The following is a 56,615-nucleotide window of genomic DNA, read 5'->3' on the forward strand; positions in this document are numbered from 1 at the left end:
GCCGGACCTGCCCCAGATGGCCACCGTGATGGGCATGGTCAAGCGTGACCGCAACGACGGCGAGGGTTCGACCACCTTCAGCAATAACCTGCTGCGGCCATCGAGCACCGTGGGCCTGCACGCGCAATTGCTGGCTTACGACATCACCAAATCCGACGGCACCAACGTCGGCACCAACCCGATCCAGACCGTGCCGCCACGGGTGGGCAACACCGGGCCGTACCCGACCCGTACCTATCAGTACTACGCCGGGCACCTGGAGCGTGAAGGCAAGCCGATCACCCAACTGGGCCGCAGTGTCGACAACATCAACGCCACGGCGGTGGAGTTCGGCGGGCTGAATATCACGCCGGCAGACGTGATCAAGCAGCCGCAAAAAGGCCTGGGCGGAGCGATGAGCATCCTGCCGGTCGGCGCCACCTGGACGGAGGACACACGCAAGGTCAATGCGACCGTCACTGCACCGGGGCAAACCCCTTATCGCGACTTTGCCATGGTCTGGCAGAAGGCCTTGAACATGCGCTGGGCCAATGGTCGTCCGGTGGAAGGCATAGCCTCGGAGGCGGGCGTGCCGACCGATCCACAGGACAACTCGAGCATGGCCATCAACTTCAAGACAGAGCCGATGTGGTACCGCTTCGGCCTGGCCCCGGATGCGCCGTTCGGCCACGCCGACGGTCATGGCTACGGCGATGTGCAGAACGCGCACATGGCCTTCAGCAACGCGTTGGTGGGCGGCGATCCGCAGACGCCGGTGCTGTACGTCAAACCGGGTCAACCGTTCCGCACGCACATCCTGATGCCGACCGGCGGCAGTCGCGGCACCACCTTCCAGCTCGACGGACACGTCTGGTCGGTCAACCCGTTCCTGTCGGAGAAGAGCGACACCGGTGGCTACCCGATGGGGACGCCTGGGGTGGGGTCGGTGCGGTTTGGCTACAACCCCATGTCGATGTACATCGGCGCCCACGAAAGCATCCTGCCGGCGGCGCACTTCAGCTTCATGCACCCGAGTGCCGGGGGCAGCAACGCAATCCCGGGTGATTACCTGTTCCGTGATTACGGTGCTTATGGCAACGCTGCCGGGCTGTGGGGATTGCTGCGGGTGACCAACGAACCGGAGCCGGCACCGGCGCCGTAGGCCCGGGAAACAACGCAACACCTGTGGGAGCGAGCCTGCTCGCGATGGCGGAGTGTCAGACACATGAATGTTGGATGTGCCGGCCTCATCGCGAGCAGGCTCGCTCCCACAGGGGGCGATGAGGCAGACACAGATCTGAAGGGGAGTGTTGGCATGAACAGGACCATCAAAATCGCCAGCGGCGCGTTCAACGAACCGGAGCCGGCACCGGCGCCGTAGGCCCGGGAAACTACGCAACACCTGTGGGAGCGAGCCTGCTCGCGATGGCGGAGTGTCAGACACATGAATGTTGGATGTGCTGGCCTCTTCGCGAGCAGGCTCGCTCCCACAGGGGGCGATGAGGCAGACACAGATCTGAAGGGGAGTGTTGGCATGAACAGGACCATTAAATTCGCCAGCGGCGCGTTGATTGTCGGCGTGGCGCTGATCTGCCTCGGGGTATGGCGCACGTCACCTCCGGCCTTGCTCAGCGATGTTGCGTCGCCCGATGCCCGGAGCGGACAGTCGCTGGAGCGTGACGGCGTGTCGGTGGCGCTCGACGTCAAGCCGCTGGGCGCGGACGGCGTACTGCGCGAAGGGCAGTTCGCCGACGTGCAGTTCCGCATTACCGACAAGGCTTCCGGCCAACCCTTGGCGGGCGTTGCACCGGGCGCCTGGCTGGACCCGGAGACCGTCGCCGCCGACCAGGCCCAGGGCCGCGAACAGAGTTGCAAGGCGCGGGTCGGGGTGTTCCTCAAATCGAGTATCGGCGCGCGGCCCTTGCTCGATCTCAACAGCTACTTCCTCATGGTGATGAACCGCGATGCCAGCGTCTCGGTGGTCGATCCGTCGGTGTCGGTGGGCGGCATTACCAGCACCCTGGCGCGGATCGACATCAAGCAACCGCCGATGGACTGGGTCACCCCCAGGGATAACAAGCGGGTGTTCGTGTCGATGCCGACGGCGGGTGAAGTCGCAGTGATCGACAGCGAGCAATTCAAACTGGTGGACTCGGTGGCAGCCGGCAGCCACCCGGTACGTGTCGCGCTGCAACCGGACGAACGCCTGCTGTGGGTCGGCAACAACGCACCGGCAGCGGAGCAGTCCGGGGTCACGGTGATCGACACCCACAGCCTGAAAACCCTCAAGCACCTGGCTACGGGGGGCGGCCATCACGAAATCGCCTTCAGCAAGGACAGCCGTTTCGCCTTCGTCACCAATCGCGACGACGGCACCTTGAGCATCATCGATATCGCCAGCCTGACCATCATCAAACAACTCAAGACCGGCTCGCACCCGTTGTCGGTGGTGTACTCGCCGCTGTCCGGCGCAGCCTATGTGGCGGATGGCCGGGACGGCACCATTACCGTGGTGGATGCGCCGAGCCAGTCGGTGCGACGGGTGATCAAGGTCAAGCAGGGCCTCGGCCCGATGGGGTTCAGCGCCGACGGGCGTTTCGGCATCGTGCTCAATACCCTGGAGAACCAGGCCTCGGTGATCGACGCCGCCACCGACTCGTTGATCCATGAACTGGACGTGTCCGCCGAGCCCTATCAGGTGGTGTTCACCAAGGCCTACGCCTACATCCGCGGGCTGGCGTCGCCCAAGGTCACGATGATCAACCTGGCGTCACTCGGCGAAGGCCGTACGCCCATCAGCCAGGGCTTCGAAGCCGGGCCCCAGGCGCCGCGCCTGGCCGGTGACCTGCCACTGGCGGCGAGCCTGGCGGTATCACGGGATGACAACGCGGTGTTTGTGGTCAACCCGGTGGACAACACCACCTACTTCTACGCCGAAGGCATGAACGCCCCGATGTCCGGTTACCCCAATCGCGGGCAAGTGGCACGGGCGGCGCTGGTGATCGACCGCAGCCTGCGCGAAGTCGAGCCGGGGCTGTACAGCGCACGGATCAAGCTGCCGCCGGCCGGGCGTTTCGACGTGGCGTTCCTGCTCAATCAGCCGAACATCATCCATTGCTTCACCACCGTGGTCGAGGCCGACAAGAACCTCGATCACCTCGCTGGCGTGCCAAACGTGGAGTTCATGCTCGACACCTCCACCGCTGCTTTGGGCAGCCCGTATGTCGTGCGTTTCCGCATCGTCCAGGGCAAGCAGAAAACCGAACGCAGCGGGGTGAAGGACGTTCAGGTGCGCTACTTCCTGGCCCCGACTTCGCGGCCTCGGGAAGTCGCGGCCCTGGAAGTCGGCAACGGCGTGTATGAAGCCCCGGTCAACCTCAATCAACAAGGCGCCTGGTACCTGCACGTGCGTGCGGCGTCACTGGGGGCGAATTTCGGCGACCAGACCTTTGCCAGTGTTCGGGTGACCCCCGGCCAGACTCATTGAAGAGGACATCGACATGAACCGATTTGCACACCGTGGCCTGCTGACCTTCTGCCTGTTGGCTGTTGGCATCGGCCAGGCACTGGCCCACTCGGCGGACGAACATGCCGGTCACGACATGCAGCCCAAAAGCGTCAGCCCGGAGAGCACCCAGGTCAAATTCGCCGACGTGGCGCTGGTGGACCAGAACGGCCAAACCGTGCGCCTGGAAAAAGACCTGGTCAGCAACAAGATCGTGGTCATGAGCTTCATCTACACCAGCTGCACCACGGTCTGCCCGGTGGTGTCTTCGATCATGGGCAAGGTGCAGAAACAGCTCGGCGCGCGGGTCGGTACCGAGGTGCAACTGGTGTCGATCAGCATCGACCCGCAGCGCGATGACGCCAAGCGCCTGAACGACTATGCCCGTAGCTTCCAGAATGGCCCGGGCTGGAGCTGGCTGACCGGCACCACGCAGTCGGTCAACGAAACCCTCAAGGGCCTTGGCACCTTCAGCGGCGACTTCAAGAACCATGCGCCGTTGATTCTGGTCGGCGATGGCAACAGCCGTCACTGGACGCGTTTTTACGGTTTCACCGACCCGACGGTGCTGAGCCGTGAAGTCGAGAAACTCAGCGGTCAGCGCAATGCCCACGCCAAGCACACGGCCGTCGCTATGGAGCATCAACCATGAGAACCCTCGACCGCATGGCCCTGAGTGCCTGCCTTTGCCTGTTCAGTGCGCTGGCCTTCGCCCACGACGGCCATCAAGAACCGGCACCGGCGTCTGCTGCAACCACGGCACAACCGGCGGGCGGCACCCGCGACGCAAAAACCTGGTTCACCGACACGCCGTTGCAGGACCAGAACGGCAACACCCTGCGCTTCTACAGCGACGCGCTGCAGAACCGGGTGGTGCTGCTCAACGTGATTTTCACCAGCTGCACCGACGCCTGCCCGCTGATCACCCAGAAGCTCAAGCAAGTACGCGAAGTGCTGGGCGACCAGGCGGACGGCATCACCTTTATTTCCCTTACCAGTGATCCGCTGCGGGACACCCCGGCGGTACTCAAGGCTTACACCTTGAAGCAGGGCGTCGATGGCCCCCACTGGCTTTTCCTTACCGGCGACAAGGCGCAGATGGACCTTGTCCTGGGGCGCATCGGCCAGATCGTGCCGACCCCCGAGCAGCACTCCACGCAGTTGATCGTCGGCGACGTGGCCAATAAGCGCTGGAGCAAAATCCGGCCCGATGCACCCGCCGCCGCCATTGCCCAGCGCTTGCAGTTGCTGACAATGCCTGTGGCCGGTCGCTGAGTCCGGGCCATGAAAAAAGCTCTCATCCTCGGCCTGCTCATGGTGTCTGGCATCAGCCTGAGCGCCCAGGCGTTGACGCTGACCCCCGGCGAAAGCGCCGGCAAGCGGCTGTACCGCGAGGGGGTGTCGGCCAGTGGCGAGCCGATCATGGCCCGGGTCGGAGCGGCCGGCCTGTTGCTGCCGGCCACCAGCCTGCCGTGTGTCAATTGCCATGGCCGCGATGGCATCGGCCGTCCCGAAGGCGGCGTGCGGCCGCCGGACCTGACCTGGACGCGGCTCTCCAGCACCTATGGCCAGCAGCAAATCAACGGGCGCAGTTACCCGGCCTACACCGAGGGCACGCTGGCCAGGGCGATTCAGGAGGGGCGCGATCCCGGCAACAATCGACTCGACCCGGCGATGCCCAGGTTCTTGTTGTCGATGAAGGATCAGCACAACCTCACGGCCTACCTCAAGCGCCTGGCCGATGACCGTGATCCGGGCCTCGACTCTGACAGTCTGCACCTGGGCACCTTGTTGCCGGGCACGGGCGCGCTGAGCGAGGAGGGCGCCACGGTGGCGGCAGTGCTCAACGGTTGTGTGGCGCGCATCAATGAGGCGGGCGGGATTCATGGTCGGCAGTTGCGCCTGACCATTCTCGATCCCGGCCCCGACCGCGCCAGCGCCATGCGCGCGCTGGACCAGTTGATCGACAAGGAGCAGGTGTTCGCGCTGATCGCACCACTGGCGCCAGCGCTGGAAGCGGACATGGCAGCACGTCTGGAGCAGGCCGGTGTGCCCCTGATCGGGCCGCTGTCGTTGCAAGGCACGACCCAGCCCAGCCGAGAGATCTTCGAGCCGCTGCCGGGGCTGCGCGAACAAATGATCGCCCTGGCCAATTACGCCACCGCCACCTTGCGGGTGTTGCAGGGGCCGACGCTGATCGCCTACCCGGACGAGCCCGGTCAACGGCTGGCCGCAGAGAAACTGGCCCAGTACCTGCAAGACAACGCCTGGGAGAAAGTGCGCCTGCAAGCCTATGGGACGACGCAGGATGACTTGCCGTTGGGTTCGCGTTCGGTGTTTTACATGGGCAGCAGCGGCGGTTTCAGTCTGCTCGCCGAGCGTTTGCAGACGGCGGGCCAGGTGCCTTACCTGTTCGCCGCTTCGAATCAGGTCGCGGGTGATTTGCTGCAAGTGCCCAGCGGCTTTTCCCGTCGGGTATTCCTGGCCTATCCGTTCGTGCCCAGCGACTGGACGCGGGCCGGGCGCCTGGCCCTGACCCAGGTGCGCGAGCGACAGAAACTGGGCGGCGAGCATGCGGTTCTGCAAGTCGGTGCGTTCAGCTCGATGATGCTCTTGAGCGAAGGCATGAAGCAGGCCGGGCGTGACGCCAGCCGCGAAAAACTGATCGAGGCCCTGGAAGGCCTGCATGACTTCGATACCGGGCTGACCCCGCTGATCAGTTTCGGGCCGGGCCGGCGCCTGGGCCTCAGTGGCGCGCACATCGTCACCGTGGACTTGCCTGACCAGCGTTTTTTCCTGGTTGCCCCTTACAAACCCATTGCCGCGATGCCTTGACCGGAGGCCGTAGATGAAACTCAACACTTTGCTGGTTCTGTGGGCGCTGTGGGTGCCAGCGGCATACTGCAGCAACGGTCCGGCCGTGGCGCGGGTCAATGGCGAGGAAATTTCCCAACTGCGCCTGGAGCGTTATTTCGCCGAGTACCTGGAGGATCAGGGGCGCTCGGTGGGCAATATTCGCAATCCCAAGGCTTACAAGCAGCTGCGCAAGGCAGCGCTGGATGCCTTGATTGACAAGGAACTGCTCTGGCAGGAGGCGCTCAAGCGTGGGGTGGTGATCAGCGATTCTACGGTGCAAAGCCAGGTCGAGAAGACCCGCCAGGCCTTCGGTGGTGCCGAGGTGTTCGCCCGGCGCCTGGAAGACGCCGGTTTCGATGAGGCCAGCTATGCCGAATACACCCGCCGTGAACTGGCGGCTCAGCAAGTGTTCGCCGTCCTCACCCAAGTCGGCGAGCCGGATGAAAAACAGGTGCGGGCGTTTTTCGAGGAACACCGCGCCGAGATGAGCCGGCCCGAGGAAGTACAGGTCAGGCATATCCTGATCAAGGTGCCTCAGGGGGCGGATGCTTCCACTGTTGAAGCAGCAAGACTACGCTTGGAAGGCATGCGTACCCGAATCACGCAAGGTGCCGATTTTGCCAGTGTCGCCAGGGAGGGGTCTGAAGACGCCTCGGCCAGCGAAGGCGGCGAACTGGGTTACTTTCCCCGGGGGCGGATGCTGCCGGAGTTCGAAGCGACAGCTTTTGCCCTGGCGCCGGGTGCGGTCAGCGAGCCGGTGCGCACGGCCGTGGGCTGGCATTTGATTTATTTGGAGAACCGAGTGGAGGCAGCCGATGTCACAGAGGAGCAAGGACTTGACATGGTCCGGGCATACCTTGCCCGGCAGAAACAGGTTCAGGCTCGTCTACAGGCACTGGCGCAGCTGCGATCCAGTCATCGGATCGAACGGGTTGACGATGATTGAGCGTTTCCCCAAAAGTGGGGAATCGATTCAATGCAAATCCGTTCGGGTTCCCCGTTTTTGGGGGGAGCGGTAAGTGGACGAAAAGGCATTGTTTTTAAATTCAAGGACATGAAGCGATAAAACGACCGGCGCCCGGCCTGGCATGAAGTGTGCGTTAGACCTGTTGAAGGCGCGCACTCCACCAGGTTCGGTATTCGGCCCTGCGGTTTCAAGGAGTCCACCTTGTTAAACAAAGTACTGGTTGTTGAAGACGAACAGCTGCTTGCGGAAAACCTCCAGGGTTACCTGCAGGCGCAAGCGCTGGAAGTCCGGATAGCGCACACCGGTGAAGCGGCGATTGGCGAAGCCGAACGCTTTTCACCCGATGTGATGGTGTTCGATTACCGCTTGCCCGATATGGAAGGTTTTGAGGTGCTCGATGCCGTCCGCCAGAACAGGAAGTGTCATTTTGTGCTGATCACAGGCCACCCCACCGCAGAAGTTTGCGAGCGGGCCCGGCAACTGGGCGTCAGCCACATCCTGTTCAAACCCTTTCCTTTGGCGGAATTGGCCCGTGCAGTCTGTGATCTTCTGGGGATGGAGCGCGAACCCAAAGCAGGTGTGAAGGATTCCGAAGGATTCGTCGAACGACGCCAGAGCAGGACCGAAAGTTTCCCGCTGCAGTTGTACGACGGTAGCTGGGTGCTTGCCGATCGCCGACGAAGTTCATCGGCCGCCAGGGCGCCAGACGACGAACAATTGCTCACCGGGGAGTAGTGGCGCGACAAGACGTTCCGGCCCCCGCCGAAATAGCTCGCCGCGCCGACAGGGCTCAAAGCCCCGGGCGTTGGAGAGCAAGCCATGGACCGTCTATCCCTTGTTGTCGAGCCGTCGCCGTCGGAGTGTCTACCCAGCCGTTTTTCCAGTGAGCAATTAGCCCAGGCGCGAGCGCTGGCCGCCAGTTCCGGTGAACGGATGCTGGATGCCCTCGGGGAGCTTTGCGAACTGGCCCCCATGCCCTTCATCCAGTGCCTCGGCGCGACCCTGCATTACCCGGTGCTCGATACCGACAGCCTGTTTCAAGCCACCCCGGTATTCGACCGGGTCACCCTGGCCCAATGCCTCAAGCGCGAATTCACCCTGCTGCGTCACGACGATGCGGTCATCGGTGTGTTTGCCGACCCCTTCGACACCGCCCGTCTGGCCTGGATCGATGATTGCCTGCACGGCGCGCCGCTGTACCTGGTGCACGCCGACGACCTGAAAGCCTACCTGGCACGCCACGAAGAGAGCTTCCACGCCGTGGAGTCACTCAACGCCCAGAGCGATGCCGGCAGCGAAATCGATAACCTGCAAAGCCTGTCCCTGACCAGCATCAGCGAAGACTCCAGCGTGGTGGTCAAACTGGTCAACTCGACCCTGTACGACGCACTGAAAATGCATGCCAGCGACATCCACCTGGGCACCACCGGCAGCGGCCTGGTGATCAAGTACCGGATCGATGGCGTGCTGAACAACATCAGCAAGATCCAGGGCAACGAATTCGCCGAACAGGTGATTTCCCGGGTCAAGGTCATGGCCGAACTGGACATCGGCGAAAAGCGCGTGCCCCAGGACGGTCGCTTCAAGATCGGCATCAGCGGCCGGCAGATCGACTTCCGGGTGTCGATCATGCCGAGCATTTTTGGCGAGGACGCGGTGCTGCGGGTGCTCGACAAACAGGACCTGGCGGACAAGGTCTGCGGTGTGCAGTTGCAAGCCCTGGGCTTCGAAGACGAAACCCTGCGCCAACTGCGCCGGCTGGCGGCCGAACCCTACGGCATGGTGCTGGTCACCGGCCCCACCGGCAGCGGCAAGACCACCACGCTGTACGCGATGATCACCGAGATCAACCACGGTGTGGACAAGATCATCACCATTGAAGACCCGGTGGAATATCAGCTGCCGGGCGTGTTGCAAATCCCGGTCAACGAGAAAAAAGGCCTGACCTTCGCCCGGGGCCTGCGCTCGATCCTGCGTCACGACCCGGACAAGATCATGGTCGGGGAAATCCGCGACCCCGACACCGCGCAGATCGCGGTGCAATCGGCACTCACCGGGCACCTGGTGTTCACCACCATTCACGCCAACAACGTGTTCGACGTGATCGGCCGCTTCACCCAGATGGAAATCGACCCCTACAGCCTGGTCAGCGCCCTCAACGCGGTACTGGCCCAGCGTCTGATTCGCCTGGTCTGCAGCAGCTGTAGCACGACGTACACCCCGACTGAAGAAGAACTGCAAACCTCGGGACTCGATCCGCAGCAGGTCGCTCACTACCACTTCGTGCACGGCAAGGGCTGCGGCCATTGCCGTGGCACCGGCTACCGCGGACGCAGCGCGATTGCCGAGCTGCTGCACCTGGACGACGAACTGCGGCAAATGATCGTCGAGCGCCAGCCCATTTCGAAAATCAAGGCCCACGCCTGCAAACGTGGCTTGCGCTTGCTGCGCGAGTCGGCGCTGGAACTGGTGCAACACGGCCGGACCACTCTCGAGGAGATCAATCGTGTCACTTTTATCTCGTGAGCGTTATGTCGCCGTCGTCGGCGCCAGTGGTGTCGGCCTGGGGCGGCGTCAGGGCAGCGAAACCCTGTGGCTGGGCAGCGTCGGCTTCATCGAGGAGGGCTTTCATGCCTGGGCCGTGGCCCTGGAAACCCTCGACCGGCTGCTGGGCGAACATGCCCGCGCCGGTGCGGAGTTGACAGTGGTGGTCTCCGGGCACTTTAGCCGTTTCTGCCTGGTGCCCTGGAGCGATCAGATCAGCAGCCCCGAAGAACTGCGCGGGTTTGCCCAACTGTGCTTCGAAGACCTCTACGGCGTACCGAGCCAACCCTGGAGCCTGGTGCTCTCGGCCGAACCGGCCGGTTACGACCGCGTCGCCAGTGCATTGCCGCAGGACTTGCTTGAGCGCCTGCGCACGCTGGTGAGCGGTCGCGGCCTGAAACTGCATTCAGTGCAGCCGTACCTGATGGCTGCGTTCAATCATTTCGACAAGAGCTTCGACGCCGGGGACTTCCTGTTCGTGGTCGCCGAACCGGTGCGCAGTGTGTTGCTGCTGGCACGCGAAGGGCGCTGGGCGGCGGTGCGTTCGGTGGGCAGCAGTGACAGCGATGCCGCCCTGACGGCCCTGATCGGTCGCGAAAGCCAGTTGCAGGCCTCCACCAGTGAACGGCCGCTGAATGTTTACCTGCATGCGCCGGCCCGCATCGACTCGCACCCCGACGTTCCCGGTATGCACCTGCGCACCCTCGAAGAGGACCGGACAGCCGTACACGATTGCCTGTACGTCATGTCTCGGGCGGTGGCCTGACATGCGCGCCCTGATGCTCGACTTTCAACCGCGTCGCCGTGCGAGCCCGCTGGGCTGGAGCCTGCTGGCCGGCGGTGTGGTGCTGGTGCTGAGCTGCATCGTGATCCAGCAACACCTCAGCGAGGAGACCGAACAACAGCAAGGCCACCTGCAAACCGCCCAGCGCGTGCTCACCGGCGACACCGGCAGCAAGGTCAGCCTGACCCCGGCGCAAATCCGCGAACAGGCACAGAACCTGGCGGAGATGCGCAAGGTGTCCCAGCAATTGCGCCGCCCCTGGGAGCAGTTGTTCGCCACCCTCGAAGCCATGCCCCGGGACAACATTGCCTTGCTGACCCTGACCCCGGACGCCCGCAAGGGCCAGCTACGGATCAGCGCCGAGGCGCGGGACCTGGACGCCATGCTCGACTTCCACCGCCGCCTCGAAGCCAGCGACGAGCTGTCCGATGTGTCGCTGCTCAGCCACGAAATCGTCGCCAACGTGCCGGAGCACCCGGTGCAATTCAACTTGTCGGCTACCTGGGAGATTGGCGATGCAAATCCCTAGATTGATCGTCCACGAGTACCTGCAAAGCCTGGGCGTGCCCGGTCTGGCGGGGCTGGCGATGCTGGTGCTGGCGCTCACCTATGGCCTGGCCGGTTTGCTGCCGGACTGGCAGTCCGTGCAACAGCTCAGCCAGCAGACCCGCGAAGCCCGCGCCTACCTGGCCAAAGTCGAAGACGGCACCGTGGCCGCGCCGGTGGTGCCGCAACGGCAACTGGATGATTTCCGCAGCAAGTTGCCGACCCAGCCCCAGGCCACCGTGGCCATCGACAAGATCTATGCGCTGGCCGCCCAGGAACGCATCACCCTGGCTCGTGGTGAGTATTCCCTGGGCATCGATCCGAAAACCCACCTGGCGCGCTATCAGATCCTGCTGCCAGTGCGGGGCAGCTACCCGCAACTGCGGCGCTTCCTGCACGCCTTGCTCGGCCAGTTGCCGGCGGTGGTGCTGGAGGACGTGGAGTTGCAACGCAAGAAGATCGCCGACACCGACCTGACCGGGCGGATCCGCATGACCCTTTACCTGTCGAGGTCATGATGAACAGCAAACGCGCAATGGGCTGGGTAGCGTTCTTCGGTGTGGCGGCGGCGCTGGCCTGGTTGCCCGACTACTTGAAACCGGCCGGCGATGGCGAGGCCGATGTCGCGGCAGTGGCCACGCCCGCCAAAGGCAAAACCCGTGGCGAGCTGGCGGCCGCGTCAGCCTCGGGCGCGCCGGCGGCGATCAAGGACCTGAGCCCGGCCGGCGACCTGTTCGCCCCCCGCAGCTGGAAGGTTGCGCCGACCCTGGCCAGCGTCACCGAACAAGCCGTCAACGTCGCGCCGGTGGTGCAGGTCCCCACTGCACCGCCGATGCCTTTCCAGTTCATTGGCCGCATGGATGACCGTACCGATCTGCAGGTGTTCTTGCAGAGCGGCGAGAAAATCTACGTCGTGCGCAAAGGGGATGTGATCGACGCAACATGGAAGATCGAGGGGATTTCCGACATGGAACTGAGCCTGGTCTATCTGCCTCTGCATTTGTCCCAGACTCTGTCTGTGGGGAGCGCGCAATGAACACATTCCGATTGCTGATGAGCATGGGTTTCTGTGCGGGGCTGGCCGCGTGCAGTTCGGCGCAACTGGCCAGGGACGAGGGGACCGACCTGATGGCGTCGGGTCAGTACGAAGCCGGCCTGGCGCGGATCCAGGAAGGCCTGCGCGAAAACCCCCGCGATACCGAATTGCACCTGGCGCTGACCAGCGGGCGCGCCCGTGCGGTGACGGCGCTGTTGAGCCAGGCCGACATGAGCCGCACCCAGCGCGACTTCGCCTCGGCCCGTCTGACCTACGGTCGGGTGTTGTCCATCGAGCCGAACAACCGCCGGGCCCAGGACGCCATACGCCAGCTCGATCACCTGCGCAGCCTCGATGAAAAACTCGAGCTGGCCCGTGGGGACTTGCGTCGCGGTGACATCTACGCCGCCGACCGTCAGGTCAAACAGATCCTCGAACTGGACCCGAACAATGAGGGCGCCCTGGAACTGCAAAGCAATGTGCGCCTGGTGCAGAGCCGCAATGTGATTCCCTATCCGCAACTGCGCACGCGCCTGGACAAGCCCGTCACCCTGGAGTTTCGCGACGCCAACCTCAAGACCATCTTCGAAGTGCTGTCCCAGGTCGCCGGTCTGAATTTCATTTTCGACAAAGACCTGCGCCCGGACATGAAAGCCACCATCTTCGTGCGTGACGTGCGCATCGAAGACGCGGTGGAACTGCTGCTGCAACAGAACCAGTTGCACCAGAAAGTGGTGAACGAAAACACCCTGCTGATCTACCCGGATTCGCCGCAGAAGCTCAAGGATTATCAGGAACTGGTGATGCGCACCTTTTACCTGACCAGCATCGATGCCAACACCGCCTTGAACATGGTCAAGACCATGCTCAAGACCCGCGACGTGTTCGTCGATGAACGGCTCAACACCCTGACCATGCGCGACACCGGCGACGCCATCCGCATGGCGGAAAAACTCCTGCAATCCCAAGACCAGTCCAACCCCGAAGTGGTGCTGGAAGTGGAAGTCATGGAAGTCGCCACCCAGCGCATTCTCGACCTCGGCCTGCAATGGCCGAACACCTTCGGCGTGGTCAACAGCGACGGTTCGGCGGTCACGCTGCTCGATCAGCTCAAGGGCATCGATTCCAGCCGGATCAGCATCTCGCCGTCGCCGCAGGCCAAGATCAACGCCCAGGACAACGACATCAATACCCTGGCGAGCCCGGTGATCCGCGTCAGCAACCGTGAGCAGGCGCGCATCCACATCGGTCAGCGCGTACCGATCATCAGCGCCACTTCGGTACCGTCGACCCAGGGGCCGGTGATCACCGAAAGCGTGACGTACCTGGATGTCGGTCTGAAACTGGAAGTGCAGCCTACCGTGCACCTGAACAACGAAGTGGCGATCAAAATCGCCCTGGAAGTCAGTAATGCCACGCCGCTGGAGCCGACCCGCCAGGGCACGATTCCGGTGCAGGTCGATACCCGCAACGCCCAGACCACCCTGCGCCTGCATGATGGTGAAACCCAGATCCTCGCCGGCCTGATGCGCAACGACCATGGCGCCACCGGCAACAAAATCCCGGGGCTTGGCGATATCCCCGGTCTGGGTCGCCTGTTCGGCAGTAACAAGGACACCGTCGGCAAATCCGAGCTGGTGCTGTCGATCACCCCGCGGGTGGTGCGCAACCTGCCGTACCAGAGCCCGTCGGACATGGAATTCACCACCGGCACCGAAACCAGCATGCACATCCAGGCGCCGAATCGTGAGCTGGAATCGTCGGTCCAGCCGCAGCGCCTCGATCGGCCGGTGGCCTCCACCAACGTCGAAATCAGCGTCGGGAAGCCTTGATCATGAACGCCTCGCAACGCGGTTTTACCCTGATCGAAGTCGTGGTGACGCTTGCGCTGGTCGGCCTCCTGGCCGGCCTGGCCGCGCCGCTGACCGAGACCGTGGTGCGCCGGGGCAAGGAGCAGGAACTGCGCACCGCTCTGTACCAGATCCGCGATGCGATCGACGCCTACAAACGGGCTTTCGACGCCGGTTACATCGAAAAGTCCCTCGACAGCAGCGGCTACCCGCCGAACTTGAAAGTGCTGGTGGAGGGTGTGCGGGATGTGCGCAGCGCCAAGGGGGCCAAGTTCTATTTCCTGCGGCGCGTGCCCCACGATCCGTTGGCTCCGGCCAAGCGTGACGACGACGGTGGCTGGGGGTTGCGCGCCTACGACAGCACGGCTCAAAACCCACGGGAGGGCGCGGACGTCTTTGACGTTTACTCCAGGGCCCGGGGCAAGGGTCTTAACGGCATCGCCTACCGGGAGTGGTGAATCTATGCGCCGGGAAAAGGGTTTCACCCTGCTCGAATTGATGGTGGTCATGGCAATCATCGCGACCCTGATGACCATCGCCTTGCCGCGTTATTTCAACAGTCTCGAAGCCTCGAAAGAGACCACCTTGCGCCAGAGCCTGTCGGCCATGCGCGAAGCCCTCGATCACTACTACGGCGACACCGGGCGTTATCCCGACTCCATCGAGCAAATGGTCGAGCAGCGCTACTTGCGCAACCAGCCAATGGACCCGATTGCCGAACGCAAGGATGCCTGGGTCCTGGTGGCACCGCCCGATGGCGTGCAGGGCGGGGTGGCTGATATCAAGAGCGGAGCCACAGGGAGGGCGCGTGATGGCAGCCTTTATTCCGAGTGGTAAGCCTGCTGCGCAGGGCGGTTTCACCTACCTGGGTGTGCTGCTGCTGATCATGGTGATGGGCATGGGCCTGGCCAGTGCCGGCGAGTTGTGGGCCACCGCCTCGCGCCGCGATCGCGAACGCCAGTTGCTGTGGGTCGGCACCCAGTACGCCCAGGCACTGCGCAGCTACTACCGCAGTTCGCCAGGCCTGGCCCAGTACCCGAAAGAACTCGCCGACCTGCTGCAGGACGAGCGGTTTCCCAACGCCAAACATCATCTGCGCCAGCTCTATCCGGACCCGATTGGCGGTGGCGACTGGTTCCTGATGCGCGGCTTCGACGGCCGTATCACCGGCATCGCCAGTTCCTCCACGGACAAACCGCTCAAACAGGCGGACTTTCCCAGCCAGTGGTCGGACTTCAACGGCATGGCCAGCTACAAGGACTGGCAGTTCGTGGCCGAGAAGGCCTTCCTCGATGGCGCGTCCGGCCCGGCCAAGGGCCAGAGCAAAACCCCTCAGGCGTTGCAGCCATGAAGCGTTTCTGCCTGGCCTTGATCCTGGTGCTGAGCACCTGTGTCGCCTCGGCCGGCGAAGAGGACGAAATGCTCGGCTTCATCATCGACGACACGATCTCGCACATCGGCCACGAGTTTTACTACGCGTTCAGTGAACGCCTGCGCGCCACCAGCCCGATGGATTTCAACCTGGTGGTACGCGAACGGCCATCGGCTCGCTGGGGCAGCCTGGTGACCGTGGAATATCAACAGCGTCTGGTTTATCGGCGCTTCCTGCCGCCGAACACCGTGGAGCTCAAGGACGAGGCCTATGACGCCGCCGACTGGGTACGCGGGCAGGTTGTCCAGCGCAAGCTGGAAGCCTTGTTGCAGGACACCACGGACCTTGAGAGGGACGAACTATGAAAACGAAAACGGTCTCGCGGCACCTCGGGCTCTGGCTGCTCGGGCTGGGAAGTTGTGGGCTGGTCCAGGCCACCGAACTGGTCTACACGCCGATCAACCCATCGTTTGGCGGCAACCCGTTAAACGGCACCTGGCTGCTCAACAATGCCCAGGCGCAAAACGACTACGACGACCCGGACTTGAAGGATCGCACCACCGTGGCGGGGACATCGGCCCTGGAGCGGTTCAGCAGTCAATTGCAGTCGAGGTTGCTGGGGCAGTTGCTGGACAACATCTCCGCGGGCAATACGGGAAGCCTGTCCACCGATGCCTTCATCGTCAATGTCGTCGACGACTCAGGGCAGCTGACGATTGAAGTGACGGACCGCGCGACGGGCGAACTGTCGGAAATCAAGGTCAATGGCCTGGCCCCTTGATGGGGATTCGGGACGACGGGGAGTAATGGACATGAAAAAAATAATTGTGCTGGGGATGCTGTTGGCGGCGCTTCAAGGCTGCGGTCTGCGCGAGCCGATCGGCGCCGAGCAGGACACCGAAACCCCGACCCTGACCCCCAGGGCCTCTACCTACTACGATCTGTTGAACATGCCACGGCCCAAGGGCCGCTTGATGGCGGTCGTCTATGGCTTCCGCGATCAGACCGGGCAGTACAAGCCGACGCCCGCCAGTTCCTTCTCCACCAGCGTGACCCAGGGCGCGGCGAGCATGCTGATGGACGCCTTGCAGGCCAGCGGCTGGTTCGTGGTGCTGGAGCGTGAAGGCCTGCAGAACCTGTTGACCGAGCGCAAGATCATCCGGGCCTCGCAAAAGAAACCCAATACCCCGGTGAACATCCAGGGTGAGCTGCCACCGTTGCAAGCGGCGAACATGATGCTCGAGGGCGGCATCATCGCCTATGACACCAACGTGAAGAGCGGCGGGGAAGGGGCGCGCTACCTGGGCATCGACATTTCCCGGGAGTATCGCGTGGATCAGGTCACGGTCAACCTGCGGGCGGTGGACGTGCGCAGCGGGCAGGTGCTGGCCAACGTGATGACCAGCAAGACCATCTACTCCGTGGGCCGCAGTGCCGGGGTGTTCAAGTTCATCGAGTTCAAGAAGTTGCTTGAGGCTGAAGTCGGTTACACCACCAACGAGCCGGCGCAGTTGTGTGTGTTGTCGGCGATCGAGGCGGCGGTGGGGCATTTGTTGGCCCAGGGCATCGAGCGGCGTTTGTGGCAGGTGGCCGGGGATAATTCGCCGGACACTAATGCGACGCTGGATCGCTATCTGACGCAGAACAAGGTGGGTACTGAGGGGGCGGGGGAGTGAGGTTGGGTGGTCGCTCGCAGGTGTACCTCGATCGACTGTGGGAGCTGGCTTGCCGGCGAAGGCGGCCTGACAGCTGACCTGTGTGTTGTTGACCGCGTACATATCCGTTGCTGCGGTAACGGCGGCTTAGGGTTTCGCCCTTACGGCGAGTCACTTTTTTTACAAGCGCCTAAAAAAAGTAACCAAAAAAACGCTCGCCCCGAGCGTCCGGCCCCTCGCTGGGGCTCGGCGTTCCTTCGCTGCGGTATCCATCCGGGGACACTGCCCTCCGGTTGGCTTCGCTTCAACCTACATGCAGCGTGTTCGACTGCGTCGAACGGCGCTGCGCGCCACTCCCCGGATGCACACCTCCACTCAGCCTCCCGAAGGGGCGGGTGGATCAAGATCAAGAGCTGCAGGCGAGCTAACGCTCGGCCTGATGAGTGGTGAGGAGCGGATGGGTTTACGCCGTCGTGCTTTTCTGTGGGAGCTGGCTTGTCGGGGCGCCGCATCGCAGCGATGGCGGCCTTATAGCCGACCAATCACCCGCAGGTGTACCCAATCCAATGTGGGAGCGAGCCTGCTCGCGATGGCGTAGGGTCAGGCACTTCGAGGCTGGATGTGCCACCGTCATCGCGAGCAGGCTCGCTCCCACAGTAGTTCTGCGACGGTCGATATCCTGCCGGCCTACCTGGCCCGGATGGAGAAGCAACCTTCCGCAGTTCCTACAAAAAGTGCCGACATGCTCGGCATTCAGCGGGTGTTTTCCCACAGGATTTTAGGGTTGCCGGTCGGAAGTGGCTTTTTTAATCTGCCGGCCGTCGCTGCCAATTCGGCGACCCTGGACTGGAAACCCGGTGACTAACTAAACGGCGCAAAAGCGCCCTTCATAACGTATGCTTGCGCGCCTTTAATGTGTGCACTCCGTTATGGCGGCTGTGCGCGGGAGACCTTCGGGTCTACCGGGTTGCCGTTTCCCCGGGTTTCCAGCCTGCGTACAGCTGCCACCCTTCGCCTGGAAACGAAGGGAGCAGCTCTAACCAGCAAACGGAGCTCCACCATGCCCAAACCCACCCCCAATCCCCCCGAATCAAATCACGAAAACATTGCCTCCAGCCTCCACCTCAAACCCACCCTCCTGAAATCCAGCACTCCCCACACCCCCAGCAAGATGTTCCTCATCGCCCCCGACATCGACACCGAAAGCCTGTTGGCCCACGCCTGTGAATCACTGGCGTCCGCGAGCGTCATGGCCACGGATTTCGCGACTTTTGTGGACGGGCCGCAGCGCAGCATGTTGTTGGGTATCCAGCAGGTGATCATGCTGGCCGAACTGTCGGTGAACCGCGCATTGGATAACCTCGCTCCGCCAGGTTAATACCGGTCCATTGTGGCGAGCTCGCCACAGGTAGTTTTACGATCCATAAAAAAACCGCGCCCCCGCAAAGGGCCGCGGTCTTTCACCCCACGCACTTACTTCTGCATGACAGTCGCCGAGTTGGCCGTACCGAACTGCTGCACGTTGGCCGTCTGCGCCACGCCGCTCTGATTGACGCTGGCAATGTTGGCGGTGCCGCCCTGGGTGACGTAGGCGACGTTCATGGTGTCAGCCTGCTTGATGGTGATGACGTTGTCTTCGCCATACAGCTGCGTGGTGAACGCCTGGTTGCCGCTGCCTTCCTGGTTGAACTCGGTGCTGTTGCCGCTGCCGTTGCTGCTGCCCTGGGCCAGGTTGGTGGTGCCGCGCTGGTCGGCGATGAGGATGTTGTCGCTGCCGTTCTGGTCGAAGTACAGCTCGTTGTAGGAATCGGCCTGGGTCACGGTGGTTTTGTTGCCGCTGCCGGTCTGGTTGGTGGTCATGATGTGGCCGGCGCCGTTCTGGGTGAAGTTGGCGACGTTGTTGGTGCCGTTCTGATTGACGGTCGCGCGCTGGTTGCTACCGAACTGGCCACCTTTTTCCGGGCCTTTCCAGTTGCTGGCGTAGACCTTGTTGCCGGTACCTACCGACGTGGCGTTGAGCGTATGGTTATCACCGCTCTGGTAGGTGAAATGCACGTTGCTCGAGCCGGTTTGATAGAGCGCCAGGGTCGAGCCCATGGACTCGAACTGGTCGGCATAGATCGCGTTGAGGTCGCCGACTTGCATCACCTGGGCCACGTTGTTTTCGCCGAAGCTCTGGTCGACCACGGTTTCGTTGGTCTGCCCGTATTGGGAGACGGTGGCCTTGGCGCCGATCTGGGTGTCTTGCCAGATTTCGGTGCCGTTGGCGTCGCCGGACTGGTTGATGCTCAGGTTGCCGCCGGTGCCGTTGCGCTGGTCGCCATAGGCATAGTTGGTGCTGCCGGCCTGGTTGATGTCGATCTGGCCGCCCATGTGGCCGATCTGTTCGGCCGTCGCGTAGTTGGTGGTGCCGTACTGGATGATCACGGCGTTGTTGCCCGTGCCCAGTTGAATCTGTTCGATGTTGGCTTCGTTGCCGTCGCCGTACTGGTAGGTCTTGGCGGTCGTGCCTTCCTGGCTGTCCTGGTAGATGAACGAGAAGTTGCCGGTGCCTTCCTGTTGCTGCAGGGCTTCGCCGCCGCCGACACCGATCGACTGGCTGGCATGGCTGGTGTTGAAGCTGCCGCTCTGGTTCTGGGTGATGGTGCTGTTGTCCTCGAACAACTGCTCGGCGTAGCCGGCGTTGTAGTCGCCGCCTTGGGTTTGGCTGATGGTCCCGGTGGCGGTGTCTTGCACGGCGGCGGCATCGTTGCCCTGGCCCGTTTGCAGCTGGGTGGCGGTGCTGAGCGGAGCCGCGGTCTGCTTCACATCGGCGATGTTGGCGGTACCGTACTGGGTTTGCGTGGACAGGCTGTCGTCGGCCACGGCCTGGGCACTGACAATGACCAGGATGGCGGCGGTGAGGGGCGTCAGTTTGAACATGGTGAAACCTCCAAGTGGTGCAGTGCTTTAGCGATATTGTTTGACCGATACGCTCATGCCGTTGCCGGCCTGGGTGACGGCGCTTTGCTGTCCCGAGCCGGCCTGTTCGATGCGGGCGTCGTTGTTGTTGCCGTTCTGGGCGATTTGCGCGCGGTTGTGGCTGCCGCTCTGGATGATCGAAGCGGCGTTGCCTGAACCTTGCTGGGTGATCAATGCCATCAGGTCGCTGCCTTGTTGCAGGATCCAGGCTTCCTGATTGCTGCCCGACTGCACGATCTGGCCGAGCAGCGATTGACCGTTCTGCTGCAACAGCGCGATGTTGGCCTGGCCGTTCTGGTCGATCAGTGCGTGCTGGCCAATGAGCGGTGGCAGCTCGCCGAGATCGGCGGCAGGGGCGAGGTCTTCGTTCTCCATCAAGTCATCGGCGCGCACGCCTGCGCTGCTGCAAAGCAGAAGCAGGCAGAGCAGGGTGGCGGTCGACATTTTCATGGCGTTGTCCTGTGGGAAGAGGCCAGCCCCATCGACTCGGGAGTCGATGGGGCGAGGGCTCAGTTCGAGATCACCGACACGGTGCGCACGGTGCCTTGGGACGAGGTGATGGTGGCTGTCGGGTTCGCCGACGGAATCACCGTGGTGGTGTTGTTCACCGTCAGCCTCCAGCGACCGGTCACCGGCACAGTGGTAGTGCCCAGGGTTTGCAGCCCGGTCGGGGTGCTGACCTGGATGGTGATGGTGTTGCCGGTGGTCACCGATGAGGTGCCTGCGAAGTCCCAGGTGAAGCGGTTATTGGAACGGGCGGACACCGTGGCCGTGGTCACCGTGAAGGTTTCCGCGGCAGGCCGTGGCGAGACTTGCACCGTGACCGTGGCCGGCGTCGTCGACACAGCACCGAAGCTGTCCCGGGCGAAGTAGCTGAAGGTCGTGGTGAAGGCCGTGGTGACCGTGGCCGGTGGGGTGTAGGTCAGGACCGTGCCATTACTGGTGACGGTGCCGCGACCGGTCGGTGGTTGGGTGAAGCTGGCGACGGCGAGCGGCAGGTTGCCTTCCGGATCGGTGTCGTTGGCCAGCACACTGATCGGAATAGCCACACCCAGGGTCGCGACGCTGTCGGCGACGGCTACCGGAGGCTGGTTGGGCGCCACGGTGATGGTCACCGTCGCAGGATTGGCCGAGGCCAGGCCTTTGACGTCTTGAGCCTTGTAGGTGAAGGTCGTGGTCAGTGGTGCATTGACCACGGCTGGCGGGGTGTAGATGACGGCGGTCGATCCGCTCAACGCCACCGTGCCCTGGCCGGCGGCCGGTTGAGTGAGTGCGGTGATGCTCAGCGGCACGTTGCCATCCGGGTCGTTGTCGTTGGCCAGCAGGTTGAGGGTGATCGGTACGCCGAAGCTGGTGCTCGCGCTGTCGGCCACGGCGATCGGCGCCTGGTTCTCGCCACTGTCCGGTGCGGTGCCGACCACTACCACAGGTTCGGTGTCGCTGCCGCCGGCGGCGGATTTGACGGTGACCCTGGCGGGTGGTTGCGGCAGGTCCGCCACCGTCAGGCGTTGCAGGGTGCCGGACTTCGACAGGCGGCCATAGCCTTGAGCGACCATGTCCGGAACCGCCACTTCGTCAGAGGATGTCGCCTCGATCAGCAGGCTGTGATTGCTCCAGTTGTAGCGAGCGGTCTGGATGTTCACCAGGTCATTGAGCTTGCTCGAAACGGCGGTCGGCCGAGTGGTGCCGGTGGGATCGGTGGCGGTCAGCACCACCACCGCAGGCACGGGGCCGTTGAACAGACGATGGCCGAAGAACAGACCCGTACCGTCGCCGGTCAGGTTGGTCAGGCAGGGGGTTGGCGGTGGGCCAGGTACCAGGGCGACGGTTTCGCGGAAGCACAGCGTGGAGCTGTTGTCGGCCTTGCCGAAGACTTCGACCCGGGTGCTGGTGCCGGTGCCCGATGTGGTTCGGCGGTAAGTGGCGCGGTTGAGTTCCACCGCTGTTTGCGCCCGGTTATCGAGGACCTTGCCGGACACGGTGAAGAGGTTGGTTTCGATGGTCCCGGCGGGGCCCTGGATGCGGACGAAGTTGGTGTTGTTGGGGCTGCCGGTGACCTGCTCGGTGAGGTTCGGGTCGCCGACGAAGGTTTCGATGGCCCCGGTGTCCGGGTTCACTTCGGTGTAAGGCCCGTTGACGCTGCGCAGGAAGGGTCCGATCGCGCCGTTCAATGCACCGTTGAAAACCCCCGGTGCCCCGACGCCGATGTCCCGGGTGATGTTGATGGCGCGCCGACCGGGCGTGGTGACATTGACCGTTTCGACACCATAGGGATGGGTGATGGTGTAGGTGCCGGCCACTGGCACGTTAATCCGCATGCGGATCCGCGCAAAGCTGATTTGATCGCCATCGAGCGGATTTCCGCTGGCAAATGCCGCTTCGATCCCGGCGACGTAGGCGTCCATTCCATAGCCGGCGGCGTTGTTGGGAATGGTGGCGTCGGCGAGGAACCAGAACGATTCGTCTGGCCAGTTATCCGGGAACACCATCGGCAGGGTGTCGTCGAAAATACCGGGTGTCGGCAGCAGGGTGCACATGTAGGCCGGTGGTGTGGCGGCCGCCACCCGCGAGCTCACGGCCCGGGACTGGCACAGTTCCATCGACAGCAGGTTGTTGTCCTGATACCAGATCGGGAATTTCCCCGTGGCAAAGGTATAAGGGCCGGGGTCAACGGCGGCGAGTTGCGCGAAAGCGCTGCCGGACAGCGATAGAGTCAGTCCCAGGGCATTGAGCGCCAGGCGTGGCAATTTGTTCATGATGCCTCCTGATGAGGATCTGGCCATGTGAGCGTTCATTGCACGATGACCACTTCTTCGGTATCGCTGCCGCCATTGGATGACGTCACCTGAACCCTGGCCGGCGGAATCGGTGAGATCCCGGTGGACAGGGTTTTCACTGCACCGTCGCCACTCAAGGCCCCGATGGTTGCACCGCCTGCGGAAGTGACGGTGAGCACGGGCGGCGATGTTTCATCGCTGGTGGAGGCGACCACGGTGATTTGCCCGGTGCTCAGGCTGTACTCGGCGCGTGAAATCACCACCAGGTCAGTCAGGGGGATGGGCAAGGTGGTCGGTGTACTGCTGGGGATGGCCAGGTGATTGTCGGCGGTCACCTGCAGGGTGCTCGGCAACGTCGGGTTGGTTGCGGACTGGGCGTACCAACTGCCGGTGGTGTCGGCCTCGGTCAGGTTGAGTACCGGGTTGTTGCTGTCCAGGGTCACTTTGGCGGGCGGCGGCGGGGCCAGCACGAAAACGTCCTGCTGGGCCACGGGCGCACTGGCGCCGGCCGTGCGCGAGTAGGTGCTGCGCTGGGCGATCATCGGGGTCGGCCGGACCACCGTCGACAACTTGCCGGAGATGGCCATCACTGTCGTGCGCAGATCCAGCCCGTTGGGGCCTTCAATGCGGATGTAGTTGGTATTGAACGGGCTGCCGGTGAAGGCTTCCACCAGGTTCGGGTCGCCGACGAATTGCTCGGCGGAACCGGTGACCGGGTTGGTTTCGGTGTATGGACCATTGACGCTGCGCAGGAACGGCCCGATGTCACCTTTGAGCGCGCCGTCGTAGGTTTTCGGTGCGCCGATCCCGATGTCCCGGGTCATGTTGATCGCCCGGCGCCCGGGGGTGTCGACGTTGAAGACGTCGACGCCATAGGGGTGGGTGATGACGTAGGTGCCAGCGGCGGGCACGTCGACGCGAATGCGGATGCGGGCAAAGCTGATCTGGTCGCCTTCGACCGGGTCGCCACCGCTGAAGGCGGCTTCGACGGCACTGACGTACGTCAGGTTGACACCGCGAGCGGCATCGGCGATGGAGCCGTCACCGGTGAACCAGAACGCTTCATCGGGGAAGTTGCTCGGGAAGACCACCGGTTGCGCATCGTCGAAGATCCCGGGAGCCGGCAACAGATTGCACATGTAGGTGGGAGCGCCCGGCGCACTGGGTACCCGCGAACTGACGGCCTTGGACAGGCACAAATCGAGCGTCCGGCCATGGGTGTCCTGGTACCAGGAGGCGAAGGAGCCGATGGCCGGTAAATAGGGCCCGGGGTCTACGGCAAACAGCGCGGCCTGGGCAATGCCCTGGGCCAGGGCGGTCACGACCAGGGCGGTCGCGGTTTTGGACAGTAAAGGGTGCATGTGTATTCCCTCTATCAGAGTACCTGCCCCTTGGGGATGGGTCAGTTGACAGGGCTTCGGCAACTTCCATACCAACCGCTGGAAATGCCCCTCGGAGGCCCGAGCCAAAGGCTTGCGCGGTGCAAGCGCGGGCGCTGACCCGATCTCGGGAACGGGCCTCTTTCCCCAGCATTGGGGGGAGGTGGGGATAGCGGCATGGGTGGGGAAGGGGTGGGGGGAATCCAGCCCAAAGTCGGGCAAACTGCCATTAGTGGGCTATAAACCCTGTAGGGGTTTTGTCGGAAAAACGTCCATGACCACGCAGGCAAAAACACTGGCGCCCGAGAAGGGCGACATCCGCTTGAGCAGGCGCAAGCAGCCGTTCAATCTGCTGCGCTGGTTTTCGTTCATCAGCTTGTTGGTGATCGGCACGGTGGCAGTGGCGTTGGGGTCGGTATCGACGAAGTTCGTGATTACCGAAAGCGTGCAGCGCGATGCGTTATTGACCTCACAGTTCCTGACCGCGATTGCCTCGGCCGAGGTGCGCCATGTGTCGATCCCCAACGTGCGGACCATGGGCGAATTGCTCGACCCGCGCAAAGACCGCGACTTTCCCGACGTCGACCCGATGGCCCGGGCCAATGCCCGCGGTGAATTCCTCGACCACATCTCGCACTTGCCCGACGTGATCCTGGCCAACGTCTATGCCCCCGACCGCATGGTGATCTGGTCGACCAACCCTGCGTTGATGGGCACCACCATTCATGCCGATGAAGACCTGGATCGGGCCTTTGCCTCAATGACCCCGGTATCGGCCAGTTACCACGATGTGGACAAGACCCGCATGGAACAGAAGTTCGTGACGCCTCCGGAATACATCTTCATCGAGAACTACATTCCGCTGTTCGATGCCGATGGCGACAAGGTCACCGCGATGGTCGAGATCTATAAAGAGCCCCAGGACCTGATCAATCGCATGATGCGCGGCCTGGTGCTGATCTGGCTGGCCACGGCCCTGGGCGGCGGGCTGATTTACCTGGGGTTGTACTGGATTGTGCGGCGTGCGGCGATTCTGCTGGCGCAACAGCAAAAGCAGTTGATCACCAACGAAACCTTTGTCGCCCTGGGCGAGATGTCGTCGGCGGTCGCCCACAGTTTGCGCAACCCGCTGGCGACCATTCGCTCAAGCGCCGAATTGGCCCTGGAGTTCGACAGTGGGCCTGCGCACAAGAACATCAATGACATCATCGGTCAGGTCGACCGGATGTCGAAGTGGGTGCGCGAGTTGCTGCAATCCTTGCGACCGTTGAGTGACGAGGCCGAGCCGGTGAACCTGGTGGCCACGCTGCATGATGCGCTCGGCGCTTATGAACAGCAGATCGCCAAGGCCCGGATCAATGTCGTGTTCGAGCCCAAGGACACGCCGATGGTGCTGAGCCAACCGATGCAGTTGACGCAGATCCTCAACAGTTTGCTGGCCAATGCCCTGGAAGCCATGGACGAGGGCGGTACGCTGACCATCACCCTGGAGCCGACCGACTCCCGGCGCGTTTGTGTGGTGATCAGCGATACCGGTAAAGGCATGAATGAAGAACAGCGCGCCATGGCCTTCCGACCGTTCTTCACCACCAAGCGCGGCGGGCTTGGCGTCGGGCTGGTGTTGGTCAAGCGCATCATGGAGCGTTTTGGCGGGGCTGTGGCGCTGGACAGTCGCGAAGGCGAGGGTACGCGTGTCCGTCTGTCGTTCAAGTTGATTCCCTGACAATGGGGGCGAACTTTCCCCGCTAGCGGGTGCCATTCCCCAGTCGTTTTTCAAGTCATGGCGAAATGATGTTGGTAAGCCATTGTTTCATTGAGTATTAATCCTTTTGAATAACGCTGTTACAAATTTGGCGAGCTATTTGCAAAACCCCCATCACCCCCTTCACGCATACGAGGCGGCTGGTGATGGACAGAAAAGCGCGGTATCCCTTCAAGTGGTTCGGCCTGTTGACGCCGTTGAGCGTCCTTCTCTCGATGACACTCAGCACAGGGACGCTGCGCGCAGGACCTATAGACGACGAGCGACAGCCCGAGCCGTCTGACCCTTCTGCTTACTACGATGAACCGGTAGACAAGGCTGCGGCGTTGAACGCCATTTTGACCATGCCTGATGCCAACGAAGACTCCTTCGATTTGCCTGACGGGGTCAAAGGCACACGCGATTCCACACGGGTGGAAAACGTTCTGCCGCCCACGGTGCAGACCAGTTTCAACTACCCCACCAATGGCAAGCCGAGCCCGTTGTTTGGTGCTCAACCGTTCACGCAGCAACTGGTGCTGTTCGAGGAGTTCGGTCCGGAAAAACTCGACCCCACCACGCCTGTGGCGCTCTTGCCGTTTCCACCGGCAGCCGTCGGCCCGCTGCCCCAGCAGGACCCCACCAGTGCGGCCCGCAGTGCGCCACCCAATGCCGCGCTCGATGCGTTCATGCGTCAGCCGGGACTGACGCCGTTCCCCAGTCAGTACGCCAACGTGGTGGACCGCAACCCGTGGCAGGCGCAGATCGAATATTTCCTCAACCGCCACATCGGTTCGTCGGCTGAAGGCCGGCCACCAGGAAAGGGCTGGTCGCATCAACGCTGGAACGAGTTCTACCCGCAGACGGCCTACAAGACCGTGCAGACCGGTGCGCGGGTCAACAGCGGCTGGCGTGACAGTCATCAGATGCACGGCTATGCCGTCGGCGAGTTCGGCCCCGGTGGCCTCTACCACAACGTCGCCGGTGTACCGATAACGAATGGCACCTCCAAGGGCGTCGATGCGCGTTTTCACCCGAACATGCCGGTGCAGAACCACAACTCGCTCTGGACCTTCGACGGTACCTTTCCACCAAAATTATTGATGGTGAGGTACGGCCAACCGGTGCTGATGCGCCATTACAACGGCCTGCCCATCGACCCGTCGGCAAACATGGGGTTTGGCCTGCACACCATCAGCACCCACGAACACAACGGTCACGCGCCGGCGGAAAGCGACGGCTATGCCAACGCGTTTTTCTTCCCGGGTCAGTATTACGACTATCGCTGGCCGATCCAGTTGGCAGGCTATGACAGCATCAACACCGACGCCCATGACCCACGCGCGGCATTCCCCTGCGCACCGGGTGAAACCCTGTGGACCAACGACGTCAATCCCAGCCGCAAGACCTGCGAGAACGGCACGATCAAGATCCGTGGCGACTGGCGCGAAACCATGAGCACCCACTGGTTCCACGACCACATGCTCGATTTCACCGCGCAGAACGTCTACAAGGGCAACGCGGCGATGATGAACTACTACAGCGCCCTGGATCGCGGCAACGAATCGGTGAAGGACGGCGTCAACCTGCGATTCCCCAGCGGCAGCGCCTTGCCTTGGGGTAACCGCGACTACGACGTCAACCTGGTGTTCGCCGACAAGGCCTGGGATCAGAACGGTCAGTTGTGGTTCAACCCGTTCAACACCGACGGCTTCATCGGGGACCAGGTGCTGGTCAACTGGCAATGGAAACCGAGCCTGGATGTGCGCGCCCGCAGCTATCGCTTCCGCATGCTCAACGGTTCGGTATCGCGTTACTACAAGTTTGCGCTGGTGCGTGAAATCAAGGGCACCAGCGGTGAGTTCCAGGGGCCCAAGGGCTCAGGTGTGTCCTATGCCCGCGTGCCGTTCCACATGATTGCCAACGACGGCAACATCATGGAACACAGCGTGCCTTTCGACGGCACCATGGACCTCGACGCCGACGGCGATAAACAGAACCACAACGCAATCCTGCCCACCCAGGGCATTGCCGAGCGCTTCGACATCATCGTCAACTTCGCGAAAAACGGCATCAAGCCAGGGGACAAGATTTTCTTCGTCAACCTGCTGGTGCACGACGATGGCAAAGGACCGAAGGAACCGGTCTCCCTGGCCGACGTGCTCTCCGAGAAATACCTGGCGGTGATCAAGCAAACCAGCAAGGGACCGCAGTGGGACAGGGGCGACCCGGCGGTGGGCAAGGTGTTGCAGCTCAACGTCAAGCCCTACACCGGTCAGGACCTGGCCATGGACCCGGCGCTGTACGAGCCGGCCAAACCGGGCAAGGCTGAAGGCCTGGTGATGATCCCGCTGAAGATCCACCGCGACAACGCTGCCGACAAGGCGCTGCTGGCCAAGGCCCGTCACCGCACCTTTGTCTTCGGTCGCTCCGACGGCACCGACGAGGCACCCTGGACAGTCAAGACCGATGGCGGCTTCGGCTTCCACATGGACCCCCGTCGCTTGAACGCATCGACCCAGTTGGCCAGTGGCCCCACCGATGCCGGGGCCGCCGGTTTCGGCACCCTGGAAGTGTGGAACATCAAGGCCGGTGGTACAGGCTGGAGTCACCCGGTGCATGTGCATTTCGAGGAAGGGGTGATCCTCAGTCGCGGCGGCAAGGCACCACCGGAATGGGAGAAATGGGCACGCAAGGACGTGTACCGCATCGGCTCGGAAAAGGATGGCCTGGACAGCGTGGAAATGGCGATCAACTTCCGCGAATTCGCCGGGACCTACATGGAGCACTGTCACAACACCCAGCATGAGGACAACTCGATGCTGCTGCGTTGGGACATTGAGAAGCCCGGGCAATTCCAGTTGATGCCGACTCCGCTGCCCAGCTGGGACGGTGTGCGCTACGTGAACTCCGCCGCGTTGCCAACCTTCCGCACGGGCGATGGCTTGGGCCCACAAGTGACCGTTAAACCATGAACCGGGAGGGTGTCGACATGAAGTGGCAAACACCACGCTCACGAGACTGGGGCATGCACCTGGTGCTGGTATTGGCGACCTGCGTGCTGGCCAGCCAGTTGCTGGTCGCCGGCCAGTCGCCGTCGACACCCGCGCCCCTGCCGACAGCCGCCGAGACGGCGGTCGCCGATTCCGCCACCCCGTGGGGTGGCGACTATTTCCCCAACACCCTGCTGACCAACCAGGACGGTCGGCAGGTGCGTTTTTTCGATGACCTGATCAAGGGCAAAGTGGTGGTGATCAACTTCATCTTCACCTCCTGCAGCGACTCGTGTCCGCTGGAAACCGCGCGTTTGCGCCAAGTGCAGAAACTGCTCGGCGACCGGGTCGGCAAGGACGTTTTTTTCTATTCCATCAGCATTGATCCCCTGAGCGATACACCCGCCGTGCTCAAGGCTTATGCGCGACGCTTCCAGGTCGGGCCGGGCTGGCAGTTCCTCACCGGGGAATTCGCCGATGTCACCGAGTTGCGGCAAAAACTGGGGTTGTTCATCGAAGGTGTCGATAACGGGCGCAGCAAGGATCACAACCTGAGCCTGATTGTCGGCAACCAGCAAACCGGGCGCTGGATGAAAGCGTCGCCGTTCGAAAATCCGTGGATTCTGGCCGATCAACTGGCCAACACCTTGCAGAACTGGAAGCAACCGAGCATTGAGCAGAGCTACGCCGACGCCCCGCCCATCCGGCCGCCGAGCAATGGCGAAGAACTGTTTCGCACCCGCTGCGCGTCGTGTCACAGCCTTGGCCCGCTGGACGGGCAGGGCATCGGCATGCGCAGCATTGGCCCCGATCTGGTCGGCGTGACCCGCCAACGTGATCCGGCCTGGCTCAACCGCTGGATTCGCGAGCCGGACCGCATGCTCGCGGAAAAAGACCCCATCGCCATGGAGCTGTTCGAGCGCTTCGACAATATACCGATGCCCAACCTGCGCATGGACGAGCATTCGGCGCAGTCCATCATCGACTTCCTCCAGGAAGAAACCGACCGTCAGCATCCGGTCGCGACGTCGTTGGCTACCCGTGCAGAGGAGCCGGAACATCGTCACGCCATCGCGCTGCCCGGCAAGGCACCCGATAAGACCCTGGCGCAATAGTGGCGAAATACTTTCATTGGGCAGCCTGTCCCGATCAATGCCACCTACACTGATTCGGAACATGGCTAAGAAGGCTTGTTTCCGTATCCAGGACGGTTCCATGCAGATACTAGAACAACAAAAAACACCTGCGCCTGATACGCCGGCCGCAGCAGGCAAGGGCTGGCGTCCGGCCTTCAATCTGGTGCGCTGGTTTTCCCTGGCCAGCTTTTTCATCATTGCTGCCGTGGCCCTGGGGCTGGGTTATGTCTCCACGCGCTTCGTGGTCGAAGAGAGCATCGAGCGCGATTCGATGCTCACCGCCCAATTCATTCAGGCCATTGGTGACGCAGAAATCCGCCATGCCGGGATCACCACGACCAGGACCATGGGCGAAATGCTCGACCCGCGGCTGGACAACGCTTACCCCGACGTCAATCCCGGTTCTCGTGCCGCTGCCCGCATAGAGTTTCTCGACCATGTCGAGCACCTGCCGGACTGCCTGTTGGCGGTGGTGTATGCACTGGATCGCACCGTGGTCTGGTCGACCAACCCGGAAATGATCGGCATGCGCGTCGAAGGCGACGAGGAGCTGGACGAGTCCTTCGAAATGAAGGAGACGGTGTCCACCAGCTACCACGAAATCGATGAGGAGCGTCCCGAGCAAAAACTGCTGCGCGAACCCGAGTATTTGTTCGTCGAGAACTACATCCCGATGTTCAACGCCGACAAAAGCAAAGTGATTGCCATGGTGGAAATCTACAAGGAGCCGGTCGATCTGGTGGCGCGCATCCAGCGTGGATTCAAGGCGATCTGGCTGGCGACCCTGCTCGGTGGCGCGGCCATTTACCTGGGGTTGTTCTGGATCGTGCGGCGGGCGGCCATGCTGCTGCAGAGTCAGCAGAAACAACTGATCGCCAACGAGACGTTTGTCGCCCTGGGGGAAATGTCCTCGGCGGTCGCCCACAGTTTGCGTAACCCGCTGGCGAACATCCGCTCCAGCGCCGAACTGGCCCAGGAAATCGCCAGCCAGACCGCGCAGAAAAACATCGGCGACATCATCAGCCAGGTCGATCGCATGTCACGCTGGGTCCGCGAATTGCTGGTGTCGTTGCGCCCGGTGAATGACGACGATGAAAACGTCGATCTGGTGCTGGCTGTCGACGACGCCCTGAGCGCCTTCGACCCCTTGATCAAGCGCTCGAATGTCGAAGTGCGCTTCACGCCCAAGAGTGTTCCACCGGTCGTCAGCCAACAGGTGCTGCTGACGCAAATTCTCAATAGCCTGTTCGCCAATGCCCTGGAAGCCATGCCCAAGGGCGGCGTGTTGAGCATCGATGTCGAATCGACGTCGCCCGAGCAGGTGAGTCTGATGATCAATGACACCGGCAAGGGCATGACCCGGCAACAACAACAGTTGGTCTTCAAGCCGTTTTTCACGACCAAACAAGGGGGGCTTGGCGTTGGCCTTGCCCTGGTCAAAAGAATCATGGAGCGCTTTGAAGGCTCGGTCGAACTGACCAGCCAGGAGCAGGAAGGAACCCGCGTCCGTCTCAATTTTAAAGTGGCAACGGGAGGGGAATATGGAGCACAGCATATTGCTGGTCGAGGATGATGAACTGCTCGCCGAGAATATTCAGACCTACCTGGAGCGCAAGGACTTCGAGGTGACCGTCTGCCACTCGGCGGAAGACGCGCTGGAGCAACTGGGGACCTTCGTTCCCGACGTCGTGCTGACCGACAACTCCTTGCCGGGCATGAGCGGTCATGACCTGATCCAGAGATTGCGCATCAGCGCGCCGGATCTGAAAGTGATCATGATGACGGGCTACGGCAATGTCGAAGACGCCGTGGTGGCGATGAAAGAAGGCGCATTCCATTACGTGACAAAACCGGTGGCCTTGCCAGAGCTCAAGCTGTTGCTGGACAAGGCCCTGGCCACCGATCGGATGGAGCGCACGCTGTCGTTCTACCAGGAGCGCGAAGCGCAGAAATCCGGGGTGCAGGCGCTGATCGGTGAGTCGGCACCGATGGCTTACCTCAAGGGCACCATCAGCCAGTTGCTCGACGCCGAACGCCGCATGGCCAACTCCGATCTGCCACCGGTACTGGTGGAAGGCGAAACCGGGACCGGCAAGGAACTGGTGGCCCGGGCCCTGCATTTCGACGGTCCACGTGCCAAAGGGCCGTTCATCGAATTCAACTGCGCCTCGATTCCGTCCAACCTGGTGGAGTCGGAGTTGTTCGGCCACGAGAAGGGCGCGTTCACCGACGCCAAGGACCGTCGCCTCGGTCTGGTCGAAGCGGCCGATGGCGGCACGCTGTTTCTCGATGAGATCGGTGAAATGGACCTGCTGCTGCAGGCCAAGCTGCTGAAGCTGCTGGAGGACCGGACGATTCGCCGGGTCGGTTCGGTCAAGGAGCGCAAAGTCGATCTGCGGGTGATCAGCGCCACCAACTGCAACCTTGAACAAATGGTCCAGCAGGGCAAGTTCCGCCGCGACCTGTTTTTCCGTCTGCGCATCATCTCGATCAAGGTGCCGCGCCTGTACGCCAGGGGGGAAGACATTCTGTTGCTGGCCCGGCACTTTCTGGCGACTCATGGCAAACGCTATGGCAAGCCACACCTGCATTTCAGTGACCAGGCCGAAGAATTGATGCTCAATTACAGCTGGCCCGGCAACGTGCGCGAGTTGCGCAACATGCTCGAGCAAACCGTGTTGCTGGCCCAGAGCGACACCATCGCCGCCCATCAGCTGAATGTCTGCCTGAGCCTGGTGGATGAGCCGCCGATGTTTCAGCACGAGCCGCCACCCAGCGAGCCACGTCCGTCCTATAACGGCACCGAGTCGATGAACCTGCCGGAAGTGGAGCGCGACATGGTGCGCAAAATGCTCGACAAGACCGACTGGAACGTCACCAAGTCCGCGCGCCTGTTGGGCCTGAGCCGCGACATGCTGCGTTACCGGATCGAAAAACTCGGCCTCGCTCGCCCGGACAAGCGCCAGTGGTAGAGAGCAGCTTCAAGCGGGAGCGGCCCGTTACAGGGCCGGGTCCGGTGCGCTGCGACAGGACTGCATGCACGAGGGGTCGAGGACTTCCTGGTTGACGTAGACACCGCGTTCCGGATCGTAGGAGCGGATGAACACGCGAACGGTGGTGTCCGCCACCGTCGGCAGGCGTGAGTCGGAGAACACGTGCTCGCTGGAAACCGGGATGAAGTCGCCGGGCGCCGTCGGGATGTACGACCCTGGCGGCACGGTGTTGATGGACGGTGGCGAGGGGTGGGCGAAGGGCTGGTCTGACCCGTAATAATGGAATTCGGTATTGGCCTGGTCGGTTTGCATCAGGCTGTCATCCGCCTGTACACAAGTGGCGACAGTCAGGCAGAGGGCAAACAACAGCGTCTGTTCGGTTTTGTTCATGGCAACACCTGCGAAATCGGTTTTCGCGCATTTCCCCAAGGTCATTAACTATAGCGCTCCCGTGGCCAGGCGTCGGTGCGGCCTGGTTTACAAGATCACAACAAAGCCCGGATGGGGCGAATGCCAGGCATGAACTAGAATCGGCGCGGTCAATCAAGACCCGATTCTGGAGTGCGCAATGGAAATGCCGACAAAAGATAAAGCCATCGCCAGCAACCGCGATGCCTGGAATGACTCCGCCCGACACCACAAGGACAGCGCCGAATGGCAGGCGCTGCTGAGCGCGGTGACTCATGCCGATTTCTCTTGCCTGGATGACACCCTGACCGGGTTGCTGACGCAGATCGGGGTCGACGGCAAGGAGGTGGTGCAACTGGGTTGCAACAACGGTCGCGAAAGCCTGTCGCTGTATGCCCTGGGTGCCAGGCATGTGGTGGGTGTCGATCAGTCGGCGGCGTTTCTCGATCAGGCGCGGGAACTGGCGTCGCGCTCACCCCGTGATCCCGAATTCATCGAGGCGGACATTCACCACTTGCCGCTTCAATTGCAGGGTCGCTTCGACCTGGCGCTGATCACCATCGGCGTATTGAACTGGATGCCGGACATCGGCGAGTTCCTCCGCCACGTGGCACAGACGCTGAAGCCGGGCGGCGCGCTGGTGGTGTACGAAACCCACCCGTTCCTGGAAATGTTCGACCCCGAGGCCGCCGAGCCTTTCGGCCTGTCCAGCTCGTACTTTCGCGCCGAACCCTTTGTCCAGCATCAACCGATCGTTTACGAAGGCAAAGTCGAGCAACCGGCCGCCGCGTCCTACTGGTTCGTCCACACCCTGGGCGCCATCTTCACCGGGGCCATCGCGGCCGGATTGCAGATCAGCCACTTCAAGGAGTACCCGCATTCCAATCGCGAGGAAGTCTATGACCGCTACCAGCAGCAAGCGGCGCAGTTGCCGTTGTGTTTTACCTTGGTGGCGGTGAAGTAAGCGATCAGGCGAGGGGCATCCAATCAGAAACCTTAGTGATTGATGACATGGCCAGGTTGTGCGCAAAGATCGATGCCAAGGGCATGTATGACTTTCAATACCGTGTCGAATCGCGGTTTCGCTCCTGGGGCGAAAGCCTTGTACAGGCTTTCGCGACCCATGCCTGAATCCTTGGCTATCTGGGTCATCCCACGGGCCTTTATCACGTAGCCGACAGCGCGAAGAAACTCCTCGTTGTCACCGTCTGCCAGTACTTGGGAGAGGTACTCGCTGATAGCTTCTTCACTGTCGAGCAGTGTTGCCATGTCGAAAGTCGTCAAAGTCTGGCTCAAGGTTAAACCTCCTTTGCCAATTTTTTTGCACGTTTGATATCAGTGCTTTGTGAGGATTTATCGCCACCGGCCAGCAGGACGATGACGACACCGTTTCGCATCGTGAAATAAATTCGATATCCCGCGCCTATGTCCACGCGCATTTCGGAAACGCCGTCACCTACTGGCTTGATATCGCCAAGGTTGCCCGCACAAGCGCGCTCAATGCGACGAGCTATGGCAATCCTGGCTCGCAAATCGCGAACCGAAGCGTGCCATTGAACAAATACGCTGGTTTGCTGAACAAGATAATTCATTACTCGACTGTATCCAAGTGGATACGGTTGAGCAGTCAGACATTTCCTTGCGTACTCGTGTTTTTTCCCAAGGGTGTGTAGGGCGATGTGGTTCCGGACATCCTGTTGCAAAAGTTGTAAAGGCTTACTCTACCGACTCCGCAGGGGTATCCATGGCAATGCTCACCACGCCATAGGCCACTCTCGGCACCCCAGGCAGTCGCTGCTCCAGCAGGGCGCTCAACGACTCGCCCTGATCCAGACAAGCATCGCCAAAGTCGGCACCCAGTTGACTGGGGTGGGCGACGATTTCCAGTAGACCGTCGTTCGGTGGGGGGGCGTTGCGCAGGTCCTGCGGGGTGCCCACGTAGTCGGCGGTGGCGCCGGCCAGGCGGCTCAAGCGGTGATTGAGCAGGTGCTTGAACACACGTTTCGGCAGGCTTTGCGTGTGTCCCAGGTTACGCGCCAGGCGCAGGGGAACGCCTTGGTCGGCGGCGAAACGCGCGACGATTTCGCCGATGGGCCAGATGGTGTGCACGTTCTGGTGGGAGTCCAGATGACTGGGCCTGACACCGTGGTCCAGGCAGCGTTGCCATTGCGCCTCGAGTTCTTCGTGTACGGCGCGGCGATCCTGATGGCCGAGCCAGAGACGGGTGCGGGACAGGTTGAGGTCGAACAGGCCGGCGCTGTCGCAGAAGGTCCGGCGCGTCAGAATGCGTCGGCTCAACGGGCGGCCGGCGGTGAGGTTGAAGTGCAGGCCGACGCGTCCTTCCAGCAACGGATGCCGGGCCAGTGAACACGCTGCTTCAAAGGCCGGCATATTGGCCATGGCGGTGGTGGAACTGATGACTCCAGCCTGGAAGGCTCCCAGGATCACCGCGTTGTCGCAGGCACTGAGACCGAAATCGTCAGCGTTGACTATGACTCGGTGCGGCATGTTCGTCCTCCATGGAAGGTCGGTGGATTCCAAGACTCGGAAATCAATCCAAGGGGTATAGACCAGCCTCCAACATCCATCACCGCCAACTGTCAGATGGGTATTTTCCGGCTTCGCGGCCAATTGCCATCAAGCGCTTGCCCCTGCTGGATTTGCTTCGCACAGGAAGGGCTGCGAAGGCGCTGTGCAAATCGATAAACGGTCGTCAGTCTTTGAATTCGCCGCAGACCGGGCGCGGCCGCCGTCGTCGACGGACAAAAAACATTCAGTCCCGCTATCCTTGGCCCACGCTCATCCAACAGGTTCTTCCATGCTTGAAGTCCGCGGTGTCTTCAAAAGCTACGCCACTCCCCAAGGGCCATTGCCGGTGTTGCAAGGGGTCGACCTGACCCTGAAACCCGGTAGCAGCCTGGCACTGATGGGCGAGTCGGGCAGTGGCAAGAGCACCTTGCTGCACTTGATCGCCGGTCTGGACAAGGTGGATCGCGGCAGTATCCGCAGTGGCGACCATCGCCTGGAACAAATGAACGAAAGCCAACTGGCGAACTGGCGGCGTACAGAGATCGGTTTGGTGTTCCAGCAGTTCAACCTGATCGGCAGCTTGCGGGTGGAGGACAATCTGGCGTTTCAGGCGCGGCTGGCGGGGCGGCATGATCCGCGTTGGCAGGCGCATCTGGTGCAGCGCCTGGGGTTGAGCGAGTTGCTGCGGCGCTATCCGGAACAGTTGTCCGGAGGGCAGCAGCAACGGGTGGCGCTGGGGCGTGCCCTGGCGTCGCGGCCACCGTTGCTGTTGGCCGACGAGCCCACCGGCAGCCTCGATGAAGCCACCAGCGATGACGTGCTCAAGCTGTTGCTGGCATTGCTCGATGACAGTCCGACGACCCTGTTGATGGTCACCCACAGTCCCCACGTCGCGGCGCGCCTGGCCGAAAAAGTGGTGCTGCACGGCGGGCGTCTGGCCGGCGTGGGCGCGCGCTGAGATGCGTATCTTCGCCCAGACCCTGCACGCGTTGCTGAGCCATTGGCGGCTGCATCCGGTGCAGTTTTTCAGTGTACTGACCGGTTTGTGGCTGGCCACCAGTCTGCTGACCGGCGTGCAAGCGTTGAACAGCCAGGCGCGGGACAGCTATGCCCGCGCCAGTCAGTTGATCGGTGGTGAACCCCAGGCCAGTCTCAGTGCGCCGGGGGGCGGGACGTTTTCCCAGCAGTTGTTCGTCGACTTGCGTCGCGCGGGCTGGCCGGTGTCGCCGGTGTTGCAGGGTCGGCTGACACTTCAGGGGCATGAGGAGCAGCGGCTGCAACTGATGGGCATCGAGCCGGTGTCACTGCCGGCCGGTGCGGCGGTGGCCGGGCAGGCCCTGGCCATCGAACAGGTGGTCGGCTTTTTCACGGCGCCGGGCAGCACCTGGATTTCGCCGCAGACGCTAAAGGCCCTGGGGCTGAGCGAAGGGGCGCGCCCGCTCGCGGCAAATGGTCAGGTGCTACCGCCATTGCACGCGCAAAGCGACATGGCCCCCGGGGTGTTGCTGGTGGACATCGGTTTCGCCCAGCCGATTCTCGGATTGCCGGATCAGTTGTCGCGTCTGCTGCTGCCCAAGGGCTTCACCGCGACGCTACCGGATGCGCTCCAGGGGCAACTTCAGCTCAAGACCGCTGGCGAAGAAAACAATCTGGCGCGCCTGACCGAAAGCTTTCACCTGAACCTCGATGCCTTGGGCTTTTTGTCGTTCGTGGTCGGCCTGTTCATCGTTCACGCCGCCATCGGACTGGCGCTGGAGCAGCGTCGAGGTTTGCTCAGAACCCTGCGTGCCTGCGGGGTGAGTGCGCGGATGCTGATCGCCTGCCTCGGCGTCGAATTGGGTGGGCTGGCGCTGATGGGCGGAATGGCCGGCGTGGTGAGCGGCTATTTACTGGCCAGCGTATTGCTCCCGGACGTCGCCGCCAGCCTGCGCGGGTTGTATGGCGCCGAAGTGGCGGGGCAGTTGAGCCTGAGTCCGCTGTGGTGGTTCAGTGGAATCGGCCTCAGCTTGCTCGGTGCCTTGCTGGCCGGTGCCAACAGTTTGTGGCGGGCGGCGCGTTTGCCGTTGCTGGCGCTGGCCAATCCGCAGGCCTGGCATCAGGCCCATGCGCGCTGGCTGCGGCGCCAGGGCTGGGTGGCGGCGGTGGCCTTGGTTGTCGCATTACTGGCGTTGCTGCGCGGTGACAGCCTGGCCAGCGGTTTCGTGCTGATGGCGACGCTGCTGCTGGGGGCCGCGCTGGCCTTGCCGGTGGTACTCAATACGCTGCTCAATGGCCTGCCGGGGAGCCGCCGAACGGTGCTGGGCCAATGGTTTCTCGCCGATTGTCGCCAGCAACTGCCCGCCCTGAGCCTGGCGCTGATGGCATTGCTCCTGGCACTGGCGGCGAACATCGGTGCCGGCAGCATGACCGCCGGTTTTCGCCAGACCTTCAGCGACTGGCTCGAACAACGCCTGACCGCCGAGTTGTACCTCAGCCCACTGAACCCGGCCCAGGCCCGTGACCTGCAAACCTGGCTCAAACAACAGCCGCAGCTCACGGCGGTGCTGCCGAACTGGCAGGTCTCGATCCAGTTGCAAGGCTGGCCGGCGGATGTCGTTGGCGTGATCGATCACCCGACCTATCGCCAGCACTGGCCGCTGCTGGAAGCCCTGGGCGACAACCCCTGGGATCGCCTGGCCAAGGACGACGCGCTGATGCTCAGCGAGCAACTGGCCCGGCGTTTGAAAGTGCGACTGGGCGATCACCTGACGATTCCCACGCCCACGGGCCCGTGGTCACCGCGCATCGTCGGGATCTACGCTGACTACGGCAATCCGAAGGGCCACGTGCTGGTTAACGTCAACCACCTGCTGCGCGGCTGGCCGCAATTGACGCCGAACCGTTTCAACCTGCGCATCGAACCGGCGTCGATTGCGCCGTTCGTCTCAGCGTTGCAAGCGCGTTTCGCGCTGGATGACAGCCGCATCGTCGATCAGTCCCGGCTCAAGGGCTGGTCCACGCAAGTGTTCGAACGCACCTTTGCCGCCACCGCCGCGCTCAATAGCCTGACGCTGTGCGTAGCGGGTGTGGCGCTGTTCATCAGCCTGTTGACCCAAAGCCAAAGCCGCCTCGGACAACTGGCGCCACTGTGGGCGCTGGGCGTGACGCGCCGGCAACTGATGCTGCTCAACCTAGGGCAAACCTGGTTGCTGGCCCTGCTGACGCTGGTGCTGGCGTTGCCGCTGGGCATTGCCCTGGCCTGGTGCCTGGACGCGGTGATCAACGTCCAGGCCTTCGGTTGGCGCCTGCCGTTGCGGGTGTTTCCGCTGCAATGGCTGCAGCTGATGGGGCTGGCGTTGCTGGCAACGTTGTTGGCCTCGGCATGGCCGCTGTATTCGCTGTACCGCACGCAACCGGCTGACCTGCTGAGGACTTTTGCCCATGAGGATTAGGCTGGGCGTATGGCTGATCGCCGCCTTGCTTGGCGGTTGCGATCAGTCGGTGCCGGCAGGCAAAGGCTTTGCCGGCCTCGGCAATCAAGCGGCCGCCTTCACCCCGGTGGTGCCGGGTCGCGAGTTCGGTTTTCCGGCGGATCATGGCCCCCACGATGGTTTTCGCATTGAGTGGTGGTACGTCACCGCCAACCTCAAGGACGAGCAGGGCCGTGAGTTCGGCGTGCAATGGACGCTGTTTCGCAGTGCCCTGACAGCCACGCCCGAGCAGGCAGGTTGGGGGAATCAGACGCTGTGGCTCGGCCACGCGGCCGTGACTTCGGCCTCGGTGCATCACGCCGCCGAACGCTATGCCCGTGGCGGCGTGGGGCAGGCCGGAGTGAGCCTGACGCCATTCAATGCGTGGATCGACGACTGGCATTTCAGCAGTCAGGCAACGGGTGCCGATCCACTGACAGCGCTGCAACTCAGCGCCCGCGACAAGGTGTTCGGCTATCAACTGCGGCTGACATCGACAAAGCCATTGGTGCTGCAAGGGGATAAGGGGTTCAGCCAGAAATCCGAACAGGGGCAGGCGTCGTATTACTACAGCCAGCCGTTTTTCCAGGCCAGCGGCAGCCTGGAGATCGATGGCCAGCGCTATCAAGTCAGTGGTCCCGCGTGGCTCGACCGTGAATGGAGCAGTCAGCCCCTGACTGCCAACCAGACCGGGTGGGACTGGTTTTCCCTGCATCTGGACAGCGGCGAACAGGTGATGCTCTATCGCATGCGGCAAAAGGACGGCGCTCCTTACCTGACCGGCACGTGGATTGACGCCCAGGGGCAGACGCAGTTGTTGAAGGCCGGCGACATCCGCCTGACTGCGAAGGACAGCGCCAAGGTGGCCGGGCGTTCGATGCCGGTCAGCTGGTCAATTCAGATTCCCGGCAAGCACCTGGACATCGTCATCAGCGCCCTCAACCCCAACGCCTGGATGAATTTGCGCATTCCGTACTGGGAAGGGCCAGTACGTTTGAGTGGCAGCCATGGCGGACAGGGTTATCTGGAAATGACCGGGTATTGAGTCGGAACACCGAACGCCCCGACGAGGCCCGACCATCCGGCGAATCCACAGCGCAAGAAACCGCGAGCACTCCCTGATCTGCGTCTATGCTCATCGGCACGGTCGGCGCTTGATCGAGGTTGAGCGCCTTTCGCTGCCATTCTTCACAGGGAAAGTACCGCTATGAAACGTCACACACGCAAGCTCTCCACATTGACCCAGGCGATCAGCCTGGCTGCTGTGCTGTCCACTGCCAGCCTCAGCGCTTTCGCTGCGGACATCCCGTTGGCGGAATCCGTGATTTCCGATCATGTCACCACCAAAGTCGTGTCGGTCGACGTCCCCAACCGTCAGGTGGTGCTGGAAGGCCCTGAAGGCAATCAGGTGTCGTTGCAACTCACTGAAAAGGCCAAGAACCTGGACAAGCTGAAGCCCGGTGATCAGGTCAAGGTCGATGTCCTGCACTCGGTCGCGGTCTCTCTCGACACCAGCGTCGACAAAGGCCTGCCTGGCACTTCCGAATACGCAGGCGAAATACGCAATGCACCGGGCTCGGCCAAGCCGGGTGGAGAAGCCTACCGTCAGGTGAAGGTGGAGTTGCAGATCACTGATATCGATCTCAAGCACCATCGTGTCACTTTTAAAAACCCTGCCGGCCAGTCGAAAACGGTCGATGTCCAACGACCTGAAGTTCAGGCCAAACTCAAGGACCTGAAAAAAGGCCAGAGTGTGGTGGTGACGTATACCGATGTATTAAAAGTAACAACTTTGAAATAAATGGATATTTGGTTTGCAGGGTGATTGTTCTTGTATAAGCGTTGTACAAGAACAATCTGCTATTCAGAAATGAGCGGGTGAGTTTGAGTTTGTTTGAATAAATTGTCCGCTGATATTTCAGTAATAGATGTGACTGCAAATTTCATGTTGTAAACGCGGACTTTCCCGGCGACATCAATTAAAATGCGTCTCGTTCGCCCAGCGCAGAGGCTCTTTACCAGTGCAAGGATTGCCGAGGCCAATGCACTGGGCGAACTCTTTGATCAACAGTCAGTTCTGCCTGTTTTCTTCATGTTCTCCCCAAGAAATAAATCGATCGCCCGCGCAACTCGGTATTGATTGCGCTTGTGCCGACTTTCCCGATTGGCAATGAACGCCATTCATCGAACGCTGAAGTTCCGGATATTTCATCAAGTCCAGGCCATGTTGCGGTCGCTGAAAAGCAGCGCTTGCAGCTGTTTGAAGCGCGACTTGTTTTGAGTTCAATGTGGCTATCGACAGGCGATTTCGCTTGTTACGCAGTATGCTTGGCACCCGGCAAGCCGAACGATCAGCACCGCGCGAAGGTCATACGGCAGGATCGATGCGCAGCCTTGTGCGCATCACGGCTAAAGCCCCCACTGCAGTCCCGAGACGGAGTGAAGACGACATGAAAATCCTGATGGTTTTAACGTCCCACGATCAATTGGGTAACACCGGCAAGAAAACCGGGTTCTGGCTGGAAGAATTCGCCGCCCCGTATTTCGCCTTCAAGGACGCCGGGGTTCAGTTGACCCTGGCCTCGCCCAAGGGCGGCCAGCCACCGCTGGACCCGAAAAGCGATGAGCCGGACGCGCAAACCGAAGCCACCGAGCGCTTTCGCAAGGACTCCGCAGCACAGTCGGCGTTGGCGTCGACGGTCGTGCTCAGTTCGGTGAAGGCCGACGATTACGACGCAATCTTCTACCCCGGCGGCCATGGGCCGTTGTGGGACCTGGCTGAAGACAAACATTCGATCGCCCTGATCGAAGCGTTTTACAAGGCAGGCAAACCGGTCGCGGCGGTGTGCCATGCGCCGGGCGTTTTGCGTCATGCCAAGGGCGCCGATGGTCAGCCACTGGTCAAGGGCAAGAAGGTAACGGGATTTACCAACAGCGAAGAAGAAGCGGTGCAATTGACCCACGTCGTGCCGTTTCTGGTGGAGGACGAACTCAAGGCCAAGGGCGGAATTTATTCCAAGGGGCCTGACTGGGCGAGCTATGTGCTGACCGATGGTCTGTTGCTGACCGGTCAGAATCCGGCGTCGTCGCAAGCGGCTGCCGAAGCCTTGTTGGCGAAACTGAAGTAGATACTGCTTTTGTCGGAGCACGGCTTGCCAGTGATGGCGCAGGCGAAATCGCTATCGCTGGCAAGCCAGGCTCCCACAGTTCCGTGTGTTAGAGAGTGCTCAATTCGGCGAAACACTGCTCGATCGAGCGCCGCTGTGTTTCGGCATACAACCCCAGTTCATCAATCGTCGGACGGCCCAGGGCCTGCTCGAACGCTTGCTGGTTGGAATGCACGCCGTAGTGGGTTTGTGCCGCATCCCCCAGGTTTGACTGGAATATCCCCGCCGCACTGACCGGCAGAAAATCTTCGTACACCAAGGGTTCGACCCGCAGATAGCCACCGCTGACCAGGTCTTCCAGCGTCAAGGTGTTCAGCGCCTTTGCGGCCAGGCCTTTTTCCGTCACGAAATAGCGAAAGTACGCCAGGTCCTGTTGGCGCATGCCTTCATAGGTGTCGGGAAACTCGCTGAAATGTTGCACCATCAGCGCGTTGTAGCGTGCAGCGTTGGCTTCGTTGGGGAAATCCTTGAGCTCATCGCGTGCCGCATTGAGCAAGCGGTCGTACAGCGCCCGTCCTTTAGGGGTGAGGGCCGCGCCGCGTTGTTCGATTTCACCGAAGCGGGCGCTGTGGCTGCCCCGGGCCTCGGCCTGATCGGTGAACGCGATCGGCTCGTCGAGTGCCTTGAAACTGGTCTGGCGCAACAGAATCGGGCACTGGCGGCGGGGCGGGCCTTCGATCACGGCTTTGGGGGTGATGCCGCGCGCCGGCATTTGCGCCTGGACGATATCGATGTCCAGGGTGCGTGGCGTCAGGTGATTGATGTGCGGCCCCTTGAAGGCCACCACATCGGCAATCAGGCGATGCTGGGCGCTGAGCTGGCGATACTGTTCGGCGGTGACGGTAGCGCTGTGATGCCAGCGGAAGGTTTCCAGCGCGTGCACGACGAAATCCCGGGCTTGCGCTTCGGTGAGGCCGCCCTGGGTTTCGGCGCAGTCGATCAGGGTCAGCGCGGTGGGGGTGAAGATCGAGCGCTTGTCGAGCGTCGATTGGGCGAATGCCCGCAGCTCCGGGTCTTCGATCAGTTCCAGGCGCAACAGCGAGGTGAATACCCGGAACGGGCTGACTTGCAGCGCCTCTTCATGCACGGCGCGAAACGCGGTGGAGTGCACCGGTACCCCGGCCGGCGTCAGGTCGTAATAACCCACCGGTTGCATGCCCATGACCGCGAACAGACGGGCGAGGGTTGCCAGTTCTGCCGCCGTGCCGACACGGATCGCGCCATGGCGCTCCAGGTCCAGGCGCTCGATTTCGCCGGTGCTGTTCAACTGCCGGGCCACTTGCGGATCGCTGTCCAGCACATGACGGTTGGTCTGCTCCACCAGTTCCATCAGCGCGCCGTACAGGGGCACCTCTTCGCGGTACATGTCGGACATCGCTTTGGAGAAGCGTTGGCGGATCAGGTCGGGGCTGACGAAGTTCGGATGATTCATGAACACAATTCCTGGCGCGGTGACGTTGAGCAAAAGATCGCAGCCTTCCGCGTCGCCGACAAACGAAGTTTCTGACGAACTTCATTCTGCAAAGGACTGCATCCTCAGTGCAGGCGTTGATCCTGAGGGCTTTCCGAGCGCAGGGATGCCAAAAACTCCCGATACAGGCGTGCCGAACCGGCTGGCGCTTCGACCATGGGCATGTGCCCGATGCCCTCCCAGACTTCCACGCGCAGATTGGCCAGGCCTTTGCTCCAGATGGCCACGCTGCTGACGTCGATCAAGCGATCCTTGCGTCCCCACAACAACAGCGCCGGCGCCGTTATGCCTGGAAGCTTCGGCTCCATCGGTGGGCTGGCGCGAAAGTCGCGGAAGATTTCTTCCAGTTCGTCACGTGCCTGTTCATAGCGATGGGCCATGGCGTCCAGCACCACGCGCGGCACCCAGGGCGGGGAGGCCATGGTCATGCCATAGAAGTATTTGAATTCTTCCCGGGAGTTGATCAGGAACGGGTTGTGGCCCTTGGCCAGGTGCCGTTCCAGGTCACTGGGTTCGGGCGCGGTGACACCCGCCGGGTCGAACAGGGCGACCGAGGCAATGCGGTCCGGATACGTGGCCGCCAACCATGCCGCGATATAGCCGCCCATCGAGTTGCCGATCACATGGACCTTGTCGACCCCACAGACATCGAGCAGCTGGATCATGCGCTTGGCCTGCAGCGGGATGTCATAGCCGCCGCCTTCCTTGAAGCCGGTTTCGCCATGGCCGGCGATGTCGGGGATGATCACCCGGTAGCTGCCGACAAAGTGCCGGGCAAAACGCAGCCAGAGATTTTTGTCGGCACTGAAGCCGTGCAGCATCAAGACGTTGCTGGACGCCTCATAAGGGCCGCCTTGCCAGGTCGAGACGGTCATTTCGGAAATGGGCACGACGATCTTGTGCAACTTGTACAGCTTGGCCTCGGTGGCCACGCTCAAGTCATAAAGCCAGTAGCCGACGGCCGGGTAACTCAACCAGCTCCAGGCTGCAAAGACCGCGATAGCGACAACCAGTAAAAGCATCAGGCGTCTTCCTTCTAACGGTTCAGGACAAGATGTGATCGGCGGGTTTCAGGGCTCGGGTCAAGCGATGGAAGCTGAAACTGAACCCCGGAAACATGGCAATCACATGACCGCTCTTGCTTTGATACCAACTGTGGCAGCCTCCTGACTTCCACACGGTGCGTTCCATTTCTCTATGGATCATTTCAGTGTAGGTACGTTCTGCCTCGGGGCGTACTTCAATGCTGCGCAAACCTCGTGATTCAAGGGTGCGGATGCAGTCGAGGATGTAATTCATCTGCGATTCGATGATAAACAGCGCCGACGTGTGGCCGATGCCGGTGTTCGGACCGGTGACGATAAACAGATTGGGAAAGTCCGGCAGGCTGGTGCCGAGGTAGGCACGGGGGAACTGGGCCCAGACATCTTTCAGGCGAGTGCCATGCTTGCCGGTGACCGGGTAGGAGATCACCCCGTCGGTGGCGTCGTAACCGGTAGACCAGACGATCAGGTCCACATCGATGTGCTGCCCGTCCTGCATGACGATGCCGGTTTCATCGAGGGCGGCAATGCCTTGTTCACGGCTGTGCAACGTCACATTGCTGCGCCCCAGTGCCGGGTACAGCGTGCTCGACAGAATCACCCGTTTGCAGCCGATGGTGTAGTCCGGCGTGAGTTTTCGCCGAAGTTCGGCGTCCGGTACCTGGCGTTTGATAAAGCGCAAGGCCTGGTGCTGGACCATGCGTATCGCGGGTTTCGAGTATTTGAAGGCAATCACCCGGGTTTCGAATTGCCAGTAAATCAGCCAGCGCAGCAACTTGTAGGCTGGTTTCAGCCCGAGCAACCAGCGCTGGAAACGGCCAAACGAGCGGTCAGCCCGAGGCAACACCCAATGCGGCGTACGCTGGAATACGTGCAGGTGCGCGACATCCGGGGCGATCGCCGGAATCACCTGGGCCGCACTGGCGCCACTGCCGACGATGGCCACGCGTTTTTGGCGGTAGTCGTAGGAGTGATCCCAGTTGTTGGTGTGAAAAGTCTTGCCCCGAAAGCGTTCCTGACCCTCGAAGCGTGGCACCACAGGCTGGCTCAGGGGCCCGGTGGCATTGATCAGGAACTGCGCGTAGAAGGTGCCCTTGCCGGCCGTGTGGACCGCCCAGCGTTTGCTTGCGTCGTCCCATTCGACGCGTTCGACATTGGCCTGCAGTTCCACCCGGTCGCGCAGGCCGAAGTGCTCCACGACATAGCGGGTGTAGCGATGCAGTTCGGCCTGTTCGGCGAACATCTGCGTCCAGCGGTAGGGCGCGAAGGACAGCGAGTAAAGGGGCGAGGGCACGTCGACCGCCGCGCCGGGATAGGTGTTCTGGCACCAGGTGCCACCGAAGAAGTCACGCCGCTCGAGCAGGCGAAAGTCGGTGATGCCAGCCTTGAGCAAGTTGACCGCCGCACACTGACCACCAAAGCCGCTACCTATGATCAACACCCGAAAGGTCTGCATGGGCCTCCTCTTTCTCGTTTTCGCGTCAAGCCTGTCTTCATGTATAGCCAAACATTGAGCGTACGCTCGACGGCTATGCCACGGTATTCATCCCGCCCACCGGTGATGGCTATTTGACGTTACCCTGTTAGACTCCGAAAGATACGCGCAACCCTGGAATCATCAGGTACCGCTCTGTGGAGAGGTCCCAATGGGAAAGACGGGAGTGAAAGGACTTTCACTGGCCAGGAGGCTCTACACGTCGCGCATGCTCGGCCTGGTGCTGGGTCTGTTGTGCGTGAGTGTGGCGATGTACCCCCTGAACCCGGCACCCTGGGTCTGGGCACTGATGCTGTTCAACGGTCTGATCTGGCCGCACCTGGCCTATCAATGGGCGCGTCGGGCCAAGGCTCCCTATCATGCCGAACACCGTAACCTGCTGGTTGACGCCTTTCTGGGTGGCTTCTGGGTGGCGGCCATGCAGTTCAATCCGCTGCCCAGCGCGACCACCATTTCCATGATGGCGATGAACAATGTGGCGATCGGCGGCTTGCGTTTTCTGTTGGCGGGCAGCGTCACGCAGATCCTGGGGATCGGCATCGGATGGCTGATTTTCAAACCGCTGTTCATTCCAGAAACCAGTCAGTTACAACTCTACGCCTGCTTGCCCCTGATGTGTTTTTACCCGCTGGCGCTGGGGTGGATCTGCTTTCGCCAGGCCCATACCCTCGGTCGGCAAAAAAGTGAATTACTGGCCCTGAGCCGAACCGACAGCCTGACCGGTCTGCTCAACCACGGCGCCTGGAAGGATCAACTGGAAATCGAGTTTCAGCGTTGCCAGCGCCAGCACCAGGGCGGGGCGATTGCGCTGATCGACATCGATCATTTCAAACACATCAATGACACTTACGGTCACGTCGCGGGCGACATCGTGTTGCGGCAGCTGAGCAAGATGCTCAAGCAGAACCTGCGGGCCACCGATGTGGCCGGGCGTTATGGCGGTGATGAGTTTTGCGTGATTCTTCCGGATTTGCCCTTGAACAACGCGGCGGCGGTCATGGAAGCGCTGCGTGATCGCTTTGCCACGTTGGGTTATGAGCAGAATCCGGCGCTGAAAGTCAGCCTGAGCATCGGCCTGGCTGCGTTCAACCCTGGCCACAGTGACGCGACCTCGTGGCTCGGCGATGCCGACCAGGCATTGTACGAGGCCAAGACGACGGGGCGTAACCGGGTCATTTGCTGCAGCGATGGTCGCTCTCAGTATGAGTTGCTCGATTCGGTTTGATGTTGGTTGAGGCAGCCTGCCTTGCTCCCCGATTCCTTGGAGCTGGCTTGTCGGGGCGCCGCATCGCAGCGAAGGCGGCCTGACAGCCGACCTGTGTGTTGTTGACCGCGTACATATCCGTTGCTGCGGTAACGGCGGCTGACGGTTTCGCCCTTACGGCGAGTCACTTTTTTTACAAGCGCCTAAAAAAAGTAACCAAAAAAACGCTCGCCCCGAGCGTCCGGCCCCTCGCTTAGGCTCGGCGTTCCTTCGCTGCGGTATCCATCCGGGGACACTGCCCTCCGGTCGGCTTCGCTTCGACCTGCATGCAGCGTGTTCGACTGCGTCGAACGGCGCTGCGCGCCACTCCCCGGATGCACACCTCCACTCAGCCTCCCGAAGGGGCGGGTGGATCAAGATCAAGAGCTGCAGGCGAGCTAACGCTCGGCCTGATGAGTGGTGAGGAGCGGGTGGGTGTACGCCGTCGTGCTTTTCTGTGGGAGCTGGCTTGTCGGGACGCCGCATCGCAGCGATGGCGGCCTGACAGCCGACCAATCATTTTCAGATGTACTCAGTCCACTGTAGGAGCGAGCCTGCTCCGGGCGGCGTTCCGACGATAAACGTCCAGGCGACTTGGGTATTCAGACAGCCCGCGTCATCGTTGACGCCCATCGCGAGCAGGCGATGGGGTTTCACGCAGTTAACGTTTGCTCGCCATCATTCTTTTACGTGCATGAACTCTTCCGCCCAACGGATGTATTCCGCTGGTTGCGTATAGGTGTGAGTCAATTCCGTCGCGCTCAGGTCGGCGGCCTGGGTGAAGATCTGTCGTTGCTCGCGCAGGCTGTCGTAGGTGGCCTTGATCGCGGCGAAGTAGGCGCCGTGGCCGTCGATGACGACGCGCACGCCCAGTTCGGCCAGGCGTACGTCATCACGCAACAACGGATTTCCGTAGGTCACGAGCATCAGCGGCACACTCAGGTGCTCGGCGATTTGTTCCAGATGGTCGAAATCCTTCACGCCAACCATGCAGATGCCATCCGCCCCGGCGGCCTGGTATTGCTTGGTGCGGCTGATGATTTCCTGCACCGGAAGAATCCCTGCGTGGGTGCGGGCGATGATTGCCAGTTCCGAGTCACACCGGGCTTCCAGGGCTGCGCGGATCTTGCCGACGCCTTCGGCAACGGTGATCAGGTCCGTGGACTTGCGGCCGAATTGCGCCGGCAGCAAGGTGTCTTCGATGGTCAGGGCGGCGACGCCGGCACGTTCGAGCTCGACGATGGTGCGCATGACATTGAGGGCGTTGCCGTAACCGTGGTCGGCATCGGCGATCACCGGCAGTTGGGCGACGCGGCCGATGCGGGTGGCCTGCTCGGCGAACTCGCTGAGGGTGATCAAGGCGAAGTCTGGGGCACCCAGTACCTGCAGCGACGCGACCGACCCGCCGAGAATACCCACTTCAAACCCCAGGTCCGCCGCGATGCGCGCCGACATCGGATCGAAGACCGACGCCGTGTGGTAGCAAGTGTTGGAAGCGAGTAATTGACGGAAACTGCGGCGCAAATCTTGATGAGAAAGCCTGGACATATGGGTTCCACCAATGGGAATGGAAGGGCTTGAGCAAAAGTGTCAACGCCGAAGACGTAAAAGGCTATCACGGGGGGCGGTCGAGAATGATGACGAATTTGCAGAGGATGCCCAACAGTTGGCGACGCGGTAGCGATTACGCCGCCACCGCCTGCAACTGTTGCGGGAGCAGCGGTACGGCGCGGACCGAGTCACCGGGTTGCAGTTGCAGGCGTTTGACGGTGAGGCGGTCGACGATCAGGCGGTCGCCCACCTGGCGCGCCGGGGTGGCGGTGATGCGGCAGTTTTCCAGGCGACGGTTGTGGATCAGCCACACGGGAGCCTGGTCGTCCGGGGGGGCGATGGTCAGCTCCAGTAACTGGCTGTCGCGCACGCTGCGGATGCTCGAAACGGGGGACTCGATCACCGGGCCGGCGTCGAAGATGTCGATGTAACCCTTGTGGGCAAAACCTTCGGCGGTGAGGATCTTCAGGGCCGGCCCGGCCTTCGCGTGAGGCTTGCCGATCACCGCCTGGGCCTGTTCGGTCAGCAGGCAGGCGTACAGCGGTTGGCGCGGCATCAGTTCCGCGATGAACGCTTTGTTGCCCAGCCACGACAAGTGATCGGCGTGCTTGAAGTCCATTTTGAAGAAGTGGCGACCGACGCTGTCCCAGAAGGGAGAGCAGCCTTTTTCGTCGGCACTGCCGCGCAGTTCGGCGATTATCTTGTCCCCGAACAGGTGCGCAAACTCGGCCACGAACAACAAACGCCCCAGGGACAGCAACCGGCCGTGATGGCTCTGACGTTGGTCGGGCCGCAGGAACAGCGAGCGCAGATCCGATTGACCGGTCATTTCATTGTTCATGAACAAGGTCGGGATGTGGCGCTCGATGCCCAGGTCCGGTGATGAGCTGACCGTCAGCCCGACCCGGTAGCTGTACCAGGGTTCGCGCAGGCCCACGGCCCCGGTCAGGGCGCTGACGCCCACCACTTGCTGGTCGTCGTCTTCGAGGACGAACAGGTAATCGGCGTCGGCGCGCTCGACTTGTTCGGCGAAGGTTCTTTGCGCCCAGCGCAATCGGTGAAGCAGGCGCTCTTCGTTGGCCGGCAGCGACGTCAGTCCGCAACCAGCCTGGCGGACCAGTGCGAGCAAGGCGGGCAGATCCGTCACCTGGACCGGACGAACTATCATGCTGCAACTCCTTGCGCGAGCCTGCACGGGGACGGCCGTAGTGCGCGGTGAGGGACGCGGATCACAAGGCAATCAGCCGGATCGGGCTGCCTTCGCTCACCTTCAGGGCCGCGCACATTTCGGCGTCCAGGGGCAGGGGCTGCCCGGCGCGGTAATCCAGGTCGGCGACGATGGCGCGGTAATTCTCCAGCGAGTCATTGCAAAGCAGATAGCGGCCACGGGCGTCGATGGATGAGCCGGGTTTCACCGTGGCGGTCGCGCTTTGCGCAATGGAACGAATGCCAGCGGTGCGTGCATACAGCGTTGGGCCGCCGTCAAAGAGATCGACATAACTATTGGTTTGGAAACCCTCGCGCTCGAGGATATCGAAGGCCTCCTGGCCATCGGGGTGAACCCGGCCGATGCAGTCTTGCGCGGCCTGGGGCAGCATTGGCACGTAGATCGGGTATTGCGGCATCAGTTCGGCAAGAAACGCTCGACTCTCAAGCCCGCAGAGCCGCTCGGCCTCGACATAGGGCAGGTCGATGAAGTGCTTGCCCAGCGCATCCCAGAACGGCGAATGCCCGTCATCGCGGCTGAAACCAACGATTTCGCTGATGACCCCGTCGGCAAAGCGCGGCGCGTGGGCGGCGATGAACAGCAGTCGCGCCCGTGACAACAGTTCGGAGTACGCCGTGCGCACCAGCGTCGGATCGATATGAAAACCGCGCAGCAAGGTATGGCCGCCGAGGTCGTGGCACAGCGACAGAGCCGGCACGCCATGCTCGATGTTCAGCTCCCGCGAGGCACTGTTGAAGTGACGGTTGCGCAGGCTGTAGAACGGCTCGCTGAAACCCGCCATGGCGAGAATTTCCGAGCAGCCCGCCAGTCGCCGCGTCGTCGAGTCTTCCAGCACGAAGAAGTAATTCTCGGGGCCCGGGCTCTGGACGGTTTGCTCGAACGAGGTGCATGAGTCGAGAATTTTATCGTGCAAGCATTCGCTGTCGTCTGGCAGCGACGTGATGCCCACCAGGCTTTCGCGGGCCAGCCGCTGCAATTGGGGCAGGTCGGTTAACACCACTGGACGCAGGACCAGCATGGATGCACTCCTGTATCAAAGCGTTCGGCGGCTGGCACCGAACCTGACAATCACTGTCGGTTTCCACGGATTGATCGGCGGTTGCCTTGTCGGACGCCGCTCTTTTTCAGGTGCTATTGCGGATTGACCGCGCGCGGTATCAGGTCTGCGTCGTTGCAGAGGCCGGGACTGATCGGGTGGCGCGTGGCTTTGGACGGTGAACTGTCCAGACGGGAGTCAATGATCGGGTCGTTAAATGAGGGCATCCGGGCTCCTGCTGGATGGGGCGATAATCCTTTGAAACCAGTATTTGATTAAGGCGCACTACATGTCTAGTTAATTTTGGTGCGGTTTTCCAACGCCGAAAATTGAGCGAAATGCCTGTACGCCGATGGCGACGGGGATGACGGCCAACCGTGTAGGGCATTGCCTATAAACAGATCGGAGACGGCTTTTGTTGTCAGACGAAATGCCCCTTCGACAACCTTTCTTGCGGCACAATTGCGCGACCACCGGCAAGTCGCCGTCCCTTACTTTCCATCGACAGAGTAATCCTTCGTGCAGGCGACCCGTTTGACCCTGATATGCCACGCTCGAACCGTCGCACAAAAGTTGGCGAGGTTTCCTACGGATGAACCTCTGGAGATGGATTGGCAATCGGTGCGGGGTTCCCGTCGTGCTCAATTCAAAAATGCTCCACGGCTGTTGTGCGGCCCGGAACTGCGGACCCGGCAGACCGCCGAACTGTTCGGCAGCCACGCTGAGGTGGTTGAGGCATTGCGCGATTGCGATGTCGGGCGCTGGAGCGGTCAGCGCATCAATGACCTGCAAAAATCCGAAGCGCAATGGCTGCAGTCCTGGCTCGCCGACCCGGCTTCGGCGCCCCACGGTGGCGAGTCGGTGAGCGAGGTGACTGAACGGGTGGTCGCCTGGCTGACGACATTGCAGTCGATACCGGGGCATGTGGTGGCGGTGACGCATCCGTTTGTCATCCGCGCCGCGCTGACGTACGTGCTGCACGGTTCGGCATTCAATCTGATTGATGTCGAGCCGCTGTCGAGCGTCGAACTCCGGTTCCAGGGTTGCTGGCGATTGCGTTTGGCGGGCGCTGAGCCCGAGGATAGATGCGGATGAAAAAACTCCTGGTCATCGGCATCGGCGCCGGCAACCCCGACTACATCACGATTCAGGCGGTGAAGGCGCTGAACAAGGTCGACGTGTTTTTCCTGATGGACAAGGGCCAGAGCAAGGACACGCTGATCGACCTGCGCCGTGACATCTGCGAACGCTACATCACCGATCGCCATTATCGCTTCGTCGAAGCCCGCAGCCCTGAGCGCGAGCGCGGGGATGTGGACTACAAGACCAGTGTCGATGACCTGAACCTGGCCAGGCAGCGAACCTTCGAGAGGCTGATCAATGAGGAAATGTCCGACGACCAGTGTGGTGGTTTCCTGGTTTGGGGTGACCCGGCGTTGTATGACAGCACCCTGCGCATCTTGCAGGCGATTCTGGCGTCAGGCGCCTGTGCCTTCGAATTCGAGGTGATCCCGGGCATCACCAGCGTTCAGGCGTTGGCGGCGCAGCACAAAGTGACGCTCAATCAAATTGGCGGCTCGATTGAAATCACCACCGGCCGGCGCCTCGCCGCCGGTCAGGTGAGCGATGCCGATAGCCTGGTGGTGATGCTCGATGCCCAGGATGCCTATCATCAGGTGGCGGATCGTGAGACCGATATTTACTGGGGGGCCTACCTGGGGACGCCGGATGAAATCCTGATCAGCGGCAAGCTCAAGGATGTGGCGGATGAGATCGAGCGGGTGCGCAAGGCGGCCCGACTGGCCCATGGCTGGATCATGGACACCTATCTGTTGCGCAAGCCTTGACCCCACGCCCAAACCGCTCCCGATACACCGACGGCGGTACACCGACCACGCTGCGAAACGCCACCCGGAAGCTTTCCACCGAACGATAACCACAGCGCAGGGCAACCTGCTCGGTGTTTTGATCGGTGCTTTCCAACAGTTCGCGGGCGCGGCCCAGGCGCTCATGTTGCAGCCAGGCCTTGGGTGACTGGCCGCTGGCTTCGCTGAAGCGGCGCAGGAAGGTTCGCTCGCTCATGGCCGCTTCGCTGGCCAGGTCACGTACTTCCAGCGGCTCATGCAATCGCTCCCGTGCCCACTGCATGACGCGGGAAAGATCACTGCGCGGCGCAGGACTGACCGGCGTCGGAATGAACTGCGCCTGGCCACCGGTGCGTTGCGGCGACATCACCAGCCGCCGTGCCACCGAATTGGCCACTTGTGTGCCGAAATCCCGAGCCACCAGATGCAGGCACGCGTCGATGCCGGCAGCGCTGCCGGCCGAGGTAATCAACTGGCCTGAATCGACGTACAACACATCGGGGTCCACCAGAATGTTCGGAAAGCGTTGCGCCAGCTCCGTGGTGTAGCGCCAGTGTGTGGTCGCACTGTGACCATCGAGCAACCCGGTGGCGGCCAGCACGAACACCCCGGAACAGATCGACAGCAACCGTGCGCCCCGGGCATGGGCCTGGCGCAGGGCGGCGAGCAGTGCCTCCGGCACCGCTGCCTGGCGATCGCGCCAGCCGGGAATGATGATGGTCCGGGCCTGTTCGAGCAGTTCCAGGCCGCCATCGGCCAGCACCTGGATGCCACCCATGGCGCGCATCGGTCCTTTATCGACAGCGGCGACGCAATGCTCGTACCAAGGGAAATCGAACTCCGGCCGCGCCAGGCCGAAGATCTCGACGGCGATGCCGAACTCGAACGTACAGAGGCCGTCGTAGGCCAGAATGGCGACCGATCCTGGGGTAGGCTGCATTTGGCGGAAAATTCCCGGTTGGTGTCTTGTGCGCCACTTTAGCCGCAAGGGGCAGGCGAATAAAGTGTGTTCACACCCAACGACACTTAGGAGTACTGCCCATGACCAGTCTGGTTCGCGAAATTCCCGCCGCCCCCTCGGCCATTGCCCTGATGCACTTCAGCAATCGCCTGACGTTCGAAACCGATTGCTCCGACGTCCATGGCAGTCAGGCCGCTGGCGAAGTTGATTTCATTCTGTTGGACGTGCGCGGCCCGCTGGCCTTCGAGCGTGGGCATGTACCGGGGGCGATCAATATTCCGCGGCGATTGCTCAGCGCTGAAGGTCTGGCGTTTTACCCGAAAAACACCCTGTTCGTGGTCTATTGCGCCGGCCCTCACTGCAATGGCGCGAACAAGGCGGCGGTGAAACTGGCGGCACTGGGTTATCCGGTCAAAGAGATGATCGGTGGCGTGACCGGGTGGCTGGATGAAGGATTTAAATTGAGCGCCGCGGTGCAACGTCCAGCCACAGCGCCGATTGGATGTGAATGCTGATCAACTGAGGTGAGGGAGCAAGCTCCCTCGCCACAGGTTTAGCGTGTGCCTGACGACGCGTGCCACCACCCATCCAGCGTCGCCTGCAACCACTCGAACACGGTTGCATGGGCGGCGCTGTCTTGCTGACCCCGCGGCAATGGCGATTCATCCGCAAAATGCTCATTCAGGACGGCCACCGATTCGGCGTTCCACTCCGGATGGAACTGCAGGCCCACCCGAGTCGGCCCGGCGCGGTACATCTGCTGTTCGCACTGCATGCTGCTGGCCAGCAGTTGCGCATTCGGTGGCAGGTCGATGGCGTCTTCGTGCCACTCCAGCACCTGCAGCGACTGGCCATCGACAAAGGTCACGGGCGTCCATCCGGTTTCCATTCTGTCCATCCGTCGCACATTCCCGCCCAGACTCAGTGCCAGTAACTGCGCCCCCAGACAAATCGCAAACACCGCTGCGCCTTGATCCAGGCTGGCTCCCAACCACTGACGTTCGGTTTCCAGCCACTCTGGCCCGGCGTTGGCCTCATGAGGCCCACCCAACAGAATCACGGGGGCTGCACTCACGGGCGGCAACTGGCCGAGGTCGGCGCGAAATACATTCAGGGTCAAACCACGGGATTCGGCCCACAGGGCAATAGCGCCGGGACCTTCAGCGGGATGGTGCTGGATCAGATTCAAGGACGGCATCACGCATCTCTTCAGGGGCAGGTGGGCGGCCAATGTGCCGCAAAAAATGCTGGGTCGCCAGCGCGATTCTTCGGTCGGAATACAGCTGAATTCTTGTAGGTTTTTTTCGATTTGGCGGATTGTCTGACAGTCTTTGCACTGCGATGGCGCACGCCCCATCGGCCTTTATTCCTGCGGCCACTTTTATGTAAGTATTTGTCGCTTCAACACAATTTGCCCTCCTGAAGCCACTCTAGACTGCCGGCCACTTCGGTCTTTACCAGCCACAAGCTACCGACCGAACGCTGCCAATAAGAGCCTCCGCACACAGGAGTTATAAATGAAGAAGCTAGTGATGTTCGGTGCCCTGGCACTGTCGATGCTGTCCCTGACCGCCGTGGCCGAAGACGCCAAACCGATCCGTATCGGTATCGAAGCCGGTTACCCGCCGTTCTCGATGAAAACCCCTGACGGCAAACTGACCGGTTTTGACGTGGACATCGGCGACGCCCTGTGCGAGCAGATGAAAGTGAAGTGCACCTGGGTCGAGCAAGAGTTCGACGGCCTGATCCCGGCACTGAAGGTCAAGAAAATCGACGCCATCCTGTCGTCCATGACCATCACCGACGACCGCAAGAAGAACGTCGATTTCACCATCAAGTACTACCACACCCCGGCGCGCTTCGTGATGAAGGAAGGCACCGATGTGAAGGACCCGCTGACCGAACTCAAAGGCAAGAAAGTCGGTGTGCTGCGCGCCAGTACCCACGACCGCTTTGCCACTGAAGTGCTGGTGCCGGCCGGCATCGACCTGGTTCGCTATGGTTCCCAGCAGGAAGCCAACCTGGACATGGTGTCAGGACGCGTTGACGCGCTGCTGGCCGACTCGGTCAACCTGGACGACGGTTTCCTGAAAAC

General features: G+C 61.8%; 53 protein-coding genes (2 of these 53 only partly in view). 36 read left to right on the forward strand and 17 right to left on the reverse strand.

Annotated features, from left to right (window positions below):
* The 20 genes from mnxG to JQF37_RS09940 all read left to right on the forward strand — a co-directional run.
* Positions 1-1,141, forward strand: partial view of a manganese-oxidizing multicopper oxidase MnxG gene (gene mnxG / locus JQF37_RS09845; RefSeq protein WP_130211326.1) — the end only. Its footprint begins 4,673 nt before the window's first position; only the last 1,141 of its 5,814 coding nucleotides appear in the window; its start codon lies beyond the left edge, outside the window; its stop codon occupies positions 1,139-1,141.
* A gap of 372 nt (positions 1,142-1,513) precedes the next feature.
* A complete protein-coding gene (locus tag JQF37_RS09850; protein ID WP_130211327.1) occupies positions 1,514-3,466 on the forward strand; it encodes a YncE family protein in 1,953 nt (650 codons plus the stop codon).
* A gap of 13 nt (positions 3,467-3,479) precedes the next feature.
* Complete coding sequence (locus JQF37_RS09855; protein WP_130211328.1) at positions 3,480-4,136, forward strand: SCO family protein; 657 nt, start codon at positions 3,480-3,482, stop codon at positions 4,134-4,136.
* Positions 4,133-4,759 carry an SCO family protein gene (locus JQF37_RS09860; RefSeq protein WP_130211329.1) on the forward strand — a complete coding sequence of 209 codons (627 nt, stop codon included), beginning with the start codon at positions 4,133-4,135 and terminating at the stop codon, positions 4,757-4,759. Before JQF37_RS09855 ends, JQF37_RS09860 begins: the two co-directional genes overlap by 4 nt.
* A gap of 9 nt (positions 4,760-4,768) precedes the next feature.
* The gene (locus tag JQF37_RS09865) at positions 4,769-6,319 is read left to right on the forward strand and encodes an ABC transporter substrate-binding protein (protein ID WP_130211330.1); all 1,551 of its coding nucleotides are present in this window, start codon (positions 4,769-4,771) and stop codon (positions 6,317-6,319) included.
* A gap of 13 nt (positions 6,320-6,332) precedes the next feature.
* Positions 6,333-7,286, forward strand: coding sequence for a peptidylprolyl isomerase (locus JQF37_RS09870; RefSeq protein WP_130211331.1), 954 nt, complete (start codon positions 6,333-6,335; stop codon positions 7,284-7,286).
* A 222-nt stretch (positions 7,287-7,508) separates the two neighbouring features.
* Positions 7,509-8,042: a response regulator gene (locus tag JQF37_RS09875; RefSeq protein ID WP_130211332.1), complete on the forward strand. Its 534-nt coding sequence runs from the start codon at positions 7,509-7,511 to the stop codon at positions 8,040-8,042.
* Between the two features lie 84 nt (positions 8,043-8,126).
* Entirely contained in the window at positions 8,127-9,833 is a 1,707-nt protein-coding gene (locus JQF37_RS09880) for a GspE/PulE family protein (RefSeq protein ID WP_130211333.1), read from the forward strand.
* Positions 9,814-10,617 (forward strand): hypothetical protein, encoded by an 804-nt coding sequence (locus tag JQF37_RS09885; RefSeq protein ID WP_204149624.1) that lies wholly within the window; start codon positions 9,814-9,816, stop codon positions 10,615-10,617. The genes JQF37_RS09880 and JQF37_RS09885 overlap by 20 nt, the downstream gene beginning before the upstream one ends.
* A 1-nt stretch (position 10,618) precedes the next feature.
* Positions 10,619-11,164, forward strand: coding sequence for a PilN domain-containing protein (locus JQF37_RS09890; RefSeq protein WP_130211335.1), 546 nt, complete (start codon positions 10,619-10,621; stop codon positions 11,162-11,164).
* Complete coding sequence (locus JQF37_RS09895; RefSeq protein ID WP_130211336.1) at positions 11,151-11,699, forward strand: GspMb/PilO family protein; 549 nt, start codon at positions 11,151-11,153, stop codon at positions 11,697-11,699. The genes JQF37_RS09890 and JQF37_RS09895 overlap by 14 nt, the downstream gene beginning before the upstream one ends.
* Positions 11,699-12,217, forward strand: a complete 519-nt coding sequence (locus tag JQF37_RS09900; RefSeq protein ID WP_130211337.1) for a hypothetical protein — start codon at positions 11,699-11,701, stop codon at positions 12,215-12,217. Before JQF37_RS09895 ends, JQF37_RS09900 begins: the two co-directional genes overlap by 1 nt.
* The gene (locus tag JQF37_RS09905) at positions 12,214-14,049 is read left to right on the forward strand and encodes a secretin N-terminal domain-containing protein (RefSeq protein WP_130211338.1); all 1,836 of its coding nucleotides are present in this window, start codon (positions 12,214-12,216) and stop codon (positions 14,047-14,049) included. Before JQF37_RS09900 ends, JQF37_RS09905 begins: the two co-directional genes overlap by 4 nt.
* 2 nt (positions 14,050-14,051) lie before the next feature.
* Entirely contained in the window at positions 14,052-14,525 is a 474-nt protein-coding gene (locus JQF37_RS09910) for a type II secretion system protein (protein WP_047530670.1), read from the forward strand.
* A gap of 4 nt (positions 14,526-14,529) precedes the next feature.
* Positions 14,530-14,904, forward strand: coding sequence for a type II secretion system protein (locus JQF37_RS09915; protein WP_047530667.1), 375 nt, complete (start codon positions 14,530-14,532; stop codon positions 14,902-14,904).
* Positions 14,879-15,418, forward strand: coding sequence for a type II secretion system protein (locus tag JQF37_RS09920; protein WP_130211339.1), 540 nt, complete (start codon positions 14,879-14,881; stop codon positions 15,416-15,418). The genes JQF37_RS09915 and JQF37_RS09920 overlap by 26 nt, the downstream gene beginning before the upstream one ends.
* The gene (gene csgE, locus JQF37_RS09925) at positions 15,415-15,804 is read left to right on the forward strand and encodes a curli production assembly/transport protein CsgE (RefSeq protein WP_130211340.1); all 390 of its coding nucleotides are present in this window, start codon (positions 15,415-15,417) and stop codon (positions 15,802-15,804) included. The genes JQF37_RS09920 and csgE overlap by 4 nt, the downstream gene beginning before the upstream one ends.
* Positions 15,801-16,220 carry a curli assembly protein CsgF gene (locus JQF37_RS09930; protein WP_047530660.1) on the forward strand — a complete coding sequence of 140 codons (420 nt, stop codon included), beginning with the start codon at positions 15,801-15,803 and terminating at the stop codon, positions 16,218-16,220. The genes csgE and JQF37_RS09930 overlap by 4 nt, the downstream gene beginning before the upstream one ends.
* A 31-nt stretch (positions 16,221-16,251) precedes the next feature.
* On the forward strand, positions 16,252-17,115 hold the full coding sequence (locus JQF37_RS09935; RefSeq protein WP_130211341.1) for a CsgG/HfaB family protein: 864 nt from the start codon (positions 16,252-16,254) through the stop codon (positions 17,113-17,115).
* Between the two features lie 1,039 nt (positions 17,116-18,154).
* Positions 18,155-18,472, forward strand: a complete 318-nt coding sequence (locus tag JQF37_RS09940; RefSeq protein WP_196586960.1) for a DUF6124 family protein — start codon at positions 18,155-18,157, stop codon at positions 18,470-18,472.
* 95 nt (positions 18,473-18,567) lie between these two features.
* Here the strand turns inward: JQF37_RS09940 and JQF37_RS09945 are convergent, their stop codons facing one another.
* The 4 genes from JQF37_RS09945 to JQF37_RS09960 are packed head-to-tail and all read right to left on the reverse strand — an operon-like array spanning position 18,568 to position 24,193.
* Entirely contained in the window at positions 18,568-20,016 is a 1,449-nt protein-coding gene (locus tag JQF37_RS09945) for a curlin (protein ID WP_130211620.1), read from the reverse strand.
* A gap of 27 nt (positions 20,017-20,043) precedes the next feature.
* Positions 20,044-20,505 (reverse strand): curlin, encoded by a 462-nt coding sequence (locus JQF37_RS09950; protein ID WP_130211621.1) that lies wholly within the window; start codon positions 20,503-20,505, stop codon positions 20,044-20,046.
* A gap of 59 nt (positions 20,506-20,564) precedes the next feature.
* A complete protein-coding gene (locus tag JQF37_RS09955; RefSeq protein ID WP_130211622.1) occupies positions 20,565-22,811 on the reverse strand; it encodes an Ig-like domain-containing protein in 2,247 nt (748 codons plus the stop codon).
* A 35-nt stretch (positions 22,812-22,846) separates the two neighbouring features.
* Entirely contained in the window at positions 22,847-24,193 is a 1,347-nt protein-coding gene (locus JQF37_RS09960) for a hypothetical protein (RefSeq protein ID WP_130211623.1), read from the reverse strand.
* A gap of 292 nt (positions 24,194-24,485) precedes the next feature.
* On the opposite strand from JQF37_RS09960, the gene JQF37_RS09965 reads away from it, so the two are divergent.
* The 5 genes from JQF37_RS09965 to JQF37_RS09985 all read left to right on the forward strand — a co-directional run bounded on the left by JQF37_RS09965 (position 24,486) and on the right by JQF37_RS09985 (position 33,053).
* Entirely contained in the window at positions 24,486-25,934 is a 1,449-nt protein-coding gene (locus JQF37_RS09965; protein WP_130209911.1) for a HAMP domain-containing sensor histidine kinase, read from the forward strand.
* A 185-nt stretch (positions 25,935-26,119) separates the two neighbouring features.
* Positions 26,120-28,927: a multicopper oxidase domain-containing protein gene (locus JQF37_RS09970; RefSeq protein ID WP_130209913.1), complete on the forward strand. Its 2,808-nt coding sequence runs from the start codon at positions 26,120-26,122 to the stop codon at positions 28,925-28,927.
* Between the two features lie 17 nt (positions 28,928-28,944).
* Entirely contained in the window at positions 28,945-30,060 is a 1,116-nt protein-coding gene (locus tag JQF37_RS09975) for an SCO family protein (RefSeq protein WP_223272714.1), read from the forward strand.
* Positions 30,061-30,160: 100 nt separating this feature from the next.
* The gene (locus JQF37_RS09980; RefSeq protein ID WP_130209917.1) at positions 30,161-31,654 is read left to right on the forward strand and encodes an ATP-binding protein; all 1,494 of its coding nucleotides are present in this window, start codon (positions 30,161-30,163) and stop codon (positions 31,652-31,654) included.
* On the forward strand, positions 31,623-33,053 hold the full coding sequence (locus JQF37_RS09985) for a sigma-54 dependent transcriptional regulator (protein WP_130209919.1): 1,431 nt from the start codon (positions 31,623-31,625) through the stop codon (positions 33,051-33,053). The genes JQF37_RS09980 and JQF37_RS09985 overlap by 32 nt, the downstream gene beginning before the upstream one ends.
* Before the next feature lie 27 nt (positions 33,054-33,080).
* Here the strand turns inward: JQF37_RS09985 and JQF37_RS09990 are convergent, their stop codons facing one another.
* The gene (locus JQF37_RS09990) at positions 33,081-33,464 is read right to left on the reverse strand and encodes a hypothetical protein (RefSeq protein WP_130209921.1); all 384 of its coding nucleotides are present in this window, start codon (positions 33,462-33,464) and stop codon (positions 33,081-33,083) included.
* Between the two features lie 178 nt (positions 33,465-33,642).
* Between JQF37_RS09990 and JQF37_RS09995 the strand changes: the two genes are divergently transcribed.
* On the forward strand, positions 33,643-34,446 hold the full coding sequence (locus tag JQF37_RS09995; protein ID WP_130209923.1) for a class I SAM-dependent methyltransferase: 804 nt from the start codon (positions 33,643-33,645) through the stop codon (positions 34,444-34,446).
* 32 nt (positions 34,447-34,478) lie between these two features.
* On the opposite strand, the gene JQF37_RS10000 is transcribed toward JQF37_RS09995, so the two are convergent.
* The 3 genes from JQF37_RS10000 to JQF37_RS10010 all read right to left on the reverse strand — a co-directional run bounded on the left by JQF37_RS10000 (position 34,479) and on the right by JQF37_RS10010 (position 35,990).
* Positions 34,479-34,778 (reverse strand): addiction module antidote protein, encoded by a 300-nt coding sequence (locus JQF37_RS10000; protein WP_090319312.1) that lies wholly within the window; start codon positions 34,776-34,778, stop codon positions 34,479-34,481.
* Between the two features lie 2 nt (positions 34,779-34,780).
* Positions 34,781-35,074 carry a type II toxin-antitoxin system RelE/ParE family toxin gene (locus tag JQF37_RS10005; protein WP_130209925.1) on the reverse strand — a complete coding sequence of 98 codons (294 nt, stop codon included), beginning with the start codon at positions 35,072-35,074 and terminating at the stop codon, positions 34,781-34,783.
* 124 nt (positions 35,075-35,198) lie between these two features.
* Positions 35,199-35,990 (reverse strand): ChbG/HpnK family deacetylase, encoded by a 792-nt coding sequence (locus JQF37_RS10010; RefSeq protein ID WP_130209927.1) that lies wholly within the window; start codon positions 35,988-35,990, stop codon positions 35,199-35,201.
* A gap of 310 nt (positions 35,991-36,300) precedes the next feature.
* Between JQF37_RS10010 and JQF37_RS10015 the strand changes: the two genes are divergently transcribed.
* The 5 genes from JQF37_RS10015 to JQF37_RS10035 all read left to right on the forward strand — a co-directional run bounded on the left by JQF37_RS10015 (position 36,301) and on the right by JQF37_RS10035 (position 42,588).
* A complete protein-coding gene (locus JQF37_RS10015; protein WP_130209929.1) occupies positions 36,301-36,969 on the forward strand; it encodes an ABC transporter ATP-binding protein in 669 nt (222 codons plus the stop codon).
* Position 36,970: 1 nt separating this feature from the next.
* Entirely contained in the window at positions 36,971-39,442 is a 2,472-nt protein-coding gene (locus tag JQF37_RS10020) for an ABC transporter permease (RefSeq protein ID WP_130209931.1), read from the forward strand.
* Complete coding sequence (locus tag JQF37_RS10025; protein ID WP_130209933.1) at positions 39,432-40,505, forward strand: lipocalin-like domain-containing protein; 1,074 nt, start codon at positions 39,432-39,434, stop codon at positions 40,503-40,505. The genes JQF37_RS10020 and JQF37_RS10025 overlap by 11 nt, the downstream gene beginning before the upstream one ends.
* Positions 40,506-40,667: 162 nt before the next feature.
* Positions 40,668-41,261, forward strand: a complete 594-nt coding sequence (locus JQF37_RS10030; RefSeq protein ID WP_130209935.1) for a hypothetical protein — start codon at positions 40,668-40,670, stop codon at positions 41,259-41,261.
* A 649-nt stretch (positions 41,262-41,910) separates the two neighbouring features.
* Positions 41,911-42,588 (forward strand): type 1 glutamine amidotransferase domain-containing protein, encoded by a 678-nt coding sequence (locus JQF37_RS10035; RefSeq protein WP_103405464.1) that lies wholly within the window; start codon positions 41,911-41,913, stop codon positions 42,586-42,588.
* A gap of 88 nt (positions 42,589-42,676) precedes the next feature.
* Here the strand turns inward: JQF37_RS10035 and JQF37_RS10040 are convergent, their stop codons facing one another.
* From JQF37_RS10040 to JQF37_RS10050, 3 genes are all read right to left on the reverse strand, one after another.
* The gene (locus tag JQF37_RS10040) at positions 42,677-44,059 is read right to left on the reverse strand and encodes a VOC family protein (protein WP_130209937.1); all 1,383 of its coding nucleotides are present in this window, start codon (positions 44,057-44,059) and stop codon (positions 42,677-42,679) included.
* Positions 44,060-44,163: 104 nt separating this feature from the next.
* A complete protein-coding gene (locus JQF37_RS10045; protein WP_130209939.1) occupies positions 44,164-45,120 on the reverse strand; it encodes an alpha/beta fold hydrolase in 957 nt (318 codons plus the stop codon).
* A gap of 22 nt (positions 45,121-45,142) precedes the next feature.
* Positions 45,143-46,597 (reverse strand): NAD(P)/FAD-dependent oxidoreductase, encoded by a 1,455-nt coding sequence (locus JQF37_RS10050; protein ID WP_130209941.1) that lies wholly within the window; start codon positions 46,595-46,597, stop codon positions 45,143-45,145.
* A gap of 190 nt (positions 46,598-46,787) precedes the next feature.
* Between JQF37_RS10050 and JQF37_RS10055 the strand changes: the two genes are divergently transcribed.
* Positions 46,788-47,861 carry a diguanylate cyclase gene (locus tag JQF37_RS10055; RefSeq protein ID WP_130209943.1) on the forward strand — a complete coding sequence of 358 codons (1,074 nt, stop codon included), beginning with the start codon at positions 46,788-46,790 and terminating at the stop codon, positions 47,859-47,861.
* Positions 47,862-48,557: 696 nt separating this feature from the next.
* Here the strand turns inward: JQF37_RS10055 and JQF37_RS10060 are convergent.
* From JQF37_RS10060 to JQF37_RS31700, 4 genes are all read right to left on the reverse strand, one after another.
* Positions 48,558-49,427 carry an oxaloacetate decarboxylase gene (locus tag JQF37_RS10060; RefSeq protein ID WP_130209947.1) on the reverse strand — a complete coding sequence of 290 codons (870 nt, stop codon included), beginning with the start codon at positions 49,425-49,427 and terminating at the stop codon, positions 48,558-48,560.
* A gap of 136 nt (positions 49,428-49,563) precedes the next feature.
* Positions 49,564-50,598: an arginine N-succinyltransferase gene (gene astA, locus JQF37_RS10065; protein ID WP_130209949.1), complete on the reverse strand. Its 1,035-nt coding sequence runs from the start codon at positions 50,596-50,598 to the stop codon at positions 49,564-49,566.
* Between the two features lie 61 nt (positions 50,599-50,659).
* Entirely contained in the window at positions 50,660-51,676 is a 1,017-nt protein-coding gene (locus JQF37_RS10070) for an arginine N-succinyltransferase (protein ID WP_130209951.1), read from the reverse strand.
* Positions 51,677-51,789: 113 nt separating this feature from the next.
* Entirely contained in the window at positions 51,790-51,921 is a 132-nt protein-coding gene (locus JQF37_RS31700; RefSeq protein WP_262984259.1) for a hypothetical protein, read from the reverse strand.
* Positions 51,922-52,213: 292 nt separating this feature from the next.
* Between JQF37_RS31700 and JQF37_RS10075 the strand changes: the two genes are divergently transcribed.
* Complete coding sequence (locus JQF37_RS10075) at positions 52,214-52,789, forward strand: histidine phosphatase family protein (RefSeq protein ID WP_130209953.1); 576 nt, start codon at positions 52,214-52,216, stop codon at positions 52,787-52,789.
* A complete protein-coding gene (gene cobF / locus JQF37_RS10080) occupies positions 52,786-53,541 on the forward strand; it encodes a precorrin-6A synthase (deacetylating) (protein WP_130209955.1) in 756 nt (251 codons plus the stop codon). Before JQF37_RS10075 ends, cobF begins: the two co-directional genes overlap by 4 nt.
* Here the strand turns inward: cobF and ftrA are convergent.
* Positions 53,510-54,499: a transcriptional regulator FtrA gene (gene ftrA / locus JQF37_RS10085; RefSeq protein WP_130209957.1), complete on the reverse strand. Its 990-nt coding sequence runs from the start codon at positions 54,497-54,499 to the stop codon at positions 53,510-53,512. The two genes, cobF and ftrA, sit on opposite strands and share 32 nt — an antisense overlap.
* Before the next feature lie 101 nt (positions 54,500-54,600).
* Here ftrA and JQF37_RS10090 point away from each other — a divergent pair, with 101 nt between their 5' ends.
* On the forward strand, positions 54,601-55,035 hold the full coding sequence (locus JQF37_RS10090) for a rhodanese-like domain-containing protein (protein ID WP_130209959.1): 435 nt from the start codon (positions 54,601-54,603) through the stop codon (positions 55,033-55,035).
* Between the two features lie 38 nt (positions 55,036-55,073).
* Here the strand turns inward: JQF37_RS10090 and JQF37_RS10095 are convergent, their stop codons facing one another.
* Complete coding sequence (locus JQF37_RS10095; protein WP_130209961.1) at positions 55,074-55,718, reverse strand: GMP synthase; 645 nt, start codon at positions 55,716-55,718, stop codon at positions 55,074-55,076.
* A 319-nt stretch (positions 55,719-56,037) separates the two neighbouring features.
* Here JQF37_RS10095 and JQF37_RS10100 point away from each other — a divergent pair, with 319 nt between their 5' ends.
* Positions 56,038-56,615: the 5' portion of an ABC transporter substrate-binding protein gene (locus JQF37_RS10100; protein WP_130209962.1), read on the forward strand. 202 nt of this gene lie beyond the right edge of the window; the window shows 578 of its 780 coding nt (coding positions 1-578); the start codon lies at positions 56,038-56,040; the stop codon falls past the right edge of the window.

The organism is Pseudomonas sp. MIL9 (assembly GCF_016887925.1).
GTDB classification, from domain to species: domain Bacteria; phylum Pseudomonadota; class Gammaproteobacteria; order Pseudomonadales; family Pseudomonadaceae; genus Aquipseudomonas; species Aquipseudomonas mohnii.

Excerpts from the sequence above, each read along its gene's own strand:
- JQF37_RS09850 (WP_130211327.1), top strand. The coding sequence starts at position 1,514 with ATGAACAGGACCATTAAATTCGCCAGCGGCGCGTTGATTGTCGGCGTG.
- JQF37_RS09855 (WP_130211328.1), top strand. The coding sequence starts at position 3,480 with ATGAACCGATTTGCACACCGTGGCCTGCTGACCTTCTGCCTGTTGGCT.
- JQF37_RS09860 (WP_130211329.1), top strand. The coding sequence starts at position 4,133 with ATGAGAACCCTCGACCGCATGGCCCTGAGTGCCTGCCTTTGCCTGTTC.
- JQF37_RS09865 (WP_130211330.1), top strand. The coding sequence starts at position 4,769 with ATGAAAAAAGCTCTCATCCTCGGCCTGCTCATGGTGTCTGGCATCAGC.
- JQF37_RS09870 (WP_130211331.1), top strand. The coding sequence starts at position 6,333 with ATGAAACTCAACACTTTGCTGGTTCTGTGGGCGCTGTGGGTGCCAGCG.
- JQF37_RS09880 (WP_130211333.1), top strand. The coding sequence starts at position 8,127 with ATGGACCGTCTATCCCTTGTTGTCGAGCCGTCGCCGTCGGAGTGTCTA.
- JQF37_RS09890 (WP_130211335.1), top strand. The coding sequence starts at position 10,619 with ATGCGCGCCCTGATGCTCGACTTTCAACCGCGTCGCCGTGCGAGCCCG.
- JQF37_RS09895 (WP_130211336.1), top strand. The coding sequence starts at position 11,151 with ATGCAAATCCCTAGATTGATCGTCCACGAGTACCTGCAAAGCCTGGGC.
- JQF37_RS09900 (WP_130211337.1), top strand. The coding sequence starts at position 11,699 with ATGAACAGCAAACGCGCAATGGGCTGGGTAGCGTTCTTCGGTGTGGCG.
- JQF37_RS09905 (WP_130211338.1), top strand. The coding sequence starts at position 12,214 with ATGAACACATTCCGATTGCTGATGAGCATGGGTTTCTGTGCGGGGCTG.
- JQF37_RS09910 (WP_047530670.1), top strand. The coding sequence starts at position 14,052 with ATGAACGCCTCGCAACGCGGTTTTACCCTGATCGAAGTCGTGGTGACG.
- JQF37_RS09915 (WP_047530667.1), top strand. The coding sequence starts at position 14,530 with ATGCGCCGGGAAAAGGGTTTCACCCTGCTCGAATTGATGGTGGTCATG.
- JQF37_RS09920 (WP_130211339.1), top strand. The coding sequence starts at position 14,879 with ATGGCAGCCTTTATTCCGAGTGGTAAGCCTGCTGCGCAGGGCGGTTTC.
- csgE (WP_130211340.1), top strand. The coding sequence starts at position 15,415 with ATGAAGCGTTTCTGCCTGGCCTTGATCCTGGTGCTGAGCACCTGTGTC.
- JQF37_RS09930 (WP_047530660.1), top strand. The coding sequence starts at position 15,801 with ATGAAAACGAAAACGGTCTCGCGGCACCTCGGGCTCTGGCTGCTCGGG.
- JQF37_RS09935 (WP_130211341.1), top strand. The coding sequence starts at position 16,252 with ATGAAAAAAATAATTGTGCTGGGGATGCTGTTGGCGGCGCTTCAAGGC.
- JQF37_RS09940 (WP_196586960.1), top strand. The coding sequence starts at position 18,155 with ATGCCCAAACCCACCCCCAATCCCCCCGAATCAAATCACGAAAACATT.
- JQF37_RS09945 (WP_130211620.1), bottom strand. The coding sequence starts at position 20,016 with ATGTTCAAACTGACGCCCCTCACCGCCGCCATCCTGGTCATTGTCAGT.
- JQF37_RS09950 (WP_130211621.1), bottom strand. The coding sequence starts at position 20,505 with ATGAAAATGTCGACCGCCACCCTGCTCTGCCTGCTTCTGCTTTGCAGC.
- JQF37_RS09955 (WP_130211622.1), bottom strand. The coding sequence starts at position 22,811 with ATGAACAAATTGCCACGCCTGGCGCTCAATGCCCTGGGACTGACTCTA.
- JQF37_RS09960 (WP_130211623.1), bottom strand. The coding sequence starts at position 24,193 with ATGCACCCTTTACTGTCCAAAACCGCGACCGCCCTGGTCGTGACCGCC.
- JQF37_RS09965 (WP_130209911.1), top strand. The coding sequence starts at position 24,486 with ATGACCACGCAGGCAAAAACACTGGCGCCCGAGAAGGGCGACATCCGC.
- JQF37_RS09970 (WP_130209913.1), top strand. The coding sequence starts at position 26,120 with ATGGACAGAAAAGCGCGGTATCCCTTCAAGTGGTTCGGCCTGTTGACG.
- JQF37_RS09975 (WP_223272714.1), top strand. The coding sequence starts at position 28,945 with ATGAAGTGGCAAACACCACGCTCACGAGACTGGGGCATGCACCTGGTG.
- JQF37_RS09980 (WP_130209917.1), top strand. The coding sequence starts at position 30,161 with ATGCAGATACTAGAACAACAAAAAACACCTGCGCCTGATACGCCGGCC.
- JQF37_RS09985 (WP_130209919.1), top strand. The coding sequence starts at position 31,623 with ATGGAGCACAGCATATTGCTGGTCGAGGATGATGAACTGCTCGCCGAG.
- JQF37_RS09990 (WP_130209921.1), bottom strand. The coding sequence starts at position 33,464 with ATGAACAAAACCGAACAGACGCTGTTGTTTGCCCTCTGCCTGACTGTC.
- JQF37_RS09995 (WP_130209923.1), top strand. The coding sequence starts at position 33,643 with ATGGAAATGCCGACAAAAGATAAAGCCATCGCCAGCAACCGCGATGCC.
- JQF37_RS10005 (WP_130209925.1), bottom strand. The coding sequence starts at position 35,074 with ATGAATTATCTTGTTCAGCAAACCAGCGTATTTGTTCAATGGCACGCT.
- JQF37_RS10010 (WP_130209927.1), bottom strand. The coding sequence starts at position 35,990 with ATGCCGCACCGAGTCATAGTCAACGCTGACGATTTCGGTCTCAGTGCC.
- JQF37_RS10015 (WP_130209929.1), top strand. The coding sequence starts at position 36,301 with ATGCTTGAAGTCCGCGGTGTCTTCAAAAGCTACGCCACTCCCCAAGGG.
- JQF37_RS10020 (WP_130209931.1), top strand. The coding sequence starts at position 36,971 with ATGCGTATCTTCGCCCAGACCCTGCACGCGTTGCTGAGCCATTGGCGG.
- JQF37_RS10025 (WP_130209933.1), top strand. The coding sequence starts at position 39,432 with ATGAGGATTAGGCTGGGCGTATGGCTGATCGCCGCCTTGCTTGGCGGT.
- JQF37_RS10030 (WP_130209935.1), top strand. The coding sequence starts at position 40,668 with ATGAAACGTCACACACGCAAGCTCTCCACATTGACCCAGGCGATCAGC.
- JQF37_RS10035 (WP_103405464.1), top strand. The coding sequence starts at position 41,911 with ATGAAAATCCTGATGGTTTTAACGTCCCACGATCAATTGGGTAACACC.
- JQF37_RS10040 (WP_130209937.1), bottom strand. The coding sequence starts at position 44,059 with ATGAATCATCCGAACTTCGTCAGCCCCGACCTGATCCGCCAACGCTTC.
- JQF37_RS10045 (WP_130209939.1), bottom strand. The coding sequence starts at position 45,120 with ATGCTTTTACTGGTTGTCGCTATCGCGGTCTTTGCAGCCTGGAGCTGG.
- JQF37_RS10050 (WP_130209941.1), bottom strand. The coding sequence starts at position 46,597 with ATGCAGACCTTTCGGGTGTTGATCATAGGTAGCGGCTTTGGTGGTCAG.
- JQF37_RS10055 (WP_130209943.1), top strand. The coding sequence starts at position 46,788 with ATGGGAAAGACGGGAGTGAAAGGACTTTCACTGGCCAGGAGGCTCTAC.
- JQF37_RS10060 (WP_130209947.1), bottom strand. The coding sequence starts at position 49,427 with ATGTCCAGGCTTTCTCATCAAGATTTGCGCCGCAGTTTCCGTCAATTA.
- astA (WP_130209949.1), bottom strand. The coding sequence starts at position 50,598 with ATGATAGTTCGTCCGGTCCAGGTGACGGATCTGCCCGCCTTGCTCGCA.
- JQF37_RS10070 (WP_130209951.1), bottom strand. The coding sequence starts at position 51,676 with ATGCTGGTCCTGCGTCCAGTGGTGTTAACCGACCTGCCCCAATTGCAG.
- JQF37_RS31700 (WP_262984259.1), bottom strand. The coding sequence starts at position 51,921 with ATGCCCTCATTTAACGACCCGATCATTGACTCCCGTCTGGACAGTTCA.
- cobF (WP_130209955.1), top strand. The coding sequence starts at position 52,786 with ATGAAAAAACTCCTGGTCATCGGCATCGGCGCCGGCAACCCCGACTAC.
- ftrA (WP_130209957.1), bottom strand. The coding sequence starts at position 54,499 with ATGCAGCCTACCCCAGGATCGGTCGCCATTCTGGCCTACGACGGCCTC.
- JQF37_RS10090 (WP_130209959.1), top strand. The coding sequence starts at position 54,601 with ATGACCAGTCTGGTTCGCGAAATTCCCGCCGCCCCCTCGGCCATTGCC.
- JQF37_RS10095 (WP_130209961.1), bottom strand. The coding sequence starts at position 55,718 with ATGCCGTCCTTGAATCTGATCCAGCACCATCCCGCTGAAGGTCCCGGC.